The 54,942-nt window shown below is 39.7% G+C and carries 58 protein-coding genes and 2 pseudogenes; 5 read left to right on the plus strand and 55 right to left on the minus strand.

Annotated elements, in window-relative coordinates:
* Positions 1–174: 174 nt before the first annotated feature.
* From ATB76_RS25085 to ATB76_RS25200, 22 genes and pseudogenes are all read right to left on the minus strand, one after another.
* Positions 175–681 carry an AAA family ATPase gene (locus ATB76_RS25085; RefSeq protein ID WP_061036271.1) on the minus strand — a complete coding sequence of 169 codons (507 nt, stop codon included), beginning with the start codon at positions 679–681 and terminating at the stop codon, positions 175–177.
* Positions 682–853: 172 nt separating this feature from the next.
* Positions 854–2,125, minus strand: a complete 1,272-nt coding sequence (locus tag ATB76_RS25090; RefSeq protein WP_061036272.1) for a hypothetical protein — start codon at positions 2,123–2,125, stop codon at positions 854–856.
* Positions 2,126–2,167: 42 nt separating this feature from the next.
* Positions 2,168–2,270, minus strand: a pseudogene (locus tag ATB76_RS27615) (DUF3265 domain-containing protein).
* 133 nt (positions 2,271–2,403) lie between these two features.
* Entirely contained in the window at positions 2,404–2,583 is a 180-nt protein-coding gene (locus ATB76_RS25095; protein ID WP_009696803.1) for a hypothetical protein, read from the minus strand.
* A 2-nt stretch (positions 2,584–2,585) separates the two neighbouring features.
* Positions 2,586–3,104 carry a hypothetical protein gene (locus ATB76_RS25100; protein WP_009696804.1) on the minus strand — a complete coding sequence of 173 codons (519 nt, stop codon included), beginning with the start codon at positions 3,102–3,104 and terminating at the stop codon, positions 2,586–2,588.
* Between the two features lie 268 nt (positions 3,105–3,372).
* Entirely contained in the window at positions 3,373–3,618 is a 246-nt protein-coding gene (locus ATB76_RS25105; protein WP_004739430.1) for a hypothetical protein, read from the minus strand.
* Positions 3,619–4,097: 479 nt separating this feature from the next.
* On the minus strand, positions 4,098–4,892 hold the full coding sequence (locus ATB76_RS25115; protein WP_061036274.1) for a hypothetical protein: 795 nt from the start codon (positions 4,890–4,892) through the stop codon (positions 4,098–4,100).
* Positions 4,893–6,106: 1,214 nt separating this feature from the next.
* A complete protein-coding gene (locus tag ATB76_RS25125) occupies positions 6,107–6,595 on the minus strand; it encodes an ATP-binding protein (RefSeq protein ID WP_061036276.1) in 489 nt (162 codons plus the stop codon).
* Between the two features lie 136 nt (positions 6,596–6,731).
* Entirely contained in the window at positions 6,732–7,220 is a 489-nt protein-coding gene (locus tag ATB76_RS25130) for a hypothetical protein (RefSeq protein ID WP_061036277.1), read from the minus strand.
* Between the two features lie 27 nt (positions 7,221–7,247).
* Positions 7,248–7,350, minus strand: a pseudogene (locus ATB76_RS27635) (DUF3265 domain-containing protein).
* 1,183 nt (positions 7,351–8,533) lie between these two features.
* Entirely contained in the window at positions 8,534–9,007 is a 474-nt protein-coding gene (locus tag ATB76_RS25140) for an NUDIX hydrolase (RefSeq protein ID WP_061036278.1), read from the minus strand.
* A 155-nt stretch (positions 9,008–9,162) separates the two neighbouring features.
* Positions 9,163–9,390 (minus strand): hypothetical protein, encoded by a 228-nt coding sequence (locus ATB76_RS25145; RefSeq protein WP_061036279.1) that lies wholly within the window; start codon positions 9,388–9,390, stop codon positions 9,163–9,165.
* Between the two features lie 275 nt (positions 9,391–9,665).
* Positions 9,666–10,724: a hypothetical protein gene (locus ATB76_RS25150; protein ID WP_061036280.1), complete on the minus strand. Its 1,059-nt coding sequence runs from the start codon at positions 10,722–10,724 to the stop codon at positions 9,666–9,668.
* 767 nt (positions 10,725–11,491) lie between these two features.
* Entirely contained in the window at positions 11,492–11,737 is a 246-nt protein-coding gene (locus ATB76_RS25155) for a DUF2442 domain-containing protein (protein ID WP_061036281.1), read from the minus strand.
* Positions 11,715–12,035, minus strand: coding sequence for a DUF4160 domain-containing protein (locus ATB76_RS25160; RefSeq protein ID WP_025523864.1), 321 nt, complete (start codon positions 12,033–12,035; stop codon positions 11,715–11,717). The genes ATB76_RS25155 and ATB76_RS25160 overlap by 23 nt, the downstream gene beginning before the upstream one ends.
* 658 nt (positions 12,036–12,693) lie before the next feature.
* A complete protein-coding gene (locus ATB76_RS28335) occupies positions 12,694–13,545 on the minus strand; it encodes an IS3 family transposase (RefSeq protein ID WP_061036283.1) in 852 nt (283 codons plus the stop codon).
* Complete coding sequence (locus ATB76_RS25175) at positions 13,542–13,850, minus strand: transposase (RefSeq protein ID WP_004413754.1); 309 nt, start codon at positions 13,848–13,850, stop codon at positions 13,542–13,544. The genes ATB76_RS28335 and ATB76_RS25175 overlap by 4 nt, the downstream gene beginning before the upstream one ends.
* A 198-nt stretch (positions 13,851–14,048) precedes the next feature.
* Positions 14,049–15,335 (minus strand): hypothetical protein, encoded by a 1,287-nt coding sequence (locus tag ATB76_RS25180; protein ID WP_061036284.1) that lies wholly within the window; start codon positions 15,333–15,335, stop codon positions 14,049–14,051.
* Between the two features lie 708 nt (positions 15,336–16,043).
* The gene (locus ATB76_RS25185; RefSeq protein ID WP_061036285.1) at positions 16,044–16,505 is read right to left on the minus strand and encodes a GNAT family N-acetyltransferase; all 462 of its coding nucleotides are present in this window, start codon (positions 16,503–16,505) and stop codon (positions 16,044–16,046) included.
* 153 nt (positions 16,506–16,658) lie between these two features.
* Complete coding sequence (locus ATB76_RS25190; protein WP_061036286.1) at positions 16,659–17,648, minus strand: hypothetical protein; 990 nt, start codon at positions 17,646–17,648, stop codon at positions 16,659–16,661.
* A 104-nt stretch (positions 17,649–17,752) separates the two neighbouring features.
* Positions 17,753–18,223 (minus strand): GNAT family N-acetyltransferase, encoded by a 471-nt coding sequence (locus tag ATB76_RS25195; RefSeq protein ID WP_061036287.1) that lies wholly within the window; start codon positions 18,221–18,223, stop codon positions 17,753–17,755.
* Between the two features lie 142 nt (positions 18,224–18,365).
* On the minus strand, positions 18,366–19,298 hold the full coding sequence (locus ATB76_RS25200) for a DUF4365 domain-containing protein (RefSeq protein ID WP_061036288.1): 933 nt from the start codon (positions 19,296–19,298) through the stop codon (positions 18,366–18,368).
* Positions 19,299–19,671: 373 nt separating this feature from the next.
* Here ATB76_RS25200 and ATB76_RS25205 point away from each other — a divergent pair, with 373 nt between their 5' ends.
* The 3 genes from ATB76_RS25205 to ATB76_RS25215 are packed head-to-tail and all read left to right on the plus strand — an operon-like array spanning position 19,672 to position 20,671.
* Positions 19,672–20,235 (plus strand): hypothetical protein, encoded by a 564-nt coding sequence (locus ATB76_RS25205; RefSeq protein WP_061036289.1) that lies wholly within the window; start codon positions 19,672–19,674, stop codon positions 20,233–20,235.
* Between the two features lie 54 nt (positions 20,236–20,289).
* Positions 20,290–20,472 (plus strand): hypothetical protein, encoded by a 183-nt coding sequence (locus ATB76_RS25210; protein ID WP_061036290.1) that lies wholly within the window; start codon positions 20,290–20,292, stop codon positions 20,470–20,472.
* A gap of 10 nt (positions 20,473–20,482) precedes the next feature.
* A complete protein-coding gene (locus tag ATB76_RS25215; RefSeq protein WP_061036291.1) occupies positions 20,483–20,671 on the plus strand; it encodes a hypothetical protein in 189 nt (62 codons plus the stop codon).
* Between the two features lie 155 nt (positions 20,672–20,826).
* Here ATB76_RS25215 and ATB76_RS25220 read toward each other — a convergent pair whose 3' ends face one another.
* The 7 genes from ATB76_RS25220 to ATB76_RS25250 all read right to left on the minus strand — a co-directional run bounded on the left by ATB76_RS25220 (position 20,827) and on the right by ATB76_RS25250 (position 27,105).
* Positions 20,827–21,441: a hypothetical protein gene (locus ATB76_RS25220; RefSeq protein ID WP_061036292.1), complete on the minus strand. Its 615-nt coding sequence runs from the start codon at positions 21,439–21,441 to the stop codon at positions 20,827–20,829.
* 143 nt (positions 21,442–21,584) lie between these two features.
* Positions 21,585–22,073 carry a hypothetical protein gene (locus ATB76_RS25225; RefSeq protein WP_061036293.1) on the minus strand — a complete coding sequence of 163 codons (489 nt, stop codon included), beginning with the start codon at positions 22,071–22,073 and terminating at the stop codon, positions 21,585–21,587.
* 182 nt (positions 22,074–22,255) lie between these two features.
* Positions 22,256–22,711, minus strand: a complete 456-nt coding sequence (locus ATB76_RS25230; RefSeq protein ID WP_061036294.1) for a GNAT family N-acetyltransferase — start codon at positions 22,709–22,711, stop codon at positions 22,256–22,258.
* A gap of 154 nt (positions 22,712–22,865) precedes the next feature.
* Entirely contained in the window at positions 22,866–23,720 is an 855-nt protein-coding gene (locus ATB76_RS25235; protein ID WP_061036295.1) for a hypothetical protein, read from the minus strand.
* A gap of 711 nt (positions 23,721–24,431) precedes the next feature.
* A complete protein-coding gene (locus ATB76_RS25240; RefSeq protein WP_061036296.1) occupies positions 24,432–25,001 on the minus strand; it encodes a hypothetical protein in 570 nt (189 codons plus the stop codon).
* Positions 24,998–25,975: a hypothetical protein gene (locus ATB76_RS25245; protein WP_061036297.1), complete on the minus strand. Its 978-nt coding sequence runs from the start codon at positions 25,973–25,975 to the stop codon at positions 24,998–25,000. Before ATB76_RS25245 ends, ATB76_RS25240 begins: the two co-directional genes overlap by 4 nt.
* Positions 25,976–26,172: 197 nt before the next feature.
* Positions 26,173–27,105: a hypothetical protein gene (locus tag ATB76_RS25250; protein WP_025555143.1), complete on the minus strand. Its 933-nt coding sequence runs from the start codon at positions 27,103–27,105 to the stop codon at positions 26,173–26,175.
* Between the two features lie 203 nt (positions 27,106–27,308).
* Here ATB76_RS25250 and ATB76_RS25255 point away from each other — a divergent pair, with 203 nt between their 5' ends.
* Positions 27,309–28,316 (plus strand): hypothetical protein, encoded by a 1,008-nt coding sequence (locus tag ATB76_RS25255; protein WP_061036298.1) that lies wholly within the window; start codon positions 27,309–27,311, stop codon positions 28,314–28,316.
* Between the two features lie 181 nt (positions 28,317–28,497).
* Here ATB76_RS25255 and ATB76_RS25260 read toward each other — a convergent pair whose 3' ends face one another.
* From ATB76_RS25260 to ATB76_RS25390, 26 genes are all read right to left on the minus strand, one after another.
* Positions 28,498–29,460 carry an SIR2 family protein gene (locus tag ATB76_RS25260; RefSeq protein ID WP_061036299.1) on the minus strand — a complete coding sequence of 321 codons (963 nt, stop codon included), beginning with the start codon at positions 29,458–29,460 and terminating at the stop codon, positions 28,498–28,500.
* A gap of 145 nt (positions 29,461–29,605) precedes the next feature.
* Positions 29,606–30,754, minus strand: a complete 1,149-nt coding sequence (locus ATB76_RS25265) for an ATP-binding protein (protein ID WP_061036300.1) — start codon at positions 30,752–30,754, stop codon at positions 29,606–29,608.
* A gap of 685 nt (positions 30,755–31,439) precedes the next feature.
* A complete protein-coding gene (locus ATB76_RS25270) occupies positions 31,440–31,877 on the minus strand; it encodes a hypothetical protein (RefSeq protein ID WP_061036301.1) in 438 nt (145 codons plus the stop codon).
* Positions 31,878–32,620: 743 nt separating this feature from the next.
* Positions 32,621–34,474, minus strand: coding sequence for a retron Ec67 family RNA-directed DNA polymerase/endonuclease (locus ATB76_RS25275; RefSeq protein ID WP_061036317.1), 1,854 nt, complete (start codon positions 34,472–34,474; stop codon positions 32,621–32,623).
* 340 nt (positions 34,475–34,814) lie between these two features.
* Positions 34,815–35,090, minus strand: a complete 276-nt coding sequence (locus ATB76_RS25280; RefSeq protein WP_050926336.1) for a hypothetical protein — start codon at positions 35,088–35,090, stop codon at positions 34,815–34,817.
* Positions 35,091–35,207: 117 nt separating this feature from the next.
* The gene (locus ATB76_RS28510; RefSeq protein ID WP_061036302.1) at positions 35,208–35,843 is read right to left on the minus strand and encodes a hypothetical protein; all 636 of its coding nucleotides are present in this window, start codon (positions 35,841–35,843) and stop codon (positions 35,208–35,210) included.
* A gap of 156 nt (positions 35,844–35,999) precedes the next feature.
* Positions 36,000–36,809: a restriction endonuclease gene (locus ATB76_RS25290; RefSeq protein WP_061036303.1), complete on the minus strand. Its 810-nt coding sequence runs from the start codon at positions 36,807–36,809 to the stop codon at positions 36,000–36,002.
* Positions 36,810–36,962: 153 nt separating this feature from the next.
* The gene (locus ATB76_RS25295) at positions 36,963–37,730 is read right to left on the minus strand and encodes a serine protease (protein WP_061036304.1); all 768 of its coding nucleotides are present in this window, start codon (positions 37,728–37,730) and stop codon (positions 36,963–36,965) included.
* Positions 37,727–38,191 (minus strand): hypothetical protein, encoded by a 465-nt coding sequence (locus tag ATB76_RS25300; protein ID WP_061036305.1) that lies wholly within the window; start codon positions 38,189–38,191, stop codon positions 37,727–37,729. Before ATB76_RS25300 ends, ATB76_RS25295 begins: the two co-directional genes overlap by 4 nt.
* Before the next feature lie 44 nt (positions 38,192–38,235).
* Positions 38,236–38,691, minus strand: coding sequence for a hypothetical protein (locus tag ATB76_RS28915; protein ID WP_308619596.1), 456 nt, complete (start codon positions 38,689–38,691; stop codon positions 38,236–38,238).
* 124 nt (positions 38,692–38,815) lie between these two features.
* Positions 38,816–39,079: a hypothetical protein gene (locus ATB76_RS25310; RefSeq protein ID WP_061036307.1), complete on the minus strand. Its 264-nt coding sequence runs from the start codon at positions 39,077–39,079 to the stop codon at positions 38,816–38,818.
* A 180-nt stretch (positions 39,080–39,259) separates the two neighbouring features.
* Positions 39,260–39,727, minus strand: coding sequence for a GIY-YIG nuclease family protein (locus tag ATB76_RS25315; RefSeq protein ID WP_240538052.1), 468 nt, complete (start codon positions 39,725–39,727; stop codon positions 39,260–39,262).
* A 129-nt stretch (positions 39,728–39,856) separates the two neighbouring features.
* Positions 39,857–40,210: a VOC family protein gene (locus ATB76_RS25320; protein ID WP_061036308.1), complete on the minus strand. Its 354-nt coding sequence runs from the start codon at positions 40,208–40,210 to the stop codon at positions 39,857–39,859.
* 116 nt (positions 40,211–40,326) lie between these two features.
* A complete protein-coding gene (locus ATB76_RS25325; protein ID WP_061036309.1) occupies positions 40,327–40,959 on the minus strand; it encodes a hypothetical protein in 633 nt (210 codons plus the stop codon).
* 152 nt (positions 40,960–41,111) lie between these two features.
* Positions 41,112–41,486 carry a hypothetical protein gene (locus ATB76_RS25330; RefSeq protein ID WP_061036310.1) on the minus strand — a complete coding sequence of 125 codons (375 nt, stop codon included), beginning with the start codon at positions 41,484–41,486 and terminating at the stop codon, positions 41,112–41,114.
* 1,779 nt (positions 41,487–43,265) lie between these two features.
* A complete protein-coding gene (locus tag ATB76_RS25335) occupies positions 43,266–43,904 on the minus strand; it encodes a hypothetical protein (RefSeq protein WP_022593437.1) in 639 nt (212 codons plus the stop codon).
* A gap of 140 nt (positions 43,905–44,044) precedes the next feature.
* Positions 44,045–44,695 (minus strand): lipoprotein, encoded by a 651-nt coding sequence (locus ATB76_RS25340; protein WP_146067539.1) that lies wholly within the window; start codon positions 44,693–44,695, stop codon positions 44,045–44,047.
* A gap of 206 nt (positions 44,696–44,901) precedes the next feature.
* The gene (locus ATB76_RS25345) at positions 44,902–45,678 is read right to left on the minus strand and encodes a hypothetical protein (protein ID WP_053051986.1); all 777 of its coding nucleotides are present in this window, start codon (positions 45,676–45,678) and stop codon (positions 44,902–44,904) included.
* A gap of 144 nt (positions 45,679–45,822) precedes the next feature.
* Positions 45,823–46,380, minus strand: coding sequence for a hypothetical protein (locus ATB76_RS25350; RefSeq protein ID WP_225491312.1), 558 nt, complete (start codon positions 46,378–46,380; stop codon positions 45,823–45,825).
* Positions 46,381–46,535: 155 nt separating this feature from the next.
* Positions 46,536–47,345, minus strand: a complete 810-nt coding sequence (locus tag ATB76_RS25355) for a hypothetical protein (RefSeq protein ID WP_025441708.1) — start codon at positions 47,343–47,345, stop codon at positions 46,536–46,538.
* Between the two features lie 139 nt (positions 47,346–47,484).
* Positions 47,485–47,859 (minus strand): hypothetical protein, encoded by a 375-nt coding sequence (locus tag ATB76_RS25360; RefSeq protein ID WP_054757266.1) that lies wholly within the window; start codon positions 47,857–47,859, stop codon positions 47,485–47,487.
* 1,315 nt (positions 47,860–49,174) lie between these two features.
* Complete coding sequence (locus ATB76_RS25370; RefSeq protein ID WP_061036312.1) at positions 49,175–50,071, minus strand: phospholipase D family protein; 897 nt, start codon at positions 50,069–50,071, stop codon at positions 49,175–49,177.
* 143 nt (positions 50,072–50,214) lie between these two features.
* On the minus strand, positions 50,215–50,628 hold the full coding sequence (locus ATB76_RS25375; RefSeq protein WP_061036313.1) for a hypothetical protein: 414 nt from the start codon (positions 50,626–50,628) through the stop codon (positions 50,215–50,217).
* A gap of 134 nt (positions 50,629–50,762) precedes the next feature.
* Positions 50,763–51,308, minus strand: coding sequence for a hypothetical protein (locus ATB76_RS25380; protein WP_061036314.1), 546 nt, complete (start codon positions 51,306–51,308; stop codon positions 50,763–50,765).
* A gap of 144 nt (positions 51,309–51,452) precedes the next feature.
* Positions 51,453–51,812, minus strand: a complete 360-nt coding sequence (locus ATB76_RS25385; protein WP_061036315.1) for a hypothetical protein — start codon at positions 51,810–51,812, stop codon at positions 51,453–51,455.
* Positions 51,813–51,967: 155 nt separating this feature from the next.
* Positions 51,968–53,059 carry a DUF4238 domain-containing protein gene (locus ATB76_RS25390; protein WP_061036316.1) on the minus strand — a complete coding sequence of 364 codons (1,092 nt, stop codon included), beginning with the start codon at positions 53,057–53,059 and terminating at the stop codon, positions 51,968–51,970.
* Positions 53,060–54,391: 1,332 nt separating this feature from the next.
* Here ATB76_RS25390 and ATB76_RS25395 point away from each other — a divergent pair.
* A complete protein-coding gene (locus ATB76_RS25395; protein ID WP_045460662.1) occupies positions 54,392–54,793 on the plus strand; it encodes a YkgJ family cysteine cluster protein in 402 nt (133 codons plus the stop codon).
* The last annotated feature ends 149 nt before the right edge of the window (positions 54,794–54,942 follow it).

The raw sequence follows: 54,942 nt of genomic DNA on the forward strand, positions 1-54,942 counted from the left end.
CTTAAACTCAACCAAATCATTATTTGTAAAGTCTGCAAAAATCACTTTTTCTGACAATTTGACCTCCTGACACCTAACGCCGCATTAAGGTGTGAGCGACGCTTGGCTATACTTGAGCGAAGCGAAACCGCCAAGCGTTGCGAATCACTCTTAAATGCTTTGTTATATGCAATTTCACACGCCCAGCTTTTCAGATAGTTCTGCGAAAGCCATTTCAATACTTTTGCCTGCCGTGTCTATTTTGATTACATCGGCTTTCCAAGCTTCGTAATGGCGGTTCTGCACTTGTTTCCAGTCAGGTAACTTTAGATTTGTTACTTCACTTCTACGAGTGATAACCCTTTGTTCGTGTTCACTGCTATCTGAGCAACTAATTTCAATATTGATGAATTTAACCCCCACACTTTCTGCGACTTCCTGCCACTCACGTCGTGTAAGCTCGATAGGATTACAAGAGTCTGAGATACAGCTAATCCCAAGCTCTAAGTTGTCTCTGATTATACGGTAGCTTAAACGATACCCTTCACCTTCAACTTTGAAGTTACAAAGATCTCGAAGCCCTTGCTCTACTGTATCAATGCGAACATACGTAGCACCCGCTTTAGTCGCTAACAGCTTAGCAAGTGTCGATTTACCTGAAGCTGGGAGACCCGAAAATATGTATAAAATAGGATAATTCAATTGACCTCCATTCCTTGCATATAACGCCCTGTTAAGGGGTGAGCAACGCAATACCGAAGCTACTGCAAACCACTTTAATCACTTAAACCAACGCATAGTGGAAATGCCACGCGTTGAGAATCCCTCTTAAACAGTTTGTTATGTGAATATAGCGTACGTAACTAAGCATTGACTAAATTTCAACTTGTTCATCTAAACACATCAGATACGCTGTTAATAACCTTTTCGCGAGATCAAAAGAATCGCTATATATTTTGAACATTTCATCACGATCATTTTTCAAAGTACCAGCATGAACCAACTGAGACCTATAATCATAAAGCTTATAAAATAGCTTTGCGTCTTTGCCCCCAAGCAAATTTTTTACTAAAGTTTTACAGCTTTTGCTAATCGATTGAAACCTAATTGAATTCAAGGCATTAGCTAATGAAACCTTAGTTTCGTCGTCAATGTCAGAATTCTTATCCATAGCACTCATCAAGTAATCTAAAACCTGTAATTCTTGATCTGTTCTAGGCACTTTATCTGACAAAACTTCAATAACCGTCATTGAGAGTATAATCTTATTTATCAGAGAATCTTCAAAAATTGATGTAGTCAATATTGATGTAGCGATATCAACCTTTTTGAAGGCATGATCAGTAATATATGATTTCTTCAAGAAATCATAATTTTCAGAAAATACTTCTTCGAAGTCATCAGTTTTTGTAGGGGATTTTTCTTCAGTTGCTTTACTATCCAATGGAGCAGAATCTTCTTGATACAATTCAATACCAAATTTATCAGTAAAGTAGATTAATGGTCTTTCATAATACGTTTCATAAATATCTGTATTTTCTCTGAAAAATTTTTCTTCAAATACACCTTTTAATTTTTCAAGTATTGCTTCTGAAGCCAAGTTTTTCGGGTAAGCGATACCTATACCCATTTCTGCAAAAGATAAAATTAATGCTTGCTCAACCTTTTTTGACTCCGAAATAATTTCTCGATAGAGACAACTATCGGAGGTTGTTAAAACTAGAATATCGCTATCTTTAAATGATTGCTCGCGATCTGGCTTAATAGTATATTTGTTAAGAAAACATATCGAGTCTTGCTCTATACCAAGAGGTTTAGATACCTTAAATCTGATATAAAACTTCCACTTTGTTTCTGATGGATCAATGATTTCAAAGTCATTATCAACTGATTTTGTCATTCTAGTAGAGCACTCACCTTCAAATAGTTCTAAGAATATTTCAGATTCGTCTGGTTCAAGCCACTCTGAAAAATTCAAGACCTCACTTATAATATTGTTCATAGCATCATCAAAGGTTTTACCATCTACATTCACTTGCTCGATAGCTACCTCTGGAATAATTTCAACTATTTTAACAATATCATCCAATTCAATTGGTCGACGTACAGTAATACCAAACAATTCACCTAATAGGGTTTTTCTCATATTAATCTCTACATTATCTGGTTCAATTCACATAACGCCCTGTTAAGGTGTGAGCAACGCAATACCGATGCTCCCGCATACCACCTTAAACACTAAAACCAACGCATAGTAAAAATGCCACGCGTTGCGAATCACTCTTAAACAGTTTGTTATATGCAAATTTTTAGACTGGTAATTTGCATCGGTTCGCGGCTCGATAGAGTGCTATTGCTAGTTGGGAAGTCATTTTATTTGGGTCCACTTCCTTCACTTTTCTTTCCTTTGATTTTTTAATCTGCTCACTCTGTTTCTTGGTCATCTTTGCTCTCACATTCAGAACTAACATCATCCATTTTACCACCTGAAGCCAATGCCTCTGGCTCTACTTGATCACCTATGCTCTCAAGAAACCGTTCGCTAGCTTTTTGTTTGAGCGAACGTTTCTTAAGTTGTATTACATTATTTTTATCTTCATTCATGATCACAACCTCATATATAAGTAATCGCCCTTAACAACATATGTTAAACCAAAAGATTGATAGTACTTCTTAACATCATCATTTATTGGTTTCATTACCCGCACTTCTGTTGCACCCAGCAATTCTGCATATGTAATCATAGTAAAAAGTGTAGCGGGGAATACTCTTGCGCCAGATATATCTGGATTTGCCTCAATAAAATCTAACCTCATTGAGCTCCCATAATATGTTGGTCGACCTAATGATAAACTAAGAAGTTCACCTTTTGACCAAATTGCGAGTTCAAATCGTTTTGGGTATCTAAACTTAAAAGCTGCGTAACCCTCAATCCAATCCCAGTCAACTTTACGCTTTGTAGAGTTAGACCACCATCCAGCTAACTTTAGTGACTTTCCATCAATGCTCTTCAGCTCAATGTCTTTATATTCATTAGTTTTATTAAGTTTGATCTGAGCAGCTTTTATCGTATTCATTCTAACTTGCGAGTAACGCTGCTCAGCATCTAGGTGTGTGGATTTCATAACGCCTCCTTTATTGGAAACATTTTTAAATCCCGCGTATTACTAAAACAAACGATTATTAAATCATTGAGAGGCATACCCCACTGATAAAATTGATATTTTCACCTTTTGCATATAACGCCATGTTAAGGGGTGAGCGACGCAATACCGAAGCTTCTGCATACCACCTTAATCACTAAAACCAACGCATAGTGAAAATGCCACGCGTTGCGAATCCCTCTTAAACATTTTGTTATGTGCGTACCATCCAAGTACATGTTTACCTATGTCAGACCTGTCCGGACGCTCGTCTTTTTAAGTTATACCACTGGTAAATACCAAAAAAGACGCCACCGACTAGCCAAACAACCACATGTTTCAATACGTTCAAATTTAGAAAACCATCACCAAATTGATCGTAAATGACTCCAGTTGCAATAAACATGATTAAACTAAATGGTAAGCCGGTTTCAATTACAAACCGAACAAAACCCTTTCTCTTAGCTACTAGCCAAAATGTATCATCTATTGTCATTACGCTTCCTTGTCCGCTGAGATTAAACGATAGTCACAAAATGTGTTGGATAGAATCCATTCAGATGACTCACACTTACCTTGAATCTTGAAAGCACATAACGCCGCATTAAGGTGTGAGCGGCGCTTGGCTATACTTGAGCGAAGCGAAACTGCCAAGCGTTGCGAATCACTCTTAAATGCTTTGTTAGGCTTTTGGAGCACCAACTTTCCTCGAGGACATGTGTATACGAATTTTGTGAATCAATTCTGATATATCATCGTCTTCAGTAACTACGAACAACTTGACCCCGTGCCTTTTTGAAAGGCTAATTTTACGTTTATCACGCTCAACCGTTTTTCGGAAAGCTTCCTCCCCACCGAAGAATTCGACGGGCTCAAAGTGTTGTTTTCCATGATACTCGACTGCAACTTTCCAGTGAGGAAACCAAATATCATAATGTTGCCGACCAAGCCAAGTCGGCTGCCCATGCTGAATTACTAAGGAAGAACTGAATTCATGCTGTAATTTTTAAACAACTGTGTTTCTGATACCCAGCCCTCACCAATTTTTGGCACACCCATTTCTTCACGAGCTAAGTTTTCTGCGTCTTTTGAAAGCTGTTTAATGACAGAAAGCTTGTCATATGCTGAATAGAAAGCTTTTAGCTTGAATGATAAAGATGGCTTTTCCCACAACGGGGCACCACTAAAAAGTGTATGTTCGTAGCCACCACCTGAAGCACCCCAAGACTGAAATAACGCAAACCACCCACCATGTTTAGTACTATAGTCTTCGAAAACATCTTTAACCTTAGTTCGGTATAGAGCTTCATTGTTTTCAATGAACTTAGTTTTCCGACCTCCCGCCATTAGAAGCACATCAATGTGGTTAGGTTCCTCACCTAGAAAACTAGATATATTTAACCTGAGATTCGAATGGTGAGTACTTGTGCCAAATGCTTGCTTAGGCTCCGTGATATTCAAATACTCTTCGTAACGTTCCAACCCCAGCAAACAATCATGCGCCCAGAACAAACAATAATCTGACAACTTGCTTTCATGTTTGTATAACTCAGATAGGCGAGTCAGGAATTCCGATAATTGTTCAAAACCCTCGCTGTCCCACTTTCCTACTAAATTATAGAGATATACAAATACATATCCGATGTTGCCTTCGACATCTATGTAGTCACCAGCTGAAAGAGATATTTCAACCTTTCGATAGAAATCTCGTTGATCGCTATCCATATCTTCAATCGAAGGAAAGTAACCCTCAAATTTGGGAACACCCATATAACCTTCCTGAAAAGCCTAACGCCTTGTTAAGGTGTGAGGCGCGCAATGCCTAAATTCCTGCATGATACCTTTACCACTGAACGCAACGCATGGTGAAAATGCCATGCGTGCCGAATCACTCTTGAACAATTTGTTAAGTGTTTTTTACTTTGCCATTAGATCTTTGATTTGCTGAACATTTAGATTGTGCTTGTGAACACAATGATCACCTATACCCATCGCAAGCAGCCAGCAAAAAATAGGAACAATGATTGTCCCAGCAGTAAAGAAAGCAACAATGCATAGAACGAGAGCTCCGGCTATTGAAGAGTAAAACAGCCCCAATGGACCAAAGAAGAGCGTAAGTAGGAAAGATACTAACCTTGATTTTTCATTAAGATTCACTTTAAGCACCTAAATCAATTATATTTCGCCAACCAATAACCGGAGAAATAAAGCGGTTATCGGGTTAACTGAATTCTATACTGAAACCTCTCAAACAATGAAGATTTTTATGCATTTACACTCTTAATCATCACGACCATTTCGAGAAACGCTTAACGCCTTGCTAAGGTGTGAGTAACGCAATACAAAAGCTACCGCACAGCGCCTTAATCACATAAGCCACCGCAAAGCAAAAATGCCACGCGTTACGAATCACTCTTAAGCAATTTGTTAGTACATGCGCTACTTCTATTTATGCGCTCCAAGATATTGAAAAGTGGCATGATATGAAAGGCTTTGAACACTGAAGTGAGACGGGCAGCTACAAAACTTTACCGCCATTGAGAGACAAAAGTGAGCTAGAAGAAAAACACACTGAGCTGCTCTACTTTCACTGGCTTCAAATTAGAAAAGGATTCGTTCCTCGCACTTCGACAGCAACACCAAAGAAAGACAATTTTGATTTAGTAAAAACCACGAAAAAGAAGAAGCAATAAAGAAATAGGCTAAGAGTTAGAAACCGTAAACGGTGAAATCAAAGCGAACACTCCGCATATAGTGCCACCGGAAAGAACGTGAAAGGTACAAACTGAAAGGTGTAAAGACGAGCGCAAAAACAGATAAACACCAAAACTTATGACCTTTGATGTCAAACCAGTACTAACGCCGCGTTAAGGGGTGAACAACGCCACCACCTAGCCTAACCCATTGTGCCGTAAACACTAAAGCTGAATCAAACTGAAAATGCCAAGCGTTGAGAATCCCTCTTAAACGCTTTGTTATGCGTATTATCCCACACGTACCAGATTGAGATTTTCACTCGCTTTCGGAGCTTCAAAATACTGAGTGACATGATGAAATACTGCTTCTGTGTCAAACATCGCTCTTTCAGGTTGCTCAACTCGGCGCTTAGCAATTTGGGATAAACATTGCTCATCTGTTAGGTCTACATACCAAAGCTCATGCTCACTACCTACTTCAACGCACAGTGATACGAACCAAGCTCTTTGATTGACAGTATTAGCTGGAAAATCCATGACAACGTTAACCCCTACATTTAGCAAACTCTGCACATGGTTTTTAACGAAAGGCTTTATGAGATTAGAGTGTTTAATGTAGTCGTCAAACGTTTGAATTTGTGAAGGATAATGAGCTGACAACCAGTCGTCTTCTGAAATTAGGACTGCATTATTTTCGGCAGCCACAACCTTAGATTTCGTCGATTTCCCTGCTCCCATCTTGCCACAGAAGAAGAACAGCTTGCCCTGATTTTCCATGTTTCCTCCATTTACGCATAACGCCGCGTTAAGTGGTGAGCAACGCCAACCACCTGCCTAAACCATTGTGACATAAACACTTAAAATGAAGAAAGCCGAAAATGCCGAGCGTTGGGAATCCGTCTTAAACGCTTTGTTATGTTCGTTTTGGCAGGTCACTCCTTGCCGCCTCTACGAGCTTTGGTAAGTGCTCTTGAGCAATGTCACGAACCCTCACTGCATGCCGAAAAAGGTGATCTGACTGAGGGTTATCAAATGCTTCTTGAGCGGCTTCATGTGCATTGAAATTTTCTCTTTGTAAGGCGTTATTTACTGCGACCAGAAGAATATAAAACTCGTCGTTCATTACTAACCTACCTGATACCGCTAATTTTTGGATATCTCTGATAGACTCATCGAAATTAGAATCTGGGCGACTAGTATATTCACCACAATGCTCAGAACGAATTTGCTCAGCCCAATACGTAATGTCTTCCAAAGCGATAATAACTCTACTATAGAGTTCTCTCTTTTCATTCCAAATTTTTTCTTTCTTAGACCGCGACAAAGTGAAGTGAGCACCTAATGCTGCACCCAAAAAGCTACCAACGAGGGGTAGTGCCATTTTAAATACTTCGATGTCCATTTTGTCCTCTGAGAACATAACGCCCTGTTAAGGTGTGAGCAACGCAATACCAATGCCGCCGCATACCACCCTAAACACTAAAACCAACGCATAGTAAAAATGCCACGCGTTGCGAATCACTCTTAAACAGTTTGTTAAATTCGTTCTAACGTATACATGCCCAACTTTCTAATTTCTTGGAGTAGAGGCTTTACAGACTCTCGACACTCAAAGTAAAGAGAACATGTATCGTCATAGCCTTGTACGAAAACAGCCCGATATTCTGGAATTACGAGGTGCAAAGCATCAGCATCTGTAACCGAAAGCCTAGATAAACGGCGGACAAACAAAGAGCTGTTTCTTGGCTCCTTAAATATCAACCGACTAACAGTTCTATATTTGTACTGGTAACACGAAACGTCCTCCGCTAAAAGACGATGAAACAAATGCCAACGTAGGTCGATATCGGCTTGTTGGTCTAACGAACGATTAGTAAAATATTGCTCAAACTCTTCTCGTGTTAACCAATGTTCGAACACTGTGATTGCAACACATTGCCAATCCTCAATGCTCTCATTCGTTTTATTGTCTAGGGCGGAATAAAGTGACTTTAGGCTACCCTGCAACTCTTTTGATACATTTCGAAATGCTCTCATAAACCCTCAAGAATTTAACGCCTTGCTAAGGTGTGAGTAACGCAATACAAAAGCTACCGCACAGCGCCTTAATCACATAAGCCACCGCAAAGCAAAAATGCCACGCGTTACGAATCACTCTTAAGCAATTTGTTAGTACATGCGCTACTTCTATTTATGCGCTCCAAGATATTGAAAAGTGGCATGATATGAAAGGCTTTGAACACTGAAGTGAGACGGGCAGCTACAAAACTTTACCGCCATTGAGAGACAAAAGTGAGCTAGAAGAAAAACACACTGAGCTGCTCTACTTTCACTGGCTTCAAATTAGAAAAGGATTCTTTCCTCGTACTTCAACAGCCACACCAAAAGTGATCAAGGTTATCTCAAAAGCCACCACGAAAATGAAGAAGCGCCAAAGAGATAGGCTAAGAGTTAGAAACCGTAAACGGTGAAATCAAAGCGAACACTCCGCATATAGTGCCACCGGAAAGAACGTGAAAGGTACAAACTGAAAGGTGTAAAGACGAGCGCCAAAACAGATAAACACCAAAACTTATGACCTTTGATGTCAAACCAGTACTAACGCCTTGTTAAGGTGTGAGGCACGCATACCCAAGCCTTCGCATACCACCTAAACCACTAAAACTAACGCATAGTAAAAATGCCACGCGTGCCGAATCACTCTTGAACAATTTGTTAAGCTGCGTTGTTGACTTTGATGTACTTTGTCTCTGACGGTATATCTAGCAGACCGGTTTGTAAAAAGTCCGGTTTCAATACGACTTCCGGCAATTTACTCAGTGGGTACCATTTGAACTCAAGATCGACTTCAGACTCGATACCACGGAAAACCTCGTCCATTGGAAACTGCTCGGGTTTATCCAGCTCGACGAAAAAGTAATTCGAGACCTCGTGATACTTTTTTCCTGCGTATTCAAAGAAGTTCTCAACGTACCAAATATGACGCTTTACAACTGAGGTTGCCCCTAACTCTTCGAACAGCTCTCTATTCAGAGTCGTATCAGAGTTTTCAAAAAACTCAACTCGCCCACCCGGTAGCGCCCAAAAAGAGTCATTAATATTTCGATGAAGCAACACATGTTCATCATGAATTATTACGGCAACGCTTCGGAAGTTAAAACGAGCATTCCCTTGATCAAATCTCAACATATTACCTCCAAGCAGCTTAACGCCCTGTTAAGGTGTGAGCAACGCAATACCAATGCTCCCGCATATCACCTTAAACACAAAACGCAACGCATAGCAAAAATGCCAAGCGTTGCGAATCGCTCTTAAACAGATTGTTATGTCTCTATGCCAAAAAATCAGCTTTCGCTTTTTTCTCGGGCTTTCAATTTACCCGTTTCAATAGCCTCGCTGACTTTAGCTATGCCATTGAAAACACCATCACCTACTTTATGAGTACCTGATTCAGCCGTTTTCTTAACTGATTTCCCAACTTTCTTTGCAGACTCACCAACAGGCTTCGCATAAACACTAGTTAAAAAGATATAAATACCAATGATTGCGATTGGTAGAAGAAGAACTTCCATAAGACTTTGACTCAATAAAACTTACAAACAGCCACTAGTTCTAGCTTAAACTTCAAGTAGAACCTAACCTAGAAAGTATGAAGACCGTATCGAAAAAATAGATACTCAAGTGTCACTACTTTCATAACGGCAGAATATATTCCACCTGTTATTGTAAGTAAATGAGTTAAAGCTCGGAGAAGAGACATAACGCCGCATTAAGGTGTGAGCGGCACTTGGCTATAATTGAGCGAAGCGAAACTGCCAAGCGTTGCGAATCACTCTTAAATGCTTTGTTATGCCCGCACTTCTAACGCGTTCTCATAGTATATGATCATACCATCACGAAACGATTGAAAGTCTTTCACAGACGAAATGCGTCGTCCGTGCTCTGATGCAACTTGATCAAACGTAGCAGTAAATGATGGGATTAATGAAGGTGACAAGTCCTGCGTTAAACTAACGACTGCGCCCTCTTTTTGTATCTTAATTGCTGTTTTTAAAACTTCCTGTAATGGCTTGTCATTACTAGCATAGATAAACTCTTGGTCATGTGGTTTACTCACCCAGTTTTCAAAGAATTTGTCTAACAAGAACAAATCCCAAGTCATATTGACTAAGTTCCTTTTGTTTTTTTCAGCAGAGTATTTTGGTGCGTATTTCATTAGCTTTGGTATGGGCTGCTTACCAAACATCTTAATAGCTAGACAAGTCGCTACTAATGAAAACAAGAACTCTTCATGACACCAACGCCAAAATGCCTCCAACTTATCTTCATTCGATAACCTGTCCTCAAAGAAGTACAACTCCGTTAGCTTCATCACGAGAACATAAAGAGTGTCCCATTTTTTTAATCTGCGAAACTCTGTAAGTTTCGTTTTCAACTGAGAACGGTCTATATACGCAGGCTCAGGAAGTTCAATTGAGTCGGTAAAACCTAAAGCAAATTCTGCTAAAGCTTCCATTTCTGCGTTGTCAATTTGACGAAATAGAGTTAAATCATCAATTAATTCATCTGGGCATTGATTTCTGTAGTTCAGTTTTTCATAGATTGCGATTGTTGGATCAAATTTAACGTTTGTAAACTTGGCAAAAACCACTAAAGCTATAGCACTTCTATGTAAGGAATTTTTCTTCTCTTTCTTGAACGCATTCAATATGTATTGATATATATTGAGATCCAAATGAATTGTGTACTTTATCCCACTAGTGTCTGCGTTATACAAGTATGCAGATGGGTTAAAAATATCCGCATCGTCACTTAAAGGAAACGAATGAACAAGCCAGTTTCCCTCCAACAGAAGAGCAATTACTTGTTCAGCATAATCAGGAAATTTATAAACTACGTATTCCACTTTTGCTTATTTCTCCTCTTAGGGCATAACGCCCTGCTAAGGGGTGAGCAACGCAATACCGAAGCCGCCGCATACCACCTTAATCACTAAATTCAACGCATAGTAAAAATGCCACGCGTTGCGAATCCCTCTTGAGCAGTTTGTTAGTTTGCAAACCCAACGCGTTGATTTTACGTTATTTTAAACTTTGCAAACAATAAGCTTTAAGTGTTTCGATGCACTTAAGCCAGGCGTAGTCTCAAAGCGGCTACTCGATGAAACCACGTGGAACAAGCAACGCCGCAGAAAACGAACTTACAACACCAAAAAGCGCTTTTGGAAAACCAATCTCACAATGAGGACTTTCAACAAAGTCACTGAAACCACTTGAATTTTCCATACCAGAGAAAGCGTCATTTCAGCGAGTAGATCGGCTTTTTCACCAACAAACTCAACGAGCAGAGTTTCAGCAAAAAAAAGTACAGCTTGGTTAACCCATAACTCGCCGCACCAAAGAACAAATCAACCATTGAAACGATGCCAATTTTGGATTTTCACCACGCAAGTTAACACTGAAATTGAACACTGATATGGCTATTTAGACTTTCAGCTTTTACCACTAGATCTTGCGATATAGCTGCGTTTTTCCTCTTGCAAACTAACGCCCTGTTAAGGTGTGAGCAACGCAATACTGGAGCCGCCGCATGCCATCTTAAACGCTAAACGCAACGCATAGCAAAAATGCCAAGCGTTGCGAATCACTCTTAAACAGTTTGTTAGAAGCACTATTACAATTTGTTTTGGTATAGATCACCGATAGGAAAAATCATTGTGTAATCACCCCAGTTTAGATTCCCATCAAGTAGGTCAAACTTCAAAAAGTGAGAAACGTCTTTATACACATCATAGTCTGGGTGACCATTACCAAAAATAAATGGTGCGAAGTCCACGATTGAAATATGACTATCACTAAACTCGATTTCTAATATGTGACCAGTAAGATGCGTTGCTCTAACCACCGATAACTCTGACATTTTTAACCTTCTTCGTAATTATCATTGGACTTACATGTTTCTTCTTTACAAAGTAGTCTACCCACTTATCCACTATATCTTCCGCATAACAGTGAACAAAGTCTTGAAACTCTCGCTTCTTCTTAGACTCTAACCCAGTCCCCTTATCTTTGACTACAACTCTTGTTATACGTCCATTCTTTAGGTGAATTTCCGCCTTAGATTCTTTACCTTGAAACTTACCATGTATGTGAATCGGCTCATGCTCATTGCTGTAAAAAAATAGAACTATCCCTAAGTACTCATAAATTTTTGGCATATACACCTCCTTAACATAGATGCGCATCATTGTGCATATATACCAATTAAGAGTTTGATTAAAGAATGAACGTTTGAATTCTTAGAGCTGTGCCAGTGCTTATAACGCCTTGTTAAGGGGTGAGCAACGCAATACCGAAGCCACCGCATACCACCTTAATCACTAAATTCAACGCATAGTGAAAATGCCACGCGTTGCGAATCCCTCTTGAACAATTTGTTATGTGAACATGCAAAGTCAGTATCCAATATCTAGAATCAGAAGCAACGTTAATAAAAAAGGAGGCCAGTACCATGTGCTCGCTTTCCATTGACGAACTATCAAAGTTTGGTACAGCAAAGCGACACTAAATACTAGTTCCAGAAAAAGCTGGAAAGGAAAGATTAACAATGAGTAAACCATTCCATACCCAGGAGCTTGACCTGCTTCGCTAGGATTACTCATTACACCGTCGATCAAGTGCTCGAAATATAAGTAAATGAAATGGTTCAGTGTTAGTGCAACTAAAACAAACCTCACAGTGCTCACGCTCCAAGTTTATGATTTGAAATAGTATTTGTTCCAGATCAGAAACTGTCGAGCATTATATTTTCATAAACTCGACATCAATCTCAGTTTTGTTCACTGGTGTACCCCACAAAAAGTAGACAGTACATAACTACATACTTTCGTACTCAACTGGGCTGACATGCCCCAACGCTGAGTGTCTTCTTCTGCGATTGTAAAATACCTCGATGTATTCGAAGATGCCCATTCGGGCTTCTTCGACTGTTTGATAGTCTTCTGCGTATATCAGTTCGACTTTCAGTCGACTGTAGAACGACTCCATCACCGCATTATCCCAACAGTTACCCTGCCGACTCATACTCGGTACACCTCCATGCTTGCGCATGAAGTCTTGATATTTATATGCTCTGTATTGTACACCACGGTCCGAGTGGATAATGACGCCCTTAGGCGGCTTACGTGACTCAAACGCCATTTTTAGGGCATTGGTGATGAGCTCAACGGTCATTGTTGTCCCTAGTGACCAACCTACGATGCGCCTTGAATGCAGGTCCATCACTGTCGCCAAGAAGAGCCAACGGCTCTTCACCCAGATATACGTGATGTCCGTGACCCATTTCTGATTCGGTGCCTCAGATACAAAGTCTCTACGCAGTAAATTGTCAGCAACATTCGTCATCGCAGCCACATCCTTGCTGTATTTAAAGCCCCTGCCATTACGTGCCCTAATACCTTTTTCTTTCATGATATCAGCCACATAGTTCACGCAGCAGGCATAGCCTGCTTCGTTTAGCTCTTCGGCTATTCGCACTGAACCGTAACGTGCCCGATATTGGGCAAAGGTATACATGACGAGCTGTTCAAAGCGCTCTCGCCGCTTTGAACGCTCACTCGGCGTATGATGACACCACTTGTAGTATCCACCTCGACTCACCTCTAACGTACGACACATTAAGCTAATCGAGTACTCGCCGGTATAGCTTTCAATGAACTCGTACTTCACTCTTGCTGCTTCGCGAAGTACGCCGAGACCTTTTTTAGGAATTCCATTTCATCTTTGAGTCGCTTGTTCTCGCGCCTTAGCGCTCGAAGTTCTTCGGACTCTTTCTTCGAATAATCGACACCATCTAAAGTGTTAAACTGTTTATCAGATAGGCGTGTGAACTGGCGCTTCCAGTTCCGGATCTGCTGGGCACTGATGCCCAACTCCTTGGCAACGGAGACGGCCGTTCGGCCAGGAAGACTGGCCAAGCGAACAGCTTCTTTACGGAACTCTTCGGTGTACGCTGGATTACGATGTTTAGCCATAAATCACCTCTCAATTAGACCCTAGATCTAACTTAATAAAGTGTCTACTAAACGTGGGGTACTCTGGTACATAACGCCCTGTTAAGGTGTGAGCAACGCAATACCGAAGTTCCCGCATACCACCTTAGACACTAAACACAACGCATAGCAAAAATGCCAAGCGTTGCGAATCACTCTTAAACAGATTGTTAGCCAGCATTACCACGTTGGTATTTGAGGGTTCTTGCCTCTGGCAGCAGAAACAACATTAACTACATTCGTATACTTGGAAATATATTCAGGCTTTCTCAGTAAGTCGGTCGCGTAATCCTTCATTTCACTTTTAGAGTTAAAGGTTTCGATAGCAATCAAATCTATTACATCTTTGATGTAACTAAAGATTGTTTCACAAGCTTCATCGGGGTCTACATCAAATTGATAAAAATCTTTCCCTTCGTGTACCAGCTTATTTCGCACATCGGTATACAGCATGTCGTACATTTCTAGTTTTTTCTCGAAAACTTCAGGACAACCTTGAGACAATAGAGCAGCGATGTACGTTCTATGTTTCCACCCAGACCACTCCGGATCTGTTAGGCCATCCAGTGTAAACACCAAGTTTAAAAACTGCGACTCAGTCCCAATTGAATAAAACGACTGACGGCATGACCTCAAGACAGATACAACCGAATTAGCAATTTCATTGTTGATATCTTCACTATAGATAAAAGAAAGGTAATTAATCGCCGGAGCATAAAAACCATCAACTTGCGGACCTAACCAATTATTGCTAACCGAGATAGGCCTTGAGATACCAGATAACTTAAAAGGCTTCAGGTGTGTCTGGCCCAGTGGAATAATGTTAACCGAGAAAAAACCATCGCTCATTTGCCCTGCTGGATTTGGGGTAAACTCCCTAACCTTGAATGAACTATGAGAATACCTAACAAGATCTAACGCATGCTCTGCAATAGATAAGCACTTGTTAATAACATAATCATTATGATCAAACGTTTTATTTAATCGCAGTAAATCCTTGTAGTTTAACTCTTCTTCAAACTGGACATACTCACAATCAAAGTCTGCAAATCGCTCATATGGTTCAGGATCTAATTCCCTACGGCAAAAGAACTCATACTTACCAAGAGTAATTGTTTTTTGAATATAAATTTTTTCTAGTGGAACAATCACTATGCATTTAATTGTTCTATCATCACTTTCAAGTTCTGCAAGTTCAGTGTTCGAATCTAGTGAATTTGCCCTTTCTATTTCAATCCAATTAAAAGAAAGCCTAAAATCATCAAACATTTCCTCGCTTGTCTTAGTGCCATCGTAGAAATTAAACGTAACACCGTCACCTTCGGGAAAAGCACTAGCCCAGTACCCCATATCTCTTAACTTATTTATTGATAACGAAATTTCCTGACTTTTGTCTGAAAAAGCTTCTTTATTCCAGAGTAAATTTCCTGAGTAGTTATCTCTTGGAGGTAAAAACCTAGCTTTCACTAATGTTTCCTTTAATTGATGGCTAACGCCTTGCTAAGGTGTGAGTAACGCAATACAAAAGCTACCGCACCGCGCCTTAATCACATAAGCCGCCGAAAAGTAAAAATGCCACGCGTTACGAATCACTCTTAAGCAATTTGTTAGTACATGCGCTACTTCTATTTGTGCACTCCAAGATATTGAAAACCGGCATGATATGAAAGGCTTTGAACACTGAAGTGAGACGGGCAGCTACAAAACTTTATCCCGATTGAAAGACGAAAGTTGGCTAGAAGAAAAACGCACTAAACTGCCCTGCTTTTACTGACTTCGAATTAGAAAAGGATTCGTTCCTCGCACTTCGACGGCAACACCAAAGAAAGACAATTCTGACTTAGTAAAAACCACAAAAGAGAAGAAGCACCAAAGAAATAGGCTAAGAGTTAGAAACCGTAAACGGTGAAATCAAAGCAAACACTCCGCATATAGTGCCACCGGAAAGAACGTGAAAGGCAAAAACTGAAAGGTGTAAAGATGAGCGCTAAAACAGATAAACACCAAAACTTATGACCTTTGATGTCAAACCCGTACTAACGCCCAATTAAGGTGTGAGGCACGCCATACCGATGCTCCCGCATGCCACCTTAATCACTAAAACCACCGCATAGCAAAAATGCCACGCGTGCCGAATCGCTCTTAAATTGTTTGTTATGTTTTGTGTTCATCGAGCTAATCAAACTTTTTGAATAGATTATGCCCTGTGATCCCGTACCCAAGACGAGTGTACAGCTTTAAAGCACCATTATTGCCATTTGCAACATGGAGCTTCAACCTTGTAATACCACTTTGTTTGAGGCGGGATTCAAGGTTTTTTATTACTAATTCGCCATAACCTGAGTTGCGATACTTTTGCTCTATGAAGAAGTCACAAATAAAAGCGGTTGAGTCTTCTACACTCTCTATGTACCAAAGATGACCTATAGATAACTCCCCCAATTTAATCGAACAGACATAGTTACCGTCAGTATCAAGCTTATTGGGTAGTCTCATCTCGAAGTCTAGGGAAGCAAACTCAAAAGATTTCCTTTCAGAGTAGCCATAATTGGAGCTGATAGAACCAGCGTATTCTCGTATAAAGTTTTCACGAAAGAGGTCAAAACAACCAGGTTCCATTTCAAATAGACTTATCACTTTACCCTCCTAAATCCTTGGAGTTGATTAAAAACATAACGCCCTGTTAAGGTGTGAGCAACGCAATACTGAAGTCGCCGCATACCACCTTAAACACTAAACGCAACGCATAGCAAAAATGCCAAGCGTTGCGAATCACTCTTAAACAGATTGTTATGAAGCGCTTGCAGGTAAGCCGATGATTTGCTTTTGTACACCTATTCCATGCCAATTATTGAGCATTAGAGCTTGAATGCTACTGATTACAAGAGAGATACCAAAGCTCACCAGTTCGAAGGTTTTGTCATTGGAGTCTTGATCCATTATATGGGACACACAATAACCACCATGAACGAAGGAACTGCGCAGATTATTTAATTCGCGAAGCTTATTTTTCAATCTCTTCTGCTGACGAACTTCGACTGAAAGCAAGAAGTTAACTTGTTCACTAATATCACTAAACCCCCTACCAGCATTTGTCCCATATATAGCTTCTAAAGCATGGAATATCCATGGAACTGAGCTGATATCGTAATCATCCATACGAATTACGTGAAGCAATGAAAATATAGCCTTTTCAACAGGTGTAGTGGCAACAACTTTTGTACAAATATTTAAGGACTTAAACCAGTCTAGGCTTTTGCCTAAATCATTGTAAACAGCGTATGGAACACGCTTCGATTCTATGTTCTCTATTGCGTTACCAAAAGAGTAGTTTGATATTTTAATTGGTGTGTGTTCATCGTCACCTTCCAATTTAGCATTGTAGAAGTCGACCAATCCTGGAGCAGCCAGGTTACAAACTACAAACAAATCTAGTAAGTACCGATGAAGATAAGTCCGCATCTTATGCTCATCGACGTCGGTACTGGTCGTAGCGCTTATTGATATCGCTATTTCTTCACAAGGGCTCATTCGCTTGTAAAGCGTGCCCTCAATTTCAGTATAAAAAGGACCGCTGACATCTGCACTGAGCTTCAAAATGTTTAGGAAAGGATGCCAGTCCATTTGGATATGAAAATCAATCCCATCCCAAACAAAAGAGTCATTAGAAAATACATCCACAACCTGCTGGGCTGATTCTAGATCCGAAGACGGAGTCACACCTTCGACTTCAAAATGCCGAGGATTCCAATTAATCAACAACTTATATTTATGGTCCATAATTTCCCTAGCTTCATAACGCCGCATTAAGGTGTGAGCGGCGCTTGGCTATACTTGAGCGAAGCGAAACCGCCAAGCGTTGCGAATCACTCTTAAATGCTTTGTTATGCGATTTTTCCACACATTATGTATTGAGGACCAGCTGGACCACCTAGATAGAGTTTAGAGTCGCTTTCAAAGCCACCCTTTTCATAGCACAGTTTCGCACCGGGATTCTTGCAGTTAACTGTCAGGAAAACCCAATTAAACATCGAGTAATGCGCCTCTAAATAGAGAAACAGCGCTTTCACCGCTTTCGTTCCAAACCCTTTACCTTGACTGTTGATATCGACAGCAAAAGCTCTTAAGCCTAGCCCGTCTTTTGGACAAAACTCATAATCATTAGAGTAAGCGACATCTAGTTTAAAGAAACCAATTACAGCGCCATTATTTTTAATAACATGCAAATGAACTGTTTCACTCCCACTAGCTAAAAATTCGTCCGCTGTTCCAGCAAACTTGACCTGTTCAGCTGCTAAACGTACATGCTTAACTTCGTCAATATTTGATTCATTGACCTTTTCTATTTCTAACATCGTGTTTCCATACTATTAAATCGCATAACGCCTTGTTAAGGTGTGAGGCACGCAATACCGGAGCCTTTGCATACCGCCTTAACCACGAAAACCAACGCATAGCAAAAATGCCACGCGTGCCGAATCACTCTTGAACAATTTGTTAGGCGCAATACCCTTCCCAAAGATCATTCCTAGGGTGCTCGCCAATAAATTCTATAGCTTGAATAGCAATCCAAATACTTTCTTTGCGTATCTGGCTGTTAGCAATAGCCTTCTCTAATCTCTTCACAACATTAGGGACATAAGAGAGCATATAACAAAGGTGTTCCGCTACCGGATCAGCATTGTCTTCCATAACCCTAGCCATTGCGCTAATGATTTTAGTTAATTGCACATCATTTACCTTTGCCATACGGGTTATTGCATAAACATATCGAGGATCGTGTTTGTCACTTGGGAAATGCCATGACAGTCGATAGCCTGCGTCTGCTACAGTCCACTCATCATGTATTAAAGACAAAAAGGTATCGAAAAGTTCTTCCCAAGCTAACTTGCTATGTTCGTTAATTTCTTTTCTTGAGCTAGTATTGTCTTGCTGAGCTACTACAGCAGACATAGAATTTACAAACTTCCTACTTATTCTCGTCGATTCTGCACTAGATATTAACTGAGATAGCGTCTCGGTGTTTAGCTCATCACTCTCCAACGTTAGAGGTATCGACCACGGTCCATTTTCAGTCAACGCCTTATCAGCATAATCGCTCAAGTTGGTCCAGACAGCTTTATTTGACTCAGGATCATATACCACACCGACGACTGGCAACGTACAGCGAAACCAATATTCAAAGTGTGCTTTATCACTTCTAAATACATATTTCCCTACACCAGCTCGCTTAAAACTTTGACCAGACTTAATTTGAACTCCAATAAACGCCCCTGTGGCAATATTTTCCACTTGCGGCTCGATCAAACCATCAATACCGACGTCAAATAGCTCAATTGGTCGAAAAATAACTTTTTCCCTCCCACAGATAAGCTTCATAAACGAAACGCCTAACTCCCCTGTATGGGACTCTGAACTCACTGTTGTCATGATCGATTACTCCAAGATGAACACTGCGCCTAACGCCCTGTTAAGGTGTGAGCAACGCAATACCGAAGCCGCCGCATACCACCTTAATCACTGAAATCAACGCATAGTAAAAATGCCACGCGTTGCGAATCACTCTTAAACAGTTTGTTATGTTGCTCGGATTCGAGTAGCTTCCCTCATAGCATCATACCCAAAAATCACAGGTCTCCACGCCTCTTAACTCTCACCTTAACGGCAATCAAAACAAACTTTAAGCTAGATTTACACGCTCGTTAGATCCACCTTAGAACCGGCTTAAATCAAATTTATATTGAAATAAAGCAAGCATAGCGTTAAGGTGTGAATCAGATAGTGGCATCGAGGTCGATTCAAAATGGAAGACGATAAATTTCAAGTAGGTAGAACCATCAAAGTTACTTTTGATAAAGAGCAAGCCAATAAGCTGAATGAAGCGATTGGCATTATTGGTGTTGATGAAGAATATCAATCTGAAATAATCTCCAAATTACAATATGTAGCTCGAGATAGAGCAGTCAGATTTTCTGGAGAAGATACCGGGTTCAATGTTTCAATTCACGCTAACAAAATCAAGAGTGAAACTAACCGCAGTCGTATAAAACAAAATGTTTTAGATAGCTATAGTGATGCTTTTAACTCTGCAGGTTTTGAAAGTCATGTCGACATAGCACAAAAAAGTGTCTTAGTTTTTGTCCCGCCAGTACTAGATAAAAATAGAAATTCATTTAGCTTAGATGATATTAATAATCAAGCTGATGTAATTTCTGAAATTCGCAGGAAGCAGGACGAAATAATAAATATTAAAAAGATAAACTCTACCTTAGATGCGATAAAAGAAATTCAAGAAAACTCAACTATAAACAAGAATATTAAGGAGATTGCGATAAAAAAAGCAACAGAGATCCTCAACAATCAATAAATATTAATTCAAACAAGCCAAGTTATTTTAATTAAGTATTAGGATGTAAAATACATGAGCCATACTGTCAATTTCGACCAACGAATACGCTTTAATCAAGAAGAAGCAGATATAATTAATGATGCTTTTGAAGCGATCGCTGAATGTGGAGGCACTCCGCCATCACCCAATGCATTTGCTAAACGAGCTGCGGTTAGCAAAATGAATAAGATACTCAAAGACAACAAGAAAAAATAAGGTTCTCTTTATGAAAAAACCATTTAAGAAAGTCGTTGCAGATAAAGATTACAAACTGACACTCGGAAGAAGACAGGCAGAAAAGATGACAGAAGTTACTAACTTAGTTAATGAAACTCCTGAAACTTTCATAAAAAATGCAACTATCCAACGCGCAAAAAATATCATAACTGTAACAGCGAGCGAAGACAATAAATAGTGAGCTAACCCAGACCCCAATGTCTGGGTTGCAACATAACGCCGCGTTAAGTAGTGAGCAACGCCACCACCCTACCTAAAACCTTGCCACCTTAAACACTAAAGCTGACCCAAACTGAAAATGCCGAGCGTTGGGAATCTGTCTTAAACGCTTTGTTAAACAGCATTTAAATATGATTCCATCTTACTTATATCTAAAGACAACTTCTTTGCAGCCAACGTATCCATTAAAAAGTCATCTACACTTTTTTCAATCGTTTGATAGCGACTTTTCTTTGTTGATAAAGATAGACTTAATTGATACAACGCTCCTAAACCCGAAAATAATGTATGAACATCACTTGTAGTGATATTTAAGTGTTCTTCTTGTGCTTGCGCATGAATTTTATCAATTTGACGATCAATACCCTCAATTAGTGATATTAAGTTTCTAACGCCTATCCTTTGCTGTTTCGTCAAATCTACGAAACACTTATCAACCGCACTTCTTAAGATGATCAGATTGAATTCATTAGGAAGAAAATAGTTCTGAATATATTTAGTATCATTTCTTTGCTCATATAGTGCCACCTGAGCGTAAACTTTATAGACCAAATCCAGATTTTTCGAACATTCATCAGCTATATCTTGAATCTCGATATAGAGCATGTCCAGATACAAATTAGACTCTTTCTTTCTCTTAATATCTTCAATTGTTCCTGTAGCCGCTACAGTTGCTACAACACCAAGTATTGATGCAAATGCACCAACTAAAACCGAACCTATATCCACAGAGCCTACCTATGCTGTTTAACGCCCAATTAAGGTGTGAGCCACGCTGCCACCGCACTCAATTTGGACACCGTAAACACTAAACTAAACCCAAACCAAAAATGCCAAGCGTGGGGAATCACGCTTAAATTGTTTGTTATATTTCAGTCGTCATAAACCGAAAGATTACCTGTTCGCCAAACATCACCATCCCATGAAAGCACGTCATCTAAGTCCTTGAGCAGAGAGTGCTGACGATAACGAGGCTCATCATTTTTCTTATACCATTGATTAACAAGTGTTATTGGCTTTGGTAAAGACAGCTTCTTTCTATCGTTCAACGTTGGTTGCCAGAAGTAGATTATTATAGACTCTGCCATTTCCATAAAGTAACGACTTGCATCATCAGGGTATGTTACTTCACCTAACCAGAACTCTTGTTCACGGGTGATATCATGGATTTTATGATGCGATTTAAACCTTGTAGCGTAGCTACCTTCAGTAATACCACAATACTGAATTATAGATTCTCGTTCATACTTCAATTTGCCTGTTGCTAAATAAAGACCATTTTCTAACTCAGGCTCTTCAATGATGTCATCGTAATTGTATGGACCTCTCCACTTTACAATGATTGTAGTATGCTCACTCATATTCAACAGTCTCCAGAAAATCGTTATGGTATCACATACTGCCAATAAGAAATATAACGCCAAATTAAGGTGTGAACAACGCTGACACCTTAGCTAAAGCATTGTGCCATAAACACTAAACTGACTTGAAGTGAGAGCGGCGAACGTTGTGAATCACTCTTAAATTTCTTGTTAGCAGCAACTTACAACGCGAGTTTAAACCCTTCATGTGTTGCTTTGAATCCAAGCTTTTCATAGAACCTGATTGCATCAGGGCGCTGCTTATCACTTGTTAACTGAACGATTGTACAGCCTTTGTTTTTTGCCTGTTCAATAGCATATTCGAACATTTTCTCTCCGCAACCTTGCCCACGATATTCACTATGAATTCGGACACCTTCGATAAGACAACGCCAACTACCGATATGCGTTAGGTAAGGAATAAAAGTAATTTGAAGCATCCCGACTAAAGAGTTTTCCAGCTCAACAACAAGTAATTCGTTATTTGGATCTCGTGTAATCGCTTCGAACGCTTCAAGATACGCACTATTCAACGGAATAGACGCATCTTCTCTTTTGCTACCAAGTGGATCATTCGAAAGCAAAGCAACAAGACTTTCCAAATCTTCAAAATCAGCTGAACGATATTTTAATTCCATCTATAGTTCCTTATTACTTCTAGCTGCTAACGCCCTGTTAAGGTGTGAGCAACTCAATACCGAAGCTCCCGCATACCACCTTAAACACTAAATACAACGCATAGTAAAAATGCCACGCGTTGCGAATCACTCTTAAACAGATTGTTAAGCATCTTTATTGGAGATCTATGTAAATACGAACAATATCGCCCTTATATTTTTCCCCTAGCACCCGATACCCACCGTCACCATATACTGTTTTAATGCAGAATCCGGCTCCCAAGGCACCATTTTCAAATGGTAGTACACCAAAACCTAGCTTAGAGCTTGTAGCATACGCTGAACCAGCAAATGAATATGATAGTTCTCTCTCTTCTTCCATTAGAACTAGCGTCTTTTCATTTATCAACTGATTCACTTTTTTCTCATATGGTAAAAGTATCTCATCGTAACGCTGAAAATCCTTACGAAACTGATAAACATCTCCAGACTTTAGGTCCTTATATTTATCAAGAGGCTCGTAAGGAATATTTTTCCACTCACTCGAAACATAACATGGGTCAGTGAGCATTAGTGACCCAGAGTCAACAAACACTTCGCCAAGTTCAACTAATTCAATGTCGGACTCAGGAATAATGACTTCATCATCTAACTCTGAATCGTAATATGTTAATGCTCTACCAAAGTATTTAGCTTTTTCTAGTTCACTATGTAACATGTCGAGTTGCCGATTTTTCCCTTCGATTTCTTTGGCATTAAACTCGGCATCTTCATTTAGTCGAGCTAACTCCTTTTCACGAATTTCAATACGGTTGGACAAAACACTTTCAATAAACTCTGGAGATTTCTTCTCCAATTCATTGGCTTTATCTTTCCAAAACGTCATACTTTTTTCAGATACTTTTACTTGCTCATCTTTTAACTTTGCTTCTGACTTCAGGTTTCGTATGTATGCAAAATAGAGCCAACCTAAAACGGTCAAGACAATTCCATTAGCTCCAAGTTGTAAGTAGTCAATAATTTCTTTCACCAAACCTCCTGTGATGCTTAACGCCGCGTTAAGTAGTGAGCAACGCTACCACCCAACCTAAACCTTACCACCTTAAACACTAAAGCTGATTCAAACCAAAAATGCCGAGCGTTGGGAATCTGTCTTAAACGCTTTGTTAGTTTGCCTACATGATGCAGCCAAAGTTTAGCACCAAGATGCTGAATTGGTTACAAAACTACTGGCTTTGAACAACAATGTAAAACTGAAAACTACAGAACTCAAACCCAACCAGCATAACGGGCTTGGCTAAGAAGCGACATACGATAAACAACCACAGTTTGAAGCTTCTTAGCTGACAAACGATTCATTCGATGAACCTGACAACCAAGTGCGACGAAGCCACTATTTTACGGATTAAGTACCAAGAAAAAGAAGCTGAGCGAGATGCACTAAGCAACCAAAGTTACTGATGCAGAGAGATGCATAACACTGAACCTAAAGAGCCAAAAAATCCACTACGCGCGATAAGATTTGGTTGCACAACTTTCGCAAGACGGACAGGTGTAAAGTACAGAAACCGAACTAGGCTCTTTGACCAAAAACGCTTTTCCACTTTTGCAAACTAACGCCCTGTTAAGGTGTGAGCAACGCAATACCGATGCCACCGCATAACACCCTAAACACAAAACGCAACGCATAGCAAAAATGCCAAGCGTTGCGAATCACTCTTAAACAGATTGTTAAGTGTTTTTATTGCGGGGTATGCAACCGCTCACCCAAGTAATATAACCCCAAAACAGTGGCTAAGATCATTTGCCATAAGACAAACATAAAAGCTATAACCCCTGCGTAAGAAGCAAAGTAGAAATATTCAGACGAGATTTCCATGCTCAAACACAGTCTACTAGCTAGCACTAAAAAAATACTAACGGCTGTTAGATACGAAAAAAGAACACATAGAAAACGACGCCTTGTCATTTCAATCATTAGCGAACTGCCATGATGTAGTATTTCAATTTTCGGAGGGTTAGCCATTAACTGGTCAATATCGTTTTTATTAAAAGTAGCTACGGCGGCTAATGCTGCTATGAAGAAACCAGGAAGGTTTGCAACAAAAGCAGTAATTTCACTGATAAGCCCTCCAGTACCCACAACTTTATCAATTGGGATGAACACGTATACAACGCCGCAAGTCACAGCCGTCAAAACTAGAGGTAACAGCCAATCGTAGATCCATTTATCGTCATGCTGAATTCTCAAGTAAGACAACGGTCTTAACAGTTGATACGAAATCAATTTAAATTGAGAGAAGATATTCATGTAACCAACTCTAAAATTTTGTCTCTAATGCCTACATGTATTGTAGGAAATGAAGTACTTAATGCATTGCCAAAGCCCATGATTTTGCATTTTTTAACATATTTATCCTCTTGCCAAAGTGCGCCAGTATCTGAGCTCAAGGTTGCCGTATGCCCAGTACCCGTCTCATCAGTAAATGAGACTCTTACAAATGGTGAGTTTAATGAGTCTGCATGGCGAATTGCCTTTTGCAGATGCCCCCAATTACCACCGTTAAACATAATGTCAGCTCGGCTGACTTTCATTTTAATTTCTGTGCCGATCAACTCTGAGTGAGTGTTAACGTCATAGCCTCGGATTACTGTCATGTCACTAGTAATTTTAATGCTATTAATTACACCATTTTCTAACTCTTCTCTAAACTCATCAGATGGATGGGCAAGGAAACTAAAGACACAGAAGACGTTGATAGTTTTATTTGCTACACCTGATGGATGTGGCTGGGTGTATTCTGCCTTAAACTGTCGAGCTGCTAACTTACACAAGTGGTTGATAAACCCATTTGCCTTAATTGGTGATAACGCCGGATTTTTTTCGACTAAGGCAAGGTGCTTATGAGCTGCATTCTGAGCTTTATAGATTATTAAATGGGTGGAAGTTTCTAAGCCTCTTTCGTCACTCAATTCAATAACTTCTCGGTCATTGACTGTGCCGCCTACTTTTTGTGTTACGGGATGAGCAGCTTCGGTATCAACAACATTGATAAGAAGTACCCAACAATTATCCCGTTCTTCTAGATCTTCGAGACGAAATTCTAAGTCTGAACCAGCAGCAACCTTTTTCCTAGCAAGGTTTAGCTCTCGAAGACTGGAAAACTCACCCATGATTTCATCTAGGGTTCTTGGTGATGCCATTGCATGTGGAATGTCTCTAGCCAGTGTTTTTCCACTTAAACCAACATCAAAAAATTGGATTGTTCTCTCATTATTTTTCATTTTTATTCCAAAGACTTAAACGAACGCCTGCATTATATACCATCTCACATACTGGTCGAGAAAAAACACTTAACGCCCTGTTAAGGTGTGAGCAACGCAATACCGAAGTCACTGCAAACCACCTTAAACACTAAACACAACGCATAGTAAAAATGCCACGCGTTGCGAATCACTCTTAAACAGTTTGTTATAAGTAATTAACACCTAACAAAATGATCTGAATTACTTATGTACATCTTGATGTTCTGATAAATCATCGTGTTGTTATTACGACCAATCTTTTTCTTGGATTCTTTGGTGTTTACTGACCACTGTCCAAAAAACACAAAGTCTTCTCCAACAGTTAACGAATCAACTAGCTTAGGTTTTTTTAAGACTACCTGTACTACAGTTCGCTTTATCTCGCCTTTATCATTTGGCTGAACAAATGGTGAATGCAGTTCTGCCACATGGTACGGAAAGTTTTCCATTGGCTCATTTATTTTGTAAAGATTACCTGAGATAGCTAGTGGAATCGTATATTTTTCAGAACCATAGTATTTGGCAAACTTTTCAATATTACTATCGTCAAAGAAGAACCTAGACCATGGAATTTTATTTCCTTTAAATTTAAGAACAATAAGTGATTTCAGTTCGTCGTCGTTCTCACATAAGGTTCTGATTTCTATAATTTGTTTAAGCGTGCGAAGATAGTTACTTAACTTTCCTTTGTTATTGAACGACTTATTACTTTCAACACTTGAGCCCCATCCTTCGCTCACCTTTCCAACTTCGAACGCAGATAACTCTCGTAAAGCCTTGATTAAGATGTGTAGACGAAATTCAAACTTCTTTTCCGCTATGGCTTTAAAAACTTCAGATTCAGAAGACTTAGCGATAATGTTTAATGAACCAGCTATATTGTACTTGCAATGCTCAGCGTGTATTTCATGTGGTTTCAATCTAAAACAAGGAGGAATCTCAATAGTTTTAGATACGCATTTACGATTATGCCTGCTAACAAAAGATAGCTTTGCTTCGCAACCTGAAGTCTCACACCAAATTTTAGCTTCATCAGTTCGCCTTTCGTAGGCAAGCACATCAATTTTATTGCCAGTTACCAACCTTGCTCTAGGAATTTTACTACCCACAAAACCTCCCATTACTTATAACGCCGCATTAAGGTGTGAACAACGCTACCACAAAACTATACCATACCACCGTAAACACTGAACTCAACGATAGAACTGAAAATGCCAAACGTTGAGAATCACTCTTAAATGCTTTGTTATGTGTATAGTTTCAATGTGCGAGATGTTATTCTGTATGGGATTGTAATATTGAGAAAACAGACATGGAACAAAAAGACATTACCTTAAGCTATGACCGTGCATTACTTACATTTATAGAGCACACGAAAAAGTTTGTAGACAATAAAGATCCTGTCGGTGCTGCAATACATGGCAGGTATGTAGTTGAATCGTACTGTTTTACCATGCTCTCGGCGATGCTCCCTCACGTAGCTAAAGTTGCAACTGATATCAAGGACTGGCAACCATCCCAAGTTGTGCGCCTAATTGAAAATATAAATGACATAAAGCTCACAAGAGATTTCGCGGAAAGAAAAGGCATTTTTTATGTCAATTTTGGCAAACTAGTTGGACACTATTCAACTTTTAATTCTGTGCTGCATGTACCCGCAATTAATCAACTCGAACATGATATTGAAGCCAAACGACAACGAGTGTTAGTTGCTGCAAGTGAGTTGTTAACTGAATTTGAAGGTTATTCTGAAACCGAAACAATTTTTTCTAGTGAAGCACCTAAGTTCCATATTTGTTTAAACTGCCATAAGCAAACGCTCTACTACTCGAATAAGCTTGAGGGTTCATTCAAATGTATTTTCTGTAAAGAAGAATACCACTATCTTATGGGTAGAGTTCGATGTGAAAATGGTTACGCACTTGATTGCCCATCTTGCAACGTTGGGATAGCTATCCACGATACTTTGTTAAGAGAAATGATTTTAACGGGGCGACCATTCAAGTGTTCAAAGTGTACTGAGGACATATTTTTTGACGTTACAGCTAAGCTAGTCAAAGACGTAGATCCTGAAAAACTAGAACTCAATGCATTTCTGAGCGACCTAAAGGCTCATATAGACCGATTAGTTCGAGAGTATTGCCAAGCACGCAGTGATAAAAACTGGGAAATTTCCGATGCTATTCGTGAACAACTAAATACTATGGGCATTAAAGTCACAGATGAAGCAACCATGACATGGATTCTGCAACCTGTATTCAGAGGTACAAACGTTGAAGTGACACCAGAAGCAATGCCCATTATTGAGCCGAAGAATTAAAAAATCTGATAAATCTGGGGGGTTACTCTTGAGCGTAGCACCCCCATACACATAACGCCCAATTAAGGTGTGAAGCACGCTACCAAGATAGTCAATTTGAGCACTGTAATCACTAAACTAAACCCAAACCAAAAATGCCAAGCGTGCTGAATCACTCTTAAATTGTTTGTTAACCCTATGTTTATTGCCAATTCACAAAGTCTGAAATGTTGTCTAGGCGCTCAACCACAACCGCTCGCCCAAGCTTGTTTGCCCAATAAGTTTCCCGTTCAACTTGTTCACCAGCTCCAGACCACTCAACAACACGCAAAGGTATACTCCTTAAATATAGTTTCAGTAGCATATTTAAATGTGTATCAAATCCAGAGTAACCAAACAGAATAATTTCTTCAGCCTCCGATAGAGCAAACTGGAGATAGTCCCAATATGTGGATAGAGCATGAGATGCAGCAATGACTGACGGCTTATGTTTTACGTGAGTCAGAACAATGTGTTTGCTTGGAATATCACGCTGTAAATTGAGCCTATCTCGGGAGAGTTTAACAATACTTCCTTCATGGTCCATAAACAACGGTGACCCATGAAGGTGCAAATAATAACCAAAGTTATTGTCATACTTTCGCTCTAATGCGTCTGCCGAAAAACCGCGATTGAGCATACCGTCAATAAGGCTCCCCCCGTAACCGTCAACGAGGTCATTATCGATAAACGAGTTATATAAGAGCTTATCGTAGTTAAGTGTGGCAACGTGAGATCTAGTTTCACGGATAAATTCGACAAGTGCATCCTCAAACGGCTGAGGTAGAGTTCCGTTATAATTATGAAGCTTAGTAGCTACTTTATGTATATAGGTTGCAGTTATTTCAGGAAACGACTGACCATCGTCTGTAAGCCAATGAATGTCACCATCACCAATTTGATTTAACGACTTACAATGCGTCACTGCTTGATGAAGTAAATCAAGTTCATCTTCACTTTCAGGAGCACCAGCTCGACCAAGGCAACGCTCTATTAATTGTTGCTGCTCAAGGCTTAAAAAACCTTCACGTTCCCAAATATCTTCTAATGCTGCAGTTAGGGAAAAATGTACTGGGTCTAAAGACATTCCCAACCCATTACCAAAAATTACTAATTTCCTAGCCAAAATTTACTCCTAATTATAAGAATAGGGTTAACGCCCTGTTAAGGTGTGAGCAACGCAATACCGAAGCTACCGCATACCACCTTAAACACTAAACGCAACGCATAGCAAAAATGCCAAGCGTTGCGAATCACTCTTAAACAGTTTGTTATATGCATTTTTCGGTTACCTCACTAAACGCCCACTCTGAGAAGACCCTCTCAAGTTTGTACCGATCCATATTTTTTCCTTGATAAAGGCTATCCGCAACAATGTCATCTTGGTTTTCAACAAATTTCTTATATGCAAGCAGATACGAACTACAAAGCTCTTCAAGTTGCTCATTTTTATCTAAGATAAAAAATGGGAGCTTTATAATTGGAGACTTTATCTGAGTAACAATAGGAGTACTTAAGTCGGGCTTGTCAGTATGAATTTTGCGCAGATGTTCGAACAGTGCATACGACAATGAGCCTTTGGTATAGTAAAATAGATCACAATAAAACTTTGCATCTAGTCCATCTCTCTTTTCCGGGTGAGTTACATACTCAACATCCGGAAATGGAACGCATAAACCTTCATTTTGGAAATGGACGACAGGCAACTCATGCATAACAGCATTTTTGTACTTGAGCAAATAATCGTACTTTACGGGCTCTTCAATTAGAGTATTCTGCCACCAAAAATTACCACCTCGATAATCATCTTCAGATATCGATATAGTAAAATCTGGATCCAACGCATAAAATGCACCATTAACTCCATTGTAAATCCAGTTATCTGTATCCTCTAGGAGCAGTTTGAAGCGAGCTGCAGCAGGTAAATCAAGCCCAAAACGCTCCAGCCACATTGCTTTAATATCTTGAGGGTTTGCACAAGAGTCTTTTGGTGTATTTGTGTCCTTTATTCGTGAATATACCGTACCTGCTCTGAGTATTTTATTACGATGCTTAAGCTCTTTCGTAAAGTAGAAAGGCTTTAGCCTTTCATTTTTAATGCTCAAAACCGCTACAGACTTTTCAGCGTACTCCACAAATTTAATATCAATAGTAGGGACGTTATTTTCAGCATATGGCTGCTGTCTTAGGTAGCCAATAACATCGGCTTGAGAAAAAAGACACTCCTCTGAGTCTAAGCCAACAACCTCAAAGTCGTCACTTATACCGAATATCAAAAAGCGATCGCCATCGTGAATCACGTTTGCCAAACACGTAATGTCATGTAGTAAATCAAAGAGGTTATCATGAAATTTTTGTTTAAAATCCCACCACAGCCCCTCACTCTTTGACGAAAGTAGGTTATCTAACAGTTTTTCCATATTTCCTCATGATGCATATAACGCCTTGCTAAGGTGTGAGTAACGCAATACAAAAGCTACCGCACAGCGCCTTAATCACCCTAAGCCACCGCATAGTAAAAATGCCACGCGTTACGAATCACTCTTAAGCAATTTGTTAGTACATGCGCTGCTTCTATTTATGCGCTCCAAGATATTGAAAAGTAGCATGATATGAAAGACTTTGAACACTGAAGTGAGACGGGCAGCTACAAAACTTTACCGCCATTGAGGAACGAGAGTTGGCTAGAAGAAAAACGCACGGAACTGCCCTACTTTTACTGGCTTCAAATTAGAAAAGGATTCGATCCTCGTACTCCGACGACAGCATCAATTACAACCAAGGCTCTCTCAAAAGCCACCACGAAAATGAAGAAGCACCAAAGAAATAGGCTAAAATTTAGAAACCGTAAACGGTGAAATCAAAGCAAACACTCCGCACATAGTGCCACCGGAAAGAACGTGAAAGGTACAAACTGAAAGGTGAAAAGACGAACGCCAAAACAGATAAACACCAAAACTGATGACCTTTGATGCTAAACCCGTACTAACGCCCAATTAAGGGGTGAACAACGCCTCCACCCAACCTAAAGCATTGTGCCATAAACACTAAATTTGAAGTAGAAGCAAAAATGCCGAGCGTTGTGAATCCCTCTTAAATTGCTTGTTAGGGCTTTTTTAGTTTTAATTCTGCGACATATCGGTTTAAGTCTGCTTCTTCTAGGTTGTGCTCTAAAAGTAACTGTGAAAAGTCTGCCGTCATTTGAGGTGGATTGTCTCCAGGCTCCACAATATTGTTCAGTCCCCTAACCAAAATTGGATACTCTTCAGGCGATAACCCTTGTAACTTTCTTAAAGATACTTGAGATAATAGAGTAGAGTGATCTTTGTTAGGGTGATTAGATACAACAAATAGTCTAATCGAGTTGATAGCGACGTCTTGTCTATCACTAAATGCTGCCAGATTAATACTTTGCTGGTTTATAGCATTCTGAAGCTCTTCTATTTTTATTTGGTTCTCTTTTACAACTAAAACATACCCAAACCCGGCTACTATAGCTGCTCCTATAACAGTCGAAAGAACATTTTTTATGATCTCGTTCATTCCACATTCCTTATGGACATAATGTAATTGTTAATATTAGACTAATTTGATCTGTGAGCCCTAACGCCTTGCTAAGGTGTGAGTAACGCAATACAAAAGCTACCGCACAGCGCCTTAATCACATAAGCCACCGCAAAGTAAAAATGCCACGCGTTACGAATCACTCTTAAGCAATTTGTTAGTACATGCGCTACTTCTATTTGTGCACTCCAAGATATTGAAAAGTGGCATGATATAAAAGGCTTTGAACACTGAAGTGAGACGGGCAGCTACAAAACTTTACCGTCATTGAGAGACGAAAGTTAGCTAGAAGAAAAACGCACTGAACTCCCCTACTTTTACTGACTTCAAATTAGTAAAGGATTCGTTCCTCGCACTTCGACGGCAACATCAAAGAAAGACAATTCTGACTTAGTAAAAACCACGAAAGAGAAGAAGCACCAAAGAAATAGGCTAAGAGTTGGAAACCGTAAACGGTGAAATCAAAGCGAACACTACGCATATAGTGCCACCGGAAAGGACGTGAAAGGTACAAACTGTTAGGTGTAAATACGAGCACCAAAACAGATAAACACCGAAACTTATGACCTTTGATGCCAAACCCGTACTAACGCCCTGTTAAGGTGTGAGCAACGCAATACCGATGCTTCCGCATACCACCTTAAACACTAAAACTAACGCATAGTAAAAATGCCACGCGTTGCGAATCACTCTTAAACAGTTTGTTAAGTAGCGACAACTTCCTATTTTAAAGAGTCATAGTGGTTAATAACTTTAACTATGGAATCTAATAATGGCTTAAAATCCATAAAATCAATGTCCTTCTTTTTCTCTTTAACAATATGGGTGGCGAAAGAGTCTTTACTAAGGTCAGTTTTTGAGTTTCTATTTTGTACGGTATTGAAGCATTTTCCATTTGAATGCTTCAATAGTCTGGTTTTTTCATCAAAGAAGTACTCTATATCGGTCTCACTACCGGAATTTGTCAAAGGTGTAAAAATCACGTATAGATTTTTAACTATATGGATAAACTCAGATTTTCTAATATCTTGCTTAGCATCTAATGTCGCAGGGAAAAGCTTGATCTTATTGACAAAGGTTTTAGATGTTAGCAGGTTGACTATTTGCTGTGGTCCTTTGTCATTATCAAGAAAAATTATTACTGGGTTCGTAGGTTTTATGGAACTATAGGTCTTCATATTTCGTTCAAAACTATCGATAAAACCTCGAAGATAGTCAGCACCACCAAATAACTCCAACAAAAATCGAGTACGCTTTGAGTATTCTACAAAACGAACTAACAGCTCATACTTTTCGCCACTTACTCTTGCTAACTGAGGGTAACTCCCTTTTAAGCTACTAATAGCTGCTTTCAAGTAAACGTTGTCCGTTTTACCCTCACATAGTATTGTTGGCTTCTCATTCCCACAAAACATTCGGTAAAATAAGAATTGACTGAATGTCTTTTCTCTACCCGTTAATATCAAACGAGTATTTTTCCCAACCTTATTTACCGCATACTCATTGCTCAACGGGGATTTTTGCCTCAATCGATTATAGTGATCTACTTGATCTATAAAGTTTAGTTGGCCTTCTAATTCATAAAGGTTTCCTTCAACTTCTTTGTCTTCTTCTTTTGAAGTGAATTTTCCTGTTTTGAAAAGTTGATTACACTTTGCTCTTACTAAGCGCCAATACTCTTTCCTTATGTTTGGCTTTTTATTTACTATGAGCCCCGTAACTTCCTGACGTGAGTCTTTATACTGAATACGGGTTTTATTACCATTGATGTAAAAGCCAGCTCTTTCTATTTCACTTCTTAGCTTTCTCCCTGGTACATAACCATTTGCGTCTTGCATCATTAAGCCTGCAGGGAATTCAGCTTGTCTTGTGGAGAAAGTTATGTCATCAGCATACCTTGTATATGTGCATTTATACTTCTTTGCCAATGATGCTAGGCGTATATCAAGACTATGGGCTATCAAATTAGTTATTACAGGCGAGCAAGGACTTCCTTGAGGTAACTTATTATCGAAACAGGCTATTTGTGCCATAACTGTGGCAATGTGTGGATCCAATTGGAAATGAGCGTTCTTAATGAAAAAGCCACGAACGCGACCAAAATTGAAGCTACCAAAAAAGTCTTTTAAGTCGATATTAAGTACATGCCTCTGACCGACATGCATCATAGCGTTAGTTATAATAGAGCGATCTCTTACAAATCCATGAGCAAGCGTTGATTGTTTAGATAAAGCCGAAGGGATCTTTATCTTCAACACTTCTGCGGCGTAGTCAGGCTCACCATTTTTTCGAAGTTTAGGCTTTACATGCTGTGAATGTGGGTACTTTTTAGCATTGATTTCATCAATGCAGTCTAATAAAAGTATGGACAAACATTTTTGAAGGCTTTTCAATTCATCTGAAGGTGCGTGAATTATACGTTCCCCACCAGACTTTTTCTTAATTGGGAACTGGTGGTATTGATTTTCAGGCCTATTGATATACAAACAACGGGTCAGGAATGCGGCATCAACTCCTAAGAGTCTTGCAAAACTAGGCTTTGTTGATATCAATCTTAACCGATTTAATTTTGACATTAAATTTCCCATGAAGTGACGGCTTATGGGCACTCCTACGCACTATAGTCTCATACCTTATGATACGAAATATTCTACTCGGCAATCCGTTCGGACGTTTTTTTCACTGCTCGCGAAACGCGAGCTAAAAATCTGCCCATAAGCCGAAAGAGATTTTAAAACAGAAACATAACAGTAGCAACATTCAGCGTTAGGGCATACTAAAGTAGCTACTTAACGCCCTGTTAAGGTGTGAGCAACGCAATACCGAAGCTACCGCATACCACCTTAAACACTAAAAGCAACGCATAGTAAAAATGCCACGCGTTGCGAATCACTCTTAAACAGATTGTTATGTGATTTATTTCGTCTGATAGAACGACCGTGAGCCTTCCTTTTTAAAGCTCACACGATTCTGATCTTGTAGATGTCGAGCTAATGTTGCAAAAAACCAACCTGTACGATTGTCGGTTTTATTCCCCTGAGGATATGCATTTTTTAAAAGACCGAGCTGTTCTTTAATGAATGCAGCAGGAACCCACTTTTCTGGAAATGCATCTTCAGACTTAAGGATAAAATCAAATAGCTCATCCGCCATTTGATTAAATAATACATTGATTCTTTCTTTATGACTCATTCAAACCTCCATACACATAACACCAAATTAAGTAGTGACTAACGCTACCACCAACCTAAAGTATTTAGCCGGAAACACTAAACCTGATTCAAACCCAAAATACCAAGCATTGCGAATCTACTTGAATATATTGTTATGTGATTTTAGTAATGATTCACTCTTTTCCAACAACCTCACGCACTGCATAGCTAGTGGAGAGATCGCAAATGCAATATTCCAATCATTGCTGTCGGTCACGTTTGGCTTGGGATCCGACAGCAGTAAACCTCGTCGAATTAAGTCTGCAACATCGACGTACAGGTTTCCGCCATGTTCAATATTCTCACCAACGTGATGAGTGACGAGTACTCTATTAAACATTTCAAATTCATGGGTGGGTTTTATCTTCGAAAGCTCTATGAATAGTGAAACGAGTTCGTCACTAATACCTTGAAGAGATGAAACAATAGACCTTTTCTCAGAAACAGTAAAACCAAAATCTGCATCATCACAGTACAGTAAAGCATATGCCATAACGACAGTCTTACTACTCGTATTTAGCGCATTAGTGACATAATCTGAGAGAAGATCTTGCCCTTCATCAGTTTCTAAATACCTTACTAATTGGTCTCTTTCATCAACTGACATTACCTCATACCGTGCATCGACATACTTCATAAAAGTATCTATCTTGCGCTTTCTAGAGTTATCGTAGGCACTCTTTAAGCAAGAAAGCACACCAAGCGCCCCTTTACCAACAGTCTGAATCTCCATACCAAATCCTCTCGAATCACATAACGCCGCATTAAGGTGTGAGCAACGCTACCACGAAACCTAACGTTACCACCGTAAACACCGCACTCAAAGTTGGAATGAAAAATGCCATGCGTTGGGAATCACTCTTAAATGCTTTGTTATGCAACTTTTCCACTACAGTTTTAATTGAATCATTTCTTTCCATGGTTCAACTGCCTCTTTTCTATGTAGATCTAAAAGGCCAGCAAATTTTTCAAAATCATAAAGCTCAAACTTATCAACCATATTTCTTTCAATAGCCAAGTTTCTAGCTGCAATAGCTTGAGGCGAAAATTTATCCGCTGTAGTGACAAAAATTGAGCGCCTTGCACCATATAGCCCTGTTGCTCCGAGTAAATCACGAATTTCTTTTACAGATTCAGTTTTACCTGAAGCCGTACGTCGTTTAACTTGAACAACCGTTGGAATGTCTGATTCAAGCAACACCACATCCACACCACCATCGTTGGACTTACCTACAACATGAGCATTACATGCGTAGTGTTCTTTAAAAACAGCCCCTACAAGCTGTTCCATTTTTTTATGATGAATATCATAAATTCTAGATGCATTATCTTGAAGATATCGTTGTAATATCTCTATTGGGACTTCATTACTGCCTACTTCAAACTTTCTCAAGGAGCCACTATTGATTGTTAAATCCCAATCTTTCATACCCCATTCTTGCTCTCCATTTATGTAGCTATAGAAGTAGTATTCCCACCAACCGCAATCACAACTCCATACAGTTTCAACTTTATGCCATTCAGCACCAGGAAGAGAATTAACATCAACAAAAGCTTCATTGTGAGTTTTGATACTCTGTGTGCTACAAAAAGGACATACACCTCTAACGGAGTAAAATAATTCCCGATTCACTTCTTGCTGGGAGTTTCTTCCGTATGAACCGTGGTGAGACACAAATTGAGAATAATCTAAAATCATAACGAACCTTGAACTATTGCTTGTTGCATAACGCCCTGTTAAGGTGTGAGCAACGCAATACCGAAGCTCCCGCATACCGCCTTAAACACTAAAACCAACGCATAGTGAAAATGCCATGCGTTGCGAATCACTCTTAAACAGATTGTTAGGTGTTTATCTTATTGAATCAACGAATCTTTTTATTTCTTTCTGGTTAATTACTTTGCCTAAACCAAGGTAAGCTTTTTCTCCCGTTTGCATCGTTTGATAAATGACACCTACTAACAAAACCCTAGACCCAACGACCAAATTACCATTAGATGGATAGCTACCATTATTGTATATAAACACAGGGCTACCGCTTGATCCTGGAAATACACCTGCGTCAATTAGAAACTGATTTTTTGACTCAAAACTAGACCAAACCGGAGACGAAGTTATTCCTTGGCGTATAAGTGGCAAACCAGTTTTTGAATCGACGATCCCACTAGGGTACCCAATAAAAATGATATCCTCTAAAGCTGACAACTCTTTCTCCATGCTATCGCTTGGAAACAAAGAATCATCTAATGCACGATAAAACAGATTATCTCCATTCTTCGCTGCTAACTCAAAAACGCCCGTAATAGGGATGGCAGCCAAGTCATACTCCGAATCGACAATGAACGATTTGAAAAAGCTTTCATCTAAAGTTATTGTAATACGCTGCTCAGTAATGGGTTCACCATTAGACGTTGAGCGATACATCTGAATAATACCTTCTTTGGCACCTTCAACCACATGCTTGTTGGTAATTAGCATTGGCATATAGAGTTCTTTATTTGTCGGGTGCGGTTTATTGTAGAAAAAACCAGTACCAATAGACTCCGAACCATCGTTTTTGGCAGTTTTTATTGGCGTGGTCGTAAACAAAAGTTGAGTAGAAATATCGTTTAAATTCACTGCATGTCACCTTTATTAATTGTGTTCTCCGGCGTTGGAAGAATGTCTTTCAACTCTCTCGATATCTGCGACGCACTCTTTTTTTCTGATGATTTCACGAAGAAAAATGCAACTAGACACCCAACTGTCGCTAATGGAAATAAATCTAAAAATATGACTTTATAAAACCCAGTAACAGAACTTGAAGAAGCCAATGTGCTTAACCAAGAGCCACCACATACACTAGCAAGAAACAATAGAATCTCTCTTACTTTTGAGTCTATTCCGGATAAATCATCGATGTATCTGCTTGCCTTTTTTAAATCTGATGAGCGAATTTCTACAACGAATTCGTTTGTTTCATCTTTTGGTACTTTTACCGCGTATGCCCTCTGAGAAGAATACCCACTATCTTCTTCCAGTTTAGGGATAGACACAGAAGATGCATCGATACTCGATACACTCGAATTACTAAAATCCAATATTAACTCCTACGTTCATTTTTTCGAGAACACCTAACGCCCTGTTAAGGTGTGAGCAACGCAATAACGATGCTACCGCATACCACCTTAAACACTAAAACTAACGCATAGTAAAAATGCCACGCGTTGCGAATCACTCTTAAACAGTTTGTTAGCAATTTAACTAAACGAAGCCCAAAACCATCAAAGGTACATTGAAACTCCCAACCTTTTGTAACCATAAAGTCTAACCATTGAGCAAGGATGTTTTTGGTTACCGTTGTCGGGTGAGAATATCCTTCAACAAACCATGAGCGGTTAATAAACCCTTCACTTCTGATCAGTGACTCATAGTTTTCGAGAGCATCGTTTAGTTGAATGGCTGATGCTTTATTTGGACATAAGTAGCTAAATTCTAGAACTAACTCTGTTTCGTTGGTGACTCCGTTACTTATTAATGTATCCCAAGTCTCATTGAGCATGTTCAGCTGACTTTCTAAATTCGATTGATAACCACTCAACTCCAATTTCTCCCTGATTGCTAACGCTGCATTAAGGTGTGAGTAACGCTTGGCTATACTTGAGCGAAGCGAAAATGCCAAGCGTTGCGAATCACTCTTAAATGCTTTGTTAGTTGCGACTCTATCAGTTTTGCCAATAAACAGAGTAATTGTGATGTTTCCCCTTTAGAATCACAATTCTTTGATTAGGACTATTCAAAATACAATACTCATTATCTAAAACAATCAAGTCAGTTCCTCCATTACTAAAAGAACTTTGAACAAGTTTTGCGGTAAAAGTACCATTCAAATTAAACTCAATTTCGTCTCCAGGAGTTATCGAATGTTGCTTCATATCTCCCAATAAGATAACCAGTTCGTTTTCTGTCGATACTATATATTTATTCATCAAATGCTTCCCTAATATTAAAGTTTCACTGCTGAGCAACTAACGCCCTGTTAAGGTGTGAGCAACGCATTACCGAAGCTCCCGCATACCACCTTAATCACTAAAACCAACGCATAGTGAAAATGCCACGCGTTGCGAATCCCTCTTGAACAGTTTGTTAGCTGAATTGCCAAAGCGATCCTATTTATTGTTTCCACCTTGCTTACCAAAAGCAGGTTTCAAGTCATATGACATCGCATCCTCAATGAGTTGAAGGACTTTAATTGGAGCGTCATATTCAAGAATACGAACCTCATACTTACCATCAAACCATTGATACATGTGCAAGGAGTAAGTTTTGTTGGGGCAATTAACCAAGTGTTGCCTTAACCGTTTTCGTAAGCCAGTAGTTGAAGATCCAACATATAGAACATGTGATGGGCTATTTACTTTGCTACATGCTTTAAGCTTTTTCCGTTTAAAGTCTACGAATGATTCAAACGTGCTTTCTGCACATCCACCAACTTCTTTGATGATATAGATCCCTTTATCAATATCCGGAACCTCATCAAAGCTAGCAACCGTAAAGTCAGATTTTGGCTTCACTGTTTTAGCGGTTTCGCAATCTCTAATCAGTCTATCCAAGTATTCCATTACTATTGTTTTCATCCTATTCAGCTAACGCCGCGTTAAGTAGTGAGCAACGCTAACCACCGAACCTAAACTATTGTGCCGTAAACACTAAAATCAAAGCAAACCAAAAATGCCGAGCGTTGCGAATCTGTCTTAAACGCTTTGTTATGTGGTTGCCCCACGTAGACCGATTAAGTTTCCAAAAGGATCTTCGAGTTGGCACATAGAGAGTCCATTTTCGATCTCCATAGGACCACGATATAAAGATGCCCCAAGAGCTTCGAAACGAGATAATGCAACAGATAAGTCACGCACAGACCAATAGAGTACAGTTCCCTTTTTACCTTCAGAGACTTTGTCATCAGATTGAACAATTTCGATAGAAAACCCGTTTAGATCGAGTACTGTGAAATCGAAGTCTGGAAGATACATTGGAACAGCTTCTGGGAACGCTTGCTGATACCACTGAAGCCCTATTTCCACATCAGGGACATAAACAAGAACTGCTACTGGGGTCATAAATCCTCCCTGCCACATAACGCCGCATTAAGGTGTGAGCGGCGCTTGGCTATACTTGAGCGAAGCGAAAACGCCAAGCGTTGCGAATCACTCTTAAATGCTTTGTTATACACGTGTTACCCTGCACTTCGGTACAAAGACTTCTCGGCATTTTGGATTTCTCGAAGCATTGCATCAATAACTTCAGTTCTTGCTTTCTCAAAATCTGGTGAGGTTTCCATTTCGCGTTCAAAGTACACCGTTGCCTCAGTATCAAGGTACTTACCTTTCACCTCATACGTACTGAGTTCGAATAACTTTTCGTTATTTTTAACGACTGCGGCGTGGATAACTGGAACTTTACTTGTGACTTCATCTGAGAAATACAGAGGAAACATTTGCATCAATACACTGAGTTTATATACCTGCTGTTGATAACGCTGCTTTTCCTTCAAGTGCTCTTCAATTCTGGTATCACACTTGTATTCAGAGCTTTTCAGCTCCACTGCCTGATAGCAAAGATGTAAATCTGCTTTAAATTTTGCTGTGCCCGTCATTGCTTTCAGGCTTTGGAGTTGAAGGTTCAAGTAAATGTCATTGAAAGACTCCAGAAGCTCAACTTGCTTGTTTAGCTTCTTTTCTGCTAACTCTTGGGTCTGTCGATTCAACCAATAATTTTGCTCTGCTGTTAGTTGACTACTCATCAAATAATATGAACCAGCTACAGTAAGTAGAGCAGATAAAATTGCCGTAAATATAATTTCTTTCATATTAATCCAAAATCACCACCAAAGTGTATAACGCCCTGTTAAGGTGTGAGCAACGCAATACCAATGCTCCCGCATACCACCTTAAACACTAAACGCAAAGCATAGTAAAAATGCCACGCGTTGCGAATCACTCTTAAACAGTTTGTTAGGTTTCATTTTTCTATCGCTTTGATAGCTAGTTCGATTTCAGTCAGTAAGCGCTGATGAGTTTTTGACTTCCACTCGTCATTTAGCCCCTTTAAAATACGAACTGTCACAGGTCGGTAACGCTTAAACCTTGGTAGTTGCAACTCAAACACTATTGCAACCTGTGAGTCTAGTTTCATTGACGCCGTGTTTTTTGCTGAACCTACAAGTTGAGCGATTAAGCTATGATAATGGTCAAACTCTAATTGCATTTGATCTTTGCGCTTGATTAAAACATATCGATATGAACTAAAAGCCAAAACTATCAATGACAACACAAAAGCAAGTACTGTAAATATTACCCCGATCTCGCTCATATTTTCTGCTAACCAATCCAACAAGTAATACTCCTAATTTTGATTTGAAACCTAACGCCCAATTAAGGTGCGACAAACATCAGCGTGCCATACTGTGAGCGAAGCGAAACCGGCACGCGTTTGGAGTCACTCTTAAATTGTTTGTTAGAACGATGCTCCCAACCTTTTGTATGCACTACGATATTGAAGAATTACGCAGAACGAAAGGCTGTAAACTCGAAAGTGAGAGGGACAACGCCGAAACCTAACCCCACGTTCAAAACGTAAGCTGCCGACGAAGAAAAATACACGAAACTACCCTACTTTCACGCCTTTCAAATTAGAAAAGGATTCGACCTTCATACTCGAACAACCACACCAAAAACTCAGGTTTGAACGAGAAAGTTATCAAAACAAAGAAGCCGAGCAAAAGAAATAGCTACAGTGTTAGAAGCCGTAATCGACCAATTTAAAGCGAACTCTCCACACATAGTGCCACCGGAAAGAACCTTGAGAATTGATGCAAGATCAGGTGTAAAGCAAAGCCTTGAAACAGATTAACACCAAGACTTTAACCCTTAAATTCAAACCAGTTCTAACGCCCAATTAAGGGGTGAGCCACGCGACCACGATACCCAATTTGGACGCCGTAATCACTAAACTTGACCCGAACCAAAAATGCCAAGCGTGGGGAATCCCTCTTAAATTGTTTGTTAGAACGATGCCACGTAACTCATTGTAAGCACTAAGATATTGAAGAAATAGGCAAAACGAAAGGCTGAAAACTCGAAAGTGAGAGGGACAACTGCCAAGCTAAAACTCACACCCAAAACTTGAGCTGGCGTAGAAGAAAAACACGCAGAAACACTACCCTGCTGCCGATTTCAAATTTACAAAGAATTCGGGCGTAGAAACTCAAACCACCACAATAAAGAAATCAATTTGAGCCAATAAAGCCCACCAAACCAAAGAAGCCGCGCGAAAGAAATAGTTACAGCGTGAGAAACCGTAACCGACTAATTTAAAGCGAACTCTCCGCACATAGTGCCACCGGAAAGAACGTGAATGGCACGCTGGTTCAGGTGAAAAGCCAAGCCCAGAACAAGATTAACTCTGAAATTTTAGACTGTGATTTCCACCCCGTTTCTAACGCATTGCTAAGGTGTGAGTAACGCAATACAAAAGCTACCGCACAGCGCCTTAATCACCATAAGCCACCGCAAAGTAAAAATGCCACGCGTTACGAATCACTCTTAAGCAATTTGTTAGTACATGCGCTACTTCTATTTATGCGCTCCAAGATATTGAAAGCTAGCATGATATGAAAGGCTTTGAACACTGAAGTGAGACGGGCAGCTACAAAACTTTACCCCAGATGAAAGACGAAAGTTGGCTAGAAGAAAAACGCACTGAACAGCCCTACTTTCACTGGCTTCAAATTAGAAAAGGATTCTTTCCTCGAACTTCAACAGCCACACAAAAAATAATCAAGGTTCTCTCAAAAGCCACCACGAAAATGAAGAAGCGCCAAAGAAATAGGCTAAGAGTTAGAAGCCGTAAACGGTGAAATCAAAGCAAACACTCCGCATGTAGTGCCACCGGAAAGAACGTGAGAGGCACAAACTGAAAGGTGCAAAGACGAGCGCCAAAACAGATAAACACCAAAACTTATGACCTTTGATGTAAAACCCGTACTAACGCCCTGTTAAGGGGTGAGCAACGCAATACCGAAGCGACCGCACACCACCTTAAACACAAAAATCAACGCATAGTGAAAATGCCACGCGTTGCGAATCCCTCTTGAACAGTTTGTTATGCCTGTGCTTACAGCTTCCCTAAAAACTCTTCTTCAGTAACTCCAATGATAAGTTCTTCGCTTTGATCACCAAGCACTCTAGTTATTGTTTTTTCGAAGTTACTCATGACTTGCTTATCTTCACCTTGGCGCAAGGTAGCAACGTACTGTCGAAAGTGATTATTTATCGCTGAAAATATTAAATGAGGATTTACAACGATTGAAGTAACACCAGAATTGAGAATAAGGTTTCCTTTATTATCTTTGCGGTAAGTAGCATAAATTGCATGTACCGATGACGGGCTGAAAGTCACCTTATGACTCAACATTGCTTCATGAGCTAAGCCACAACGAACATGTTTATAAAAGTGACCTGCAGCGACTTCAATTCCGTTAAGGTTAGAGCTAAACACTCGACAAAATCCTTGAATGAAAAATTTTTTAGACTTTCCCTCACTTTTCGCTCCCGATATGTAACATTCGATAGACTCAAAATAAGTAGAGAGCAAAGACAAAGCAGCAACTTCACAGTGCTGATGATCCAACAGAATTTTTGCTGGGTTCAAGAGATGATGTAGCCAGATGTCTTCGAAAACATCTACTAAGTCACTAAATGAAGGAGCCTCAATTTTATCGTGCTTAAAGGAAGGGCTTAGGTTGTATTCCATTGTTTCTCCAAAGGCATAACGCCCAATTAAGTAGTGAGTAACGCTACCACTTAACCAGAACATTGTGCCCTAATCACTAAAGCCTATTCAAACCTAAAATGCCGAGCATTACGAATCTGCTTAAATTGCTTGTTATGCCACTATTTACAGTTAACCCCTTCAGGTAGTTTTATTTTGTATTTGTAATCCTGTGGTCGCTCAAAGTCCGTTCGTGAAATAGTTTCGTCGATTAAAAACTTGTACAAGAAATCACTATGACAAGACTCATCAAAAGTTGATCCCATAGTGAATAGGACTTTCTTCTTGGTGGCTAGATCGTAATAATGTAAAGCGAATGAATGATAAACCATAGTACCGGTTTTTGTAGACTTACCAGTAACACCATACGTTTTCTGCTTTGTTGTATTACACGTTGCCGTAATACCAAAACCTGTACAGCTCGTTGTGGAGTAACCACTATCGACCATTCCATAGTCCGCTGACTCGTAAGTATAAGTATCGTATTTTTCTTCGAGCTTTATATATGCTGCAGCAACTGGTGTAGAATTGCTCTCAGCCAACTCTCGTAACGAGTAAACATTTGTAAACCCACGCTCTTTTAGAGCGTCAATTACCGCACGAATGTAATACTTAGAAGATAAGTCGTTCTCATCAAACGTAGCAACTACGATTGGCTTATTGGTATTAAAGTTGGATTCAGGGTCTAAAACACTGTACTGGCGAGCTTCAATAGTTGTTTGGCAGCCAGAAAGCACTATTATTGCGCTTAATGGAAATAAATACTTGTTCATTGCTATTTTTCACAAATTTGGAAGCTGTGAGTATCCCACATACTCCACTAAATGAATATGACTTACGTCAGTATTCCATTTAGTGGCATAACGCCGCGTTAAGTGGTGAACAACGCAACCACCTAACCTAAACCATTGTGCCGTAAACACTTAAGCTGATACAAACCAAAAATGCCAAGCGTTGTGAATCCGTCTTAAACGCTTTGTTAGGCTTGTCCTGTTGCACTGACTAATTTTTGCCTTACAAAAGAGATTAACTCGTTATTAAAGAACCCAGCACCAAAGGCAAAAAGTGTGTTTGTATACATATTAAAGTCAACCAATGCTGTGCGGACATCGGCAAACACGAGATACACACCACTTTGAAGTACGAGAAAAACAACAAAGCCGGTGATTGAGCCTATTAAAAACGGACGAACAAATGCTGTCTGGATATCATTTATTGCCCTAAACGCAGAACCAACAGCTCCAGCACAAGTAAGAGCAATTAGAAATAATGTTGAATCGCTTAAGACAGGAAAAAAAGGTATTGAAAGGCGATCCGCACCCTCACCAAACGTCACGTTTTTAGATAAATTCTCATAGATAAAGATCAGAGGATCACTTGCAACCTTGCCGGCTTCAGTTGTACTCATTTGCAACCCGATTTCTCTAACAGCAAGCAATAAAGCTTGGTTTGCTTTTAAGACTTGAACATCAACTGTTGATACTTGTGATTCGTCCAAGTAATTTTTGATACGTCGGTAAGTGTAAACATACTCGTTTGCTTCATAACTGTGTGATTCATCCGAGTACACGGGCAAATTAAAAAGCGCTTCAATCTCTTTGAAAGATTCCACAGTTTTGCTTTCATACTGCTGAATCTTGTTTTCTAACTGAAGACTCAGTTTTTTCCGTGCCTGCACTTCAAACACAGATTGGAAACAAATACCAAACAAGATAACTAACAGTCCGTAATGAACTAACTTTCTTAAATTTTTCAATACTACTCCGAACTTGTTAAAAAAGCCTAACGCCCAATTAAGGTGTGAAGCACGCGACCACCGTACTCAAATTGACTACCGTAAACACTGAACTAAACCCAAACCAAAAATGCCAAGCGTGCTGAATCACTCTTAAATTGTTTGTTAGCTGCTTAGCATATCTGGGTATACGGATACGCCATTACCGTTAAAGCGAAAATTGTTAAGGGTCATAAAACCACTTCCATCGCTGAAAGCATATGACATTGCAAACTTATCCAAAATTGCTTTTAACTCTTCGATTTCGTTTGGCATAGTTGGTTGTACTACCCACAAACCAGCTATTTTATACGCTGGGTGTTCAGTCATACTCGTGCAGCAATACTGATACGAACCAAGCTCTTTGAGCAAAGGTTCTAATCCACCAATGCGCCTACCACTACGAGCTAAAGTCGCCTCCATGGCAATAACCATCACCATTTTTGAATAATCAATAGATACATCAGACTTCTTATCCTCAGACTTTTCAAAGCTGACCAAATATGGTTGGTCAGGGAACTCACTTGGACGCTCATAAATAAGTTGAGACAACATCTTCGGGTGAGTCGTATTAATCACCAGTTTGTCTATATCATTAACCAATACAATGGTTGAAATCATCACACCACTGACGGTGGCTAGCCATTTACGTAAGGAGTCTCGACCAGAAAATTGTTTATTCATACCACCTCTGTTGTGATGAGAGCAGCTAACGCCCTGTTAAGGGGTGAGCAACGCAATACCGAAGCCGCCGCAAACCACCTTAAACACTAAAATCAACGCATAGTGAAAATGCCACGCGTTGCGAATCCCTCTTGAACAGTTTGTTAGTACAATCTTTACACCGATTCTTTGATTGATTGGATTCCTTTTGGGGATTCTAGATTGTGTCCTGTTTTGTCGTAGCCGATGAAATTGAAATTGGAACGCTTTAGCCCTTTTACCTGCTCTTCTACTGACCTTTGCATTTCATTTTGAACTTCAGTGTGTACTTTAAACATCTCTTCATTCGTTTGCTCAATGGTCTCTTTAAGAGCTTCCATAGCGGTTCCGAGAACAGGTAGTTTAGTAAGCTCAGCCCACATATAGTTTTGTAAGAATGAAACCAGAAATGACCAAGCACTGTTCACTGAGAAATATGAACCATCCTTGCTCTTTTTTAAGGTCGCAATAACTTTACTCAGCGAGGTCATCATTGTGACACTATCAACTTCACCACTATCTTTAATGTCTTCTAGTATCTTAACTATCTCATCAAATAGTTCTGGAAGCTTACTTTCCGAGCGATAACGTTCGAAAACCGAGTCAAAATCAAATGCATCTGACTTTTCATCAAATTCCCACGTATGTGTTGTAATTTGAACTCTATTTTCCATAATAAATTTCATTACGTTATAGCTATTTGTTCTATTTTGAACGTATGAATTTACCTGTTGATTTAATCCGCTTAACCATATTGGTTGATCGGCTTTAGCCAACGCTGAAATCAGATCTCCAGTTGCACTATTAACGAATTGGGCTTTTGCCTTTTTATCTTTTGCATCTTCTCCAGCTAAACTTTTTACAAGTTCATCCGTTGTAGCAACTACATTTTTGTATTTTTCATGCACGAATCGCATGAAAAAATTTAAACTTTCGTTATTACTCATATTTCCTCGATTGTACTAACGCCCAATTAAGGTGTGAAGCACGCGACCACGACACTCAATAGACCACCGTAATCACTCAACTTAACTCAAACCAAAAATGCCAAGCGTGCTGAATCACTCTTAAATTGTTTGTTATAGCTCAAGCGTAAACGTATTGCTCAACTCTCTTACCCCGGTCATCAATTGTAATGGCTTTAACATATACCTGGTGATTTTTAGCCATGTAGACCTGAAGATAAAACTCTTTAAGGCGATCTAAAGAAACATTGTGACTAGCTGCATGTTTCGGAAGCCATTCTCGGTAGTAACCTATTGATTTTCTAATTCTCGGAGTAAGCCTAAACAACTCCTCAGTACGAGCTGGAACCCAAGAAATCTGAACTGGATTACCTTTGTTCAGGCGAGCTAAAGTATATAAATCTTCAAATATAAATGCGTCATCAAAATAGTTGCACCCACCAACAAATGAGTGAGTGAAATTGTGAGCCATTGATTTAATTAACTTATACTTCATGTTACCCCTGAGCTATAACGCCCTGTTAAGGTGTGAGCAACGCAATACGATGCTTCCGCAAACCACCTTAACCACTAAACACAACGCATAGTAAAAATGCCACGCGTTGCGAATCACTCTTAAACAGTTTGTTAAATTCGTTCTAACGTATACATGCCCAACTTTCTAATTTCATGGAGTAGAGGCTTTACAGACTCTCGACACTCAAAGTAAAGAGAACATGTATCGTCATAACCTTGTACGAAAACAGCCCGATATTCTGGAATTACGAGCTGCAAAGCATCAGCATCCGTAACTGAAAACCTAGATAAACGGCGGACAAACAAAGAACTGTTTCTTGGCTCCTTAAATATCAACCGACTAACAGATCTATATTTGTACTGGTAACACGAAACGTCCTCCGCCAGAAGACGATGAAACAAATGCCAACGCAGGTCGATATCGGCTTGTTGGTCTAACGAACGATTAGTAAAATATTGCTCAAACTCTTCTCGTGTTAACCAATGATCGAACACTGTGATTGCAACACATTGCCAATCTTCAATGCTCTCGTTCGTTTTATTGTCTAAAGCGGAATAAAGTGATTTGAGGCTACCCTGCACCCCTTTTGATACATTTCGAAATGCTCTCATAAACCCTCAAGAATTTAACGCCTTGCTAAGGTGTGAGTAACGCAATACAAAAGCTACCGCACAGCGCCTTGATCACCATAAGCCACCGCATAGTAAAAATGCCACGCGTTACGAATCACTCTTAAGCAATTTGTTAGTACATGCGCTACTTCTATTTATGCGCTCCAAGATATTGAAAAGTGGCATAATATGAAAGGCTTTGAACACTGAAGTGAGACGGGCAGCTACAAAACTTTACCCCAATTGAAAGACGAAAGTTGGCTAGAAGAAAAACGCACTGAACTGCCCTACTTTCACTAGCTTCAAATTAGAAAAGGATTCGATCCTCGCACTTTGATGGCAACACTCAAAGAAAGATAGGATTCACTTATGAAGTACAGCTGAAGCGAAAAAGCGCCAAAGAAATAGGCTAAGAGTTAGGAACCGTAAACGGTGAAATCAAAGCGAACACTCCGCATATAGTGCCACCGGAAAGAACGTGAAAGGTACAAACTGAAAGGTGTAAAGACGAGTGCCAAAACAGATAAACACCAAAACTTATGACCTTTGATGTCAAACCCGTACTAACGCCGCATTAAGGTGTGAGCAACGCTACCAAAAAACTAAACCTTACCACCGTAAACACTGAACCCAACAATGGAATGAAAAATGCCATGCGTTGGGAATCACTCTTAAATGCTTTGTTATGTGCGTTTGAAATAATTCAAGATTTTTTCACGTTGTTCAGGCTTCGTAAATGCTCTGAATCTCTTTTCATGACCTAATGACACTAAGTATGAAAGAAAATCTTTAGAAGAATAATCTGGAGCGTCGATCAATTGTTCCACAATGACTACAACAGATTGTTTATTAGTTGCTCGCTCGACACCTAAGACTCGCACTGGATCGTATGTGTGCTCTTCATAGACTTTTATTAGTAAATCACCTGTTTTGACATTTTTTGCAAGAGTTTCGGTAACACGATACCTGATGCTGTCCATCTCATAGTCTGGCTTATTTGAAGCCTTTGACTTAAATTTCACTACCCCAACATCGTGAGCATTTGACTCTTCTTCTGAATACTCATAATCATATATTTTTTGAACCCAAAGCGTCGACTCAGCAATATCTTCTGGGCGTTTACGAGGTCTCTTAGGTGGATTGTAAATTGATATGAGATACTTGATGTATTCTGGACTTAAGCGTTCAGTCGCAATCGATGTTATAAATTCAATTGATGACTTTGCCATTCCAACTTCTTCACTAAAAACTACCGCTTCAACGAGATTCGACGCTGAATTATTTGAAACATTAGTACTACCAACATAGGTTTCAGTACCAAAAACAAAAACTTTAGCGTGAAGGTTTTCTTTAGAAAATACATTAACCCCCGAACCTACGAATTTTTGTAGTTCAAGTGGATTTATAACCCCAGAGCGAACATTCGACTCGCTTGCATCTACAACTAGTATGTCTCCACTTTTAAGCCGTAACATTTCAGAGGCACCATTGCCCAAATATGCTACTGCGACATAAGCTTTATCGCTATTTCGTGAGCTTTTAGATATAAAAGACCAGATATTTTCTGTTAATAATTTCATATGTTTAACCTAGACCTCGAAGCACATAACGCCTTGTTAAGGTGTGAGGCACGCAATACTGAAGCCTCTGCATATCACCTTAATCACTAAACCTACCGCATAGTAAAAATGCCACGCGTGCCGAATCACTCTTGAACAATTTGTTATGCGTTTTTTAAAAGTTCGACGAACTCTTGTCTACGTGACTCACTGCTAGAGATATGAATAACTACCGAATCTCTAAGTTCATAGTAAGGATGTGATGCTAAATGTTTTGCAAACCAAAAGACTTCTGACAGCGGCTCATCATCGTGCCAAGTTGTTATAACCAAATTTGCATCATTCAAATCGCCATCTCCGACGTAAATGATATTAGCTATATCTATAGATGTATCCCAAGAACTGGCATTAACACCCCAAGCTAAAGCATACATGCAACCACTCTCGACTAGCCAAGAACTCAATTTCGATTGCCAACTTTCAGCTACTGCTTCCTCAGCCACAATTATGCAACGAAACTTCCCAACCTGAAGTACGGGAATATGTGACGCATCTTTTTTTAAGTGAAGATATTCCATATTACCTCTGAAACGCATAACGCCCTGTTAAGGTGTGAGCAACGCAATACCGAAGCTCCCGCATACCACCTCAAACACTAAAACCAACGCATAGTAAAAATGCCACGCGTTGCGAATCACTCTTAAACAGTTTGTTAGGCATCTATCCACGTCACATCGATCAAACCACTAATATCTTCTACGTTTTGCCACTCAACACAAATTGGTACTACATCCGAGTCAGTTGCTTTCGCTAAAGCATAACGATGATGTCCACCATATAGTATTACGCCCTGTTCAGAGATTGGCTTCACTAAAATTGGTGAAACTGGATGCCCCTCCAGAGCGTATTGAATTAAAAATGCCAACTTACTTTTAGAGCCTCCATCCCATATGTTGTCTTTTTCACGATAGCTGAAACTGTGTAAACACCGATCAAGCTCTTCTAACCTCAAATGCCCTACAGCAAAACCATTTGGGTATTCTTCTAAAAATTGCTCTTTAGTAAATCGATCTAAACTATGTCGTTGACTACTTTTAGACAGATCCCAATTAATTTTAATCTCGGGTAATTCAGACGCAGGTTTATCAATCCATCTTTCAGATGCGTAACGAATTCGATCGTTAAATGGCTTCCTTTCCGAGCACTCTTTGGAATAAAGTGCTTCGTATTTATTAAATTCTTCGAAAACTGGATTCATACCACTCCTGATGCCTAACGCCTTGTTAAGGTGTGAGGCACGCAATACCTAAGCCACCGCATACCACCTTAACCACTGAACCTAACGCATAGTAAAAATGCCACGCGTGCCGAATCACTCTTGAACAATTTGTTATGTGATTTTTTACTTGGCTGTCTTCATGTACATTTGACATACAGCCTGAACATCTTGGAAGTCACTGGTTCTCCAGAAAGGTTGATGCATAAAACCCTTATTTGCGTTTTTTTGCTTATAACCATCAGCACAGCGACCAAAGTATGACGTCAGGGTCGGCACCAGTTCTTTTTCTAATGATTTGCCGCTAACTGAAATATCATAGCCACCAATCGATGGCGATACCCAAAGCCTACCGTTGGCACCACTCACACTAATATGTTTTTTTGTGATCTTTTGTTGGTGCAAAGCTAAAGAGCAGCCAAAACTACTATTTAAATCTGCAACAACACCACTGAGCAGGTTATATACCATGTCTGCTTGATTCATTTGATACCTCTCGAATCACATAACGCCCAATTAAGGTGTGAGTAACGCTACCACGAAACTCAACCTTACCACCGTAAACACTAAACTCAAATTTAGCACCAAAAATGCCAAGCGTTAGGAATCACTCTTGAATTGTTTGTTATAACTCACTAACACTATGCTTTGCCTTGCATTTGAATACTCTTCTTTTTAGCCAGCTCCCAGAAACTCTCTTCAAATTCAGCATCATTAACGAAACCATCGTATAAGCGCTGAAATAGGTAAAGTAACTCAGCAGTAAGGTTTTCATCACGACCTTGTTCCAAAATTGAACGATCTCGTGACTTCATTAGCACCTTAGCTTTCTTTTTTAACGTTAAAAACGATAATTTCATGCCAGTTTCGATATTGACTCTCGTGGCATTAACACCAAACTTATCTGTTTTCTCGATAATGTTGATTTTTTTTGTTCGATAATGCTTTTTAGCTGATCCATGATATTTAACCGGATCACTGGCAGTAGAAAGGAAATAGACATTCTGTTCCGCCGACACTAACTGAAGCTTATTAAGTTCGGTAGCATCTGAGCTGTCCTTCAGTTCTATCACACGTGTTTTTTTGTCACCGAATTTATAAACAGCATCATCATAAAATATGATGCTCATCTCCGGTGATATAGGCAAAATTATTATAAGCCCCACAGAATTGACATGGCATCCTTTTCCACAACCTATTAGTTCAGCTAGCACATTATAGAATACACAAGGGTTATCACTCGTTATAAATTTTTCAGCAGTATGATTAACGACAAGTTTACTACTTAAGCTATAGAAACCTGCAAACATACGTTTTGCATAATCAAGTGCTGCTTCTGGGCGATCACTACCAGATAATGGTTTTAAAAAACCATTTTGAGATGATAGCTCTCTTATCTGAAACATCTCATCGGCGGCATATTGTGTCCTTGAGCTTTGAACTGCAACATACCAAAGTAGTTGGTCGTACATCGGATTGTTTCGTTCAGGTATAGATATTGTCCTTTGAACTTCACGAAGCAAATGAGCAGCTTTACCTTCCAATTCACCTAGTGACTTTTCTAGCGTTAAGTCTTTACCATAAAAGTAATCTCTGTAGCATTGTGTTTTGATAGGAGCTGTATGAACTATCTTCTGTGAAGTTTTGTTAAACAAACTCACACTTTTTCCATCCAAAGAAAAATTCTTCAAATAGAATTGTGGTACGAAATGGTGTTTTTTATTACTTGCCATAATCCCTACTACTTAATGCATGGTGAGTTATAACGCCTTGCTAAGGTGTGAGTAACGCAATACAAAAGCTACCGCACAACGCCTTAATCACCCTAAGCCACCGCATAGTAAAAATGCCACGCGTTACGAATCACTCTTAAGCAATTTGTTAGTACATGCGCTACTTCTATTTATGCGCTCCAAGATATTGAAAAGTGGCATAATATGAAAGGCTTTGAACACTGAAGTGAGACGGGCAGCTACAAAACTTTACCCCGATTGAAAGACGAAAGTTGGCTAGAAGAAAAACGCACTGAACTGCCCTACTTTCACTGGCTTCAAATTAGAAAAGGATTCGATCCTCGCACTTCGACGGCAACACCAAAGAAAGGCAATTTTGACTCAGTAAAAACCACGAAGGAGAAGAAGCGCTAAAGAAATAGGCTAAGAGTTAGAAACCGTAAACGGTGAAATCAAAGCAAACACTCTGCATATAGTGCCACCGGAAAGAACGTGAAAGGTACAAACTAAAAGGTGTAAAGACGAATGCCAAAACAGATAAACACCAAAACTTATGACCTTTGATGCCAAACCCGTACTAACGCCTTGCTAAGGTGTGAGTAACGCAATACAAAAGCTACCGCACAGCGCCTTAATCACATAAGCCACCGCAAAGTAAAAATGCCACGCGTTACGAATCACTCTTAAGCAATTTGTTAGTACATGCGCTACTTCTATTTATGCGCTCCAAGATATTGAAAAGTAGCATGATATGAAAGACTTTGAACACTGAAGTGAGACGGGCAACTACAAAACTTTACCGCCATTGAGGAACGAGAGTTAGCTAGAAGAAAAACGCACGGAACTGCCCTACTTTTACTGGCTTCAAATTAGAAAAGGATTCGATCCTCGCACTCCAACGACAGCATTAATTACAACCAAGGTTCTCTCAAAAGCCACCACGAAAATGAAGAAGCACCAAAGAAATTGGCTAAAAGTTAGAAACCGTAAACGGTGAAATCAAAGCAAACACTCCCCACATAGTGCCACCGGAAAGAACGTGAAAGGTACAAACTGAAAGGTGTAAAGACGAACGCTAAAATAGATAAACACCAAAACTTATGACCTTTTATGCCAAACCCGTACTAACGCCGCGTTAAGTGGTGAGCAACGCAGACCGCTGCACTTAAAGTATTGTGCCGTAAACACTTAACCCGAAGCAAACCAAAAATGCCGAGCGTTGGGAATCCGTCTTAAACGCTTTGTTATATGCAAATTCTCAACCCGCGCTCGGAGCTGATATAACTTTTGATGGTAGACTAAAACAAGAACCCAGTATGTGATGTTAGATCCATGAAAGACTGCAACCAATGTGGAAAATGCTGTATCAAGTATGGTGATGGTGATTTAGCTGCCACCCAAGAAGACATTGATTTATGGGAGCTATTTAACCCGGACATTTTTGAATATGTGAAAGACGGAAAAATTTGGTTTGATCCCGACACAAGAGAGCAATTACACCGTTGCCCGTTTTTGGAAATAGCACCAAAAACCAAAGTTGAAGAAAAAGACAAATACACCTGCAGTATTTACCTCGACCGACCAGAAGATTGTCGCCACTACCCTAGCCTGATCGATGAAATGGTTCGAGATGAATGTGAGATGATCGAAGTTGTCGACCTCGAAAACCCAAAGAAAGCTCAAAAACAACTAGACAAGTTAATGAGTTCAAGCCGCCTTTCGGGCTATTCCTAGTATTGATTTTGGCACTTGCATATAACGCCTTGTTAAGGGGTGAGCAACGCAATACCGAAGCCGCCGCATACCACCTTAATCACTTAAACCAGCGCATAGTAAAAATGCCACGCGTTGCGAATCCCTCTTGAACAATTTGTTAGGTGTAT

It is taken from the genome of Vibrio sp. MOR3 (genome assembly GCF_001557775.1).
GTDB lineage: Bacteria > Pseudomonadota > Gammaproteobacteria > Enterobacterales > Vibrionaceae > Vibrio > Vibrio jasicida.

Excerpts from the sequence above, each read along its gene's own strand:
- ATB76_RS25190 (WP_061036286.1), bottom strand. The coding sequence starts at position 17,648 with ATGGACCATAAATATAAGTTGTTGATTAATTGGAATCCTCGGCATTTT.
- ATB76_RS25385 (WP_061036315.1), bottom strand. The coding sequence starts at position 51,812 with ATGAATCAAGCAGACATGGTATATAACCTGCTCAGTGGTGTTGTTGCA.
- ATB76_RS25395 (WP_045460662.1), top strand. The coding sequence starts at position 54,392 with ATGAAAGACTGCAACCAATGTGGAAAATGCTGTATCAAGTATGGTGAT.
- ATB76_RS25350 (WP_225491312.1), bottom strand. The coding sequence starts at position 46,380 with ATGAATAAACAATTTTCTGGTCGAGACTCCTTACGTAAATGGCTAGCC.
- ATB76_RS25140 (WP_061036278.1), bottom strand. The coding sequence starts at position 9,007 with ATGTTGAGATTTGATCAAGGGAATGCTCGTTTTAACTTCCGAAGCGTT.
- ATB76_RS25290 (WP_061036303.1), bottom strand. The coding sequence starts at position 36,809 with ATGATTTTAGATTATTCTCAATTTGTGTCTCACCACGGTTCATACGGA.
- ATB76_RS25245 (WP_061036297.1), bottom strand. The coding sequence starts at position 25,975 with ATGAAAAATAATGAGAGAACAATCCAATTTTTTGATGTTGGTTTAAGT.
- ATB76_RS25125 (WP_061036276.1), bottom strand. The coding sequence starts at position 6,595 with ATGGAAAATCAGGGCAAGCTGTTCTTCTTCTGTGGCAAGATGGGAGCA.
- ATB76_RS25265 (WP_061036300.1), bottom strand. The coding sequence starts at position 30,754 with ATGGAAAAACTGTTAGATAACCTACTTTCGTCAAAGAGTGAGGGGCTG.
- ATB76_RS25255 (WP_061036298.1), top strand. The coding sequence starts at position 27,309 with ATGGAACAAAAAGACATTACCTTAAGCTATGACCGTGCATTACTTACA.
- ATB76_RS25195 (WP_061036287.1), bottom strand. The coding sequence starts at position 18,223 with ATGTTAGAAATAGAAAAGGTCAATGAATCAAATATTGACGAAGTTAAG.
- ATB76_RS25325 (WP_061036309.1), bottom strand. The coding sequence starts at position 40,959 with ATGAAAGAAATTATATTTACGGCAATTTTATCTGCTCTACTTACTGTA.
- ATB76_RS25225 (WP_061036293.1), bottom strand. The coding sequence starts at position 22,073 with ATGAGTGAGCATACTACAATCATTGTAAAGTGGAGAGGTCCATACAAT.
- ATB76_RS25335 (WP_022593437.1), bottom strand. The coding sequence starts at position 43,904 with ATGGAATACAACCTAAGCCCTTCCTTTAAGCACGATAAAATTGAGGCT.
- ATB76_RS28510 (WP_061036302.1), bottom strand. The coding sequence starts at position 35,843 with ATGGAGATTCAGACTGTTGGTAAAGGGGCGCTTGGTGTGCTTTCTTGC.
- ATB76_RS25105 (WP_004739430.1), bottom strand. The coding sequence starts at position 3,618 with ATGACAATAGATGATACATTTTGGCTAGTAGCTAAGAGAAAGGGTTTT.
- ATB76_RS25380 (WP_061036314.1), bottom strand. The coding sequence starts at position 51,308 with ATGAATCCAGTTTTCGAAGAATTTAATAAATACGAAGCACTTTATTCC.
- ATB76_RS25130 (WP_061036277.1), bottom strand. The coding sequence starts at position 7,220 with ATGGACATCGAAGTATTTAAAATGGCACTACCCCTCGTTGGTAGCTTT.
- ATB76_RS25310 (WP_061036307.1), bottom strand. The coding sequence starts at position 39,079 with ATGAATAAATATATAGTATCGACAGAAAACGAACTGGTTATCTTATTG.
- ATB76_RS25160 (WP_025523864.1), bottom strand. The coding sequence starts at position 12,035 with ATGCCAAAAATTTATGAGTACTTAGGGATAGTTCTATTTTTTTACAGC.
- ATB76_RS25175 (WP_004413754.1), bottom strand. The coding sequence starts at position 13,850 with ATGGCTAAACATCGTAATCCAGCGTACACCGAAGAGTTCCGTAAAGAA.
- ATB76_RS25145 (WP_061036279.1), bottom strand. The coding sequence starts at position 9,390 with ATGGAAGTTCTTCTTCTACCAATCGCAATCATTGGTATTTATATCTTT.
- ATB76_RS25095 (WP_009696803.1), bottom strand. The coding sequence starts at position 2,583 with ATGAATGAAGATAAAAATAATGTAATACAACTTAAGAAACGTTCGCTC.
- ATB76_RS25115 (WP_061036274.1), bottom strand. The coding sequence starts at position 4,892 with ATGGGTGTTCCCAAATTTGAGGGTTACTTTCCTTCGATTGAAGATATG.
- ATB76_RS25100 (WP_009696804.1), bottom strand. The coding sequence starts at position 3,104 with ATGAAATCCACACACCTAGATGCTGAGCAGCGTTACTCGCAAGTTAGA.
- ATB76_RS25090 (WP_061036272.1), bottom strand. The coding sequence starts at position 2,125 with ATGAGAAAAACCCTATTAGGTGAATTGTTTGGTATTACTGTACGTCGA.
- ATB76_RS25270 (WP_061036301.1), bottom strand. The coding sequence starts at position 31,877 with ATGAACGAGATCATAAAAAATGTTCTTTCGACTGTTATAGGAGCAGCT.
- ATB76_RS25275 (WP_061036317.1), bottom strand. The coding sequence starts at position 34,474 with ATGTCAAAATTAAATCGGTTAAGATTGATATCAACAAAGCCTAGTTTT.
- ATB76_RS25370 (WP_061036312.1), bottom strand. The coding sequence starts at position 50,071 with ATGAAATTATTAACAGAAAATATCTGGTCTTTTATATCTAAAAGCTCA.
- ATB76_RS25315 (WP_240538052.1), bottom strand. The coding sequence starts at position 39,727 with ATGAAAACAATAGTAATGGAATACTTGGATAGACTGATTAGAGATTGC.
- ATB76_RS25375 (WP_061036313.1), bottom strand. The coding sequence starts at position 50,628 with ATGGAATATCTTCACTTAAAAAAAGATGCGTCACATATTCCCGTACTT.
- ATB76_RS25360 (WP_054757266.1), bottom strand. The coding sequence starts at position 47,859 with ATGAAGTATAAGTTAATTAAATCAATGGCTCACAATTTCACTCACTCA.
- ATB76_RS25155 (WP_061036281.1), bottom strand. The coding sequence starts at position 11,737 with ATGTCAGAGTTATCGGTGGTTAGAGCAACGCATCTTACTGGTCACATA.
- ATB76_RS25205 (WP_061036289.1), top strand. The coding sequence starts at position 19,672 with ATGGAAGACGATAAATTTCAAGTAGGTAGAACCATCAAAGTTACTTTT.
- ATB76_RS25355 (WP_025441708.1), bottom strand. The coding sequence starts at position 47,345 with ATGAGTAATAACGAAAGTTTAAATTTTTTCATGCGATTCGTGCATGAA.
- ATB76_RS25340 (WP_146067539.1), bottom strand. The coding sequence starts at position 44,695 with ATGAACAAGTATTTATTTCCATTAAGCGCAATAATAGTGCTTTCTGGC.
- ATB76_RS25320 (WP_061036308.1), bottom strand. The coding sequence starts at position 40,210 with ATGACCCCAGTAGCAGTTCTTGTTTATGTCCCTGATGTGGAAATAGGG.
- ATB76_RS25390 (WP_061036316.1), bottom strand. The coding sequence starts at position 53,059 with ATGGCAAGTAATAAAAAACACCATTTCGTACCACAATTCTATTTGAAG.
- ATB76_RS25280 (WP_050926336.1), bottom strand. The coding sequence starts at position 35,090 with ATGAGTCATAAAGAAAGAATCAATGTATTATTTAATCAAATGGCGGAT.
- ATB76_RS25200 (WP_061036288.1), bottom strand. The coding sequence starts at position 19,298 with ATGACAACAGTGAGTTCAGAGTCCCATACAGGGGAGTTAGGCGTTTCG.
- ATB76_RS25215 (WP_061036291.1), top strand. The coding sequence starts at position 20,483 with ATGAAAAAACCATTTAAGAAAGTCGTTGCAGATAAAGATTACAAACTG.
- ATB76_RS25210 (WP_061036290.1), top strand. The coding sequence starts at position 20,290 with ATGAGCCATACTGTCAATTTCGACCAACGAATACGCTTTAATCAAGAA.
- ATB76_RS25230 (WP_061036294.1), bottom strand. The coding sequence starts at position 22,711 with ATGGAATTAAAATATCGTTCAGCTGATTTTGAAGATTTGGAAAGTCTT.
- ATB76_RS25240 (WP_061036296.1), bottom strand. The coding sequence starts at position 25,001 with ATGAATATCTTCTCTCAATTTAAATTGATTTCGTATCAACTGTTAAGA.